At 53.1% G+C, this 57,671-nt stretch carries 40 protein-coding genes, 1 other RNA gene and 1 pseudogene (2 of these 42 running past the window's edge); 22 read left to right on the plus strand and 20 right to left on the minus strand.

Annotation, left to right across the window (positions count from 1 at the left end; translation table 11 throughout):
* A protein-coding gene (locus JQN59_RS05750) for an HdeA/HdeB family chaperone (RefSeq protein ID WP_204528165.1) crosses the window boundary here: on the plus strand, positions 1-286 show its 3' portion. 62 nt of this gene lie to the left of the window's left edge; 286 of the gene's 348 nt are visible here — the last part of the coding sequence; its start codon lies off the left edge, out of view; it ends in the stop codon at positions 284-286.
* A 208-nt stretch (positions 287-494) separates the two neighbouring features.
* On the opposite strand, the gene JQN59_RS05755 is transcribed toward JQN59_RS05750, so the two are convergent.
* The 4 genes from JQN59_RS05755 to JQN59_RS05770 form a co-directional block, all read right to left on the minus strand.
* Complete coding sequence (locus JQN59_RS05755) at positions 495-3,611, minus strand: efflux RND transporter permease subunit (RefSeq protein ID WP_103014794.1); 3,117 nt, start codon at positions 3,609-3,611, stop codon at positions 495-497.
* 28 nt (positions 3,612-3,639) lie between these two features.
* On the minus strand, positions 3,640-4,794 hold the full coding sequence (locus JQN59_RS05760; RefSeq protein ID WP_048215732.1) for an efflux RND transporter periplasmic adaptor subunit: 1,155 nt from the start codon (positions 4,792-4,794) through the stop codon (positions 3,640-3,642).
* A 280-nt stretch (positions 4,795-5,074) separates the two neighbouring features.
* Entirely contained in the window at positions 5,075-5,641 is a 567-nt protein-coding gene (locus JQN59_RS05765) for a Slp family lipoprotein (protein ID WP_048215733.1), read from the minus strand.
* A 244-nt stretch (positions 5,642-5,885) separates the two neighbouring features.
* Positions 5,886-6,740, minus strand: coding sequence for a MurR/RpiR family transcriptional regulator (locus JQN59_RS05770; RefSeq protein WP_149608155.1), 855 nt, complete (start codon positions 6,738-6,740; stop codon positions 5,886-5,888).
* Between the two features lie 293 nt (positions 6,741-7,033).
* On the opposite strand from JQN59_RS05770, the gene JQN59_RS05775 reads away from it, so the two are divergent.
* The 10 genes from JQN59_RS05775 (at position 7,034) to iolB (ending at position 20,206) form a co-directional block, all read left to right on the plus strand.
* Positions 7,034-8,539 (plus strand): CoA-acylating methylmalonate-semialdehyde dehydrogenase, encoded by a 1,506-nt coding sequence (locus JQN59_RS05775; protein ID WP_003839780.1) that lies wholly within the window; start codon positions 7,034-7,036, stop codon positions 8,537-8,539.
* An 11-nt stretch (positions 8,540-8,550) separates the two neighbouring features.
* Positions 8,551-10,476: a 3D-(3,5/4)-trihydroxycyclohexane-1,2-dione acylhydrolase (decyclizing) gene (gene iolD, locus JQN59_RS05780; protein ID WP_149608154.1), complete on the plus strand. Its 1,926-nt coding sequence runs from the start codon at positions 8,551-8,553 to the stop codon at positions 10,474-10,476.
* 342 nt (positions 10,477-10,818) lie between these two features.
* Complete coding sequence (gene iolG, locus JQN59_RS05785; RefSeq protein WP_149608153.1) at positions 10,819-11,805, plus strand: inositol 2-dehydrogenase; 987 nt, start codon at positions 10,819-10,821, stop codon at positions 11,803-11,805.
* 38 nt (positions 11,806-11,843) lie between these two features.
* Positions 11,844-12,773: a sugar ABC transporter substrate-binding protein gene (locus JQN59_RS05790; RefSeq protein WP_003839787.1), complete on the plus strand. Its 930-nt coding sequence runs from the start codon at positions 11,844-11,846 to the stop codon at positions 12,771-12,773.
* 53 nt (positions 12,774-12,826) lie between these two features.
* Entirely contained in the window at positions 12,827-14,374 is a 1,548-nt protein-coding gene (locus JQN59_RS05795) for a sugar ABC transporter ATP-binding protein (protein WP_149608152.1), read from the plus strand.
* An 11-nt stretch (positions 14,375-14,385) separates the two neighbouring features.
* Positions 14,386-15,414 (plus strand): ABC transporter permease, encoded by a 1,029-nt coding sequence (locus tag JQN59_RS05800; RefSeq protein ID WP_003826102.1) that lies wholly within the window; start codon positions 14,386-14,388, stop codon positions 15,412-15,414.
* A gap of 8 nt (positions 15,415-15,422) precedes the next feature.
* A complete protein-coding gene (locus tag JQN59_RS05805) occupies positions 15,423-16,556 on the plus strand; it encodes a Gfo/Idh/MocA family protein (RefSeq protein ID WP_149608175.1) in 1,134 nt (377 codons plus the stop codon).
* Positions 16,557-16,568: 12 nt separating this feature from the next.
* Positions 16,569-18,473, plus strand: coding sequence for a bifunctional 5-dehydro-2-deoxygluconokinase/5-dehydro-2-deoxyphosphogluconate aldolase (locus JQN59_RS05810; RefSeq protein WP_149608151.1), 1,905 nt, complete (start codon positions 16,569-16,571; stop codon positions 18,471-18,473).
* Positions 18,474-18,487: 14 nt separating this feature from the next.
* Complete coding sequence (gene iolE, locus JQN59_RS05815; protein ID WP_060683363.1) at positions 18,488-19,378, plus strand: myo-inosose-2 dehydratase; 891 nt, start codon at positions 18,488-18,490, stop codon at positions 19,376-19,378.
* 9 nt (positions 19,379-19,387) lie between these two features.
* Positions 19,388-20,206, plus strand: coding sequence for a 5-deoxy-glucuronate isomerase (iolB, locus tag JQN59_RS05820; RefSeq protein ID WP_008785555.1), 819 nt, complete (start codon positions 19,388-19,390; stop codon positions 20,204-20,206).
* Positions 20,207-20,423: 217 nt separating this feature from the next.
* On the opposite strand, the gene JQN59_RS05825 is transcribed toward iolB, so the two are convergent.
* From JQN59_RS05825 to smpB, 7 genes are all read right to left on the minus strand, one after another.
* On the minus strand, positions 20,424-23,966 hold the full coding sequence (locus tag JQN59_RS05825; RefSeq protein ID WP_149608150.1) for an inverse autotransporter beta domain-containing protein: 3,543 nt from the start codon (positions 23,964-23,966) through the stop codon (positions 20,424-20,426).
* A gap of 411 nt (positions 23,967-24,377) precedes the next feature.
* Positions 24,378-24,741, minus strand: a transfer-messenger RNA (tmRNA) gene (gene ssrA / locus JQN59_RS05830).
* Positions 24,742-24,813: 72 nt separating this feature from the next.
* Entirely contained in the window at positions 24,814-25,977 is a 1,164-nt protein-coding gene (locus tag JQN59_RS05835) for an HlyD family efflux transporter periplasmic adaptor subunit (protein ID WP_149608281.1), read from the minus strand.
* 7 nt (positions 25,978-25,984) lie between these two features.
* Complete coding sequence (locus JQN59_RS05840) at positions 25,985-28,171, minus strand: type I secretion system permease/ATPase (protein ID WP_149608280.1); 2,187 nt, start codon at positions 28,169-28,171, stop codon at positions 25,985-25,987.
* Positions 28,168-29,577, minus strand: a complete 1,410-nt coding sequence (locus JQN59_RS05845) for a TolC family outer membrane protein (protein WP_008785529.1) — start codon at positions 29,575-29,577, stop codon at positions 28,168-28,170. Before JQN59_RS05845 ends, JQN59_RS05840 begins: the two co-directional genes overlap by 4 nt.
* A 100-nt stretch (positions 29,578-29,677) precedes the next feature.
* On the minus strand, positions 29,678-40,867 hold the full coding sequence (locus tag JQN59_RS05850; RefSeq protein WP_204528166.1) for a BapA/Bap/LapF family large adhesin: 11,190 nt from the start codon (positions 40,865-40,867) through the stop codon (positions 29,678-29,680).
* A gap of 583 nt (positions 40,868-41,450) precedes the next feature.
* Complete coding sequence (gene smpB, locus JQN59_RS05855; protein ID WP_003031211.1) at positions 41,451-41,933, minus strand: SsrA-binding protein SmpB; 483 nt, start codon at positions 41,931-41,933, stop codon at positions 41,451-41,453.
* Between the two features lie 154 nt (positions 41,934-42,087).
* On the opposite strand from smpB, the gene ratA reads away from it, so the two are divergent.
* Positions 42,088-42,531, plus strand: coding sequence for a type II toxin-antitoxin system toxin RatA (ratA, locus tag JQN59_RS05860; RefSeq protein ID WP_003826396.1), 444 nt, complete (start codon positions 42,088-42,090; stop codon positions 42,529-42,531).
* Entirely contained in the window at positions 42,515-42,811 is a 297-nt protein-coding gene (locus JQN59_RS05865; protein ID WP_008785525.1) for an RnfH family protein, read from the plus strand. The genes ratA and JQN59_RS05865 overlap by 17 nt, the downstream gene beginning before the upstream one ends.
* Positions 42,812-42,861: 50 nt before the next feature.
* Here the strand turns inward: JQN59_RS05865 and bamE are convergent, their stop codons facing one another.
* From bamE to nadK, 3 genes are all read right to left on the minus strand, one after another.
* The gene (gene bamE / locus JQN59_RS05870; protein WP_008785524.1) at positions 42,862-43,206 is read right to left on the minus strand and encodes an outer membrane protein assembly factor BamE; all 345 of its coding nucleotides are present in this window, start codon (positions 43,204-43,206) and stop codon (positions 42,862-42,864) included.
* Positions 43,207-43,355: 149 nt separating this feature from the next.
* On the minus strand, positions 43,356-45,017 hold the full coding sequence (gene recN, locus JQN59_RS05875; protein WP_149608328.1) for a DNA repair protein RecN: 1,662 nt from the start codon (positions 45,015-45,017) through the stop codon (positions 43,356-43,358).
* Positions 45,018-45,102: 85 nt separating this feature from the next.
* Positions 45,103-45,981: an NAD(+) kinase gene (gene nadK / locus JQN59_RS05880; RefSeq protein ID WP_003826406.1), complete on the minus strand. Its 879-nt coding sequence runs from the start codon at positions 45,979-45,981 to the stop codon at positions 45,103-45,105.
* A 122-nt stretch (positions 45,982-46,103) separates the two neighbouring features.
* On the opposite strand from nadK, the gene grpE reads away from it, so the two are divergent.
* Complete coding sequence (grpE, locus tag JQN59_RS05885) at positions 46,104-46,697, plus strand: nucleotide exchange factor GrpE (RefSeq protein WP_003826408.1); 594 nt, start codon at positions 46,104-46,106, stop codon at positions 46,695-46,697.
* A gap of 49 nt (positions 46,698-46,746) precedes the next feature.
* On the opposite strand, the gene JQN59_RS05890 is transcribed toward grpE, so the two are convergent.
* Positions 46,747-48,036, minus strand: coding sequence for an HlyC/CorC family transporter (locus JQN59_RS05890; RefSeq protein ID WP_008785520.1), 1,290 nt, complete (start codon positions 48,034-48,036; stop codon positions 46,747-46,749).
* Positions 48,037-48,054: 18 nt separating this feature from the next.
* Complete coding sequence (locus tag JQN59_RS05895; RefSeq protein ID WP_003031224.1) at positions 48,055-48,846, minus strand: cytochrome C assembly family protein; 792 nt, start codon at positions 48,844-48,846, stop codon at positions 48,055-48,057.
* A 165-nt stretch (positions 48,847-49,011) separates the two neighbouring features.
* Here JQN59_RS05895 and ffh point away from each other — a divergent pair, with 165 nt between their 5' ends.
* From ffh to JQN59_RS05930, 7 genes and pseudogenes are all read left to right on the plus strand, one after another.
* On the plus strand, positions 49,012-50,373 hold the full coding sequence (ffh, locus tag JQN59_RS05900; protein WP_003031226.1) for a signal recognition particle protein: 1,362 nt from the start codon (positions 49,012-49,014) through the stop codon (positions 50,371-50,373).
* A gap of 249 nt (positions 50,374-50,622) precedes the next feature.
* The gene (gene rpsP, locus JQN59_RS05905) at positions 50,623-50,871 is read left to right on the plus strand and encodes a 30S ribosomal protein S16 (RefSeq protein WP_003031228.1); all 249 of its coding nucleotides are present in this window, start codon (positions 50,623-50,625) and stop codon (positions 50,869-50,871) included.
* Positions 50,872-50,889: 18 nt separating this feature from the next.
* Positions 50,890-51,438, plus strand: a complete 549-nt coding sequence (gene rimM, locus JQN59_RS05910; RefSeq protein ID WP_149608327.1) for a ribosome maturation factor RimM — start codon at positions 50,890-50,892, stop codon at positions 51,436-51,438.
* A 44-nt stretch (positions 51,439-51,482) separates the two neighbouring features.
* Positions 51,483-52,250: a tRNA (guanosine(37)-N1)-methyltransferase TrmD gene (gene trmD / locus JQN59_RS05915; protein ID WP_003031232.1), complete on the plus strand. Its 768-nt coding sequence runs from the start codon at positions 51,483-51,485 to the stop codon at positions 52,248-52,250.
* Between the two features lie 39 nt (positions 52,251-52,289).
* Entirely contained in the window at positions 52,290-52,637 is a 348-nt protein-coding gene (gene rplS, locus JQN59_RS05920; RefSeq protein ID WP_002914145.1) for a 50S ribosomal protein L19, read from the plus strand.
* A 710-nt stretch (positions 52,638-53,347) separates the two neighbouring features.
* Positions 53,348-53,660 (plus strand): annotated as a pseudogene (locus tag JQN59_RS05925) (site-specific integrase); the annotation flags it as partial.
* Between the two features lie 11 nt (positions 53,661-53,671).
* Positions 53,672-54,250 (plus strand): DUF2441 domain-containing protein, encoded by a 579-nt coding sequence (locus JQN59_RS05930; RefSeq protein WP_149608326.1) that lies wholly within the window; start codon positions 53,672-53,674, stop codon positions 54,248-54,250.
* A gap of 247 nt (positions 54,251-54,497) precedes the next feature.
* Here JQN59_RS05930 and JQN59_RS05935 read toward each other — a convergent pair whose 3' ends face one another.
* The 4 genes from JQN59_RS05935 to JQN59_RS05950 all read right to left on the minus strand — a co-directional run bounded on the left by JQN59_RS05935 (position 54,498) and on the right by JQN59_RS05950 (position 57,263).
* Positions 54,498-54,980 (minus strand): OmpA family protein, encoded by a 483-nt coding sequence (locus tag JQN59_RS05935; protein ID WP_003826447.1) that lies wholly within the window; start codon positions 54,978-54,980, stop codon positions 54,498-54,500.
* 12 nt (positions 54,981-54,992) lie between these two features.
* Positions 54,993-56,219, minus strand: coding sequence for a diguanylate cyclase DgcN (gene dgcN, locus JQN59_RS05940; RefSeq protein WP_003826449.1), 1,227 nt, complete (start codon positions 56,217-56,219; stop codon positions 54,993-54,995).
* Positions 56,212-56,730 carry a YfiR family protein gene (locus JQN59_RS05945; RefSeq protein WP_003826451.1) on the minus strand — a complete coding sequence of 173 codons (519 nt, stop codon included), beginning with the start codon at positions 56,728-56,730 and terminating at the stop codon, positions 56,212-56,214. The genes dgcN and JQN59_RS05945 overlap by 8 nt, the downstream gene beginning before the upstream one ends.
* Before the next feature lie 158 nt (positions 56,731-56,888).
* Positions 56,889-57,263: a DUF2799 domain-containing protein gene (locus tag JQN59_RS05950; RefSeq protein ID WP_008785516.1), complete on the minus strand. Its 375-nt coding sequence runs from the start codon at positions 57,261-57,263 to the stop codon at positions 56,889-56,891.
* Between the two features lie 215 nt (positions 57,264-57,478).
* Here JQN59_RS05950 and aroF point away from each other — a divergent pair, with 215 nt between their 5' ends.
* Positions 57,479-57,671, plus strand: partial view of a 3-deoxy-7-phosphoheptulonate synthase AroF gene (aroF, locus tag JQN59_RS05955; RefSeq protein ID WP_003031241.1) — the 5' portion only. The gene runs 878 nt beyond the window's last position; 193 of the gene's 1,071 nt are visible here — the first part of the coding sequence; the start codon lies at positions 57,479-57,481; its stop codon lies beyond the right edge, outside the window.

Here is a 57,671-nt window from a genome sequence, read left to right on the forward strand (position 1 = left end):
CTCTGTTATGGCACCAATGACCCGTGCTTTGGCTACTCAGGCAACGGAAGCTGCGCCACAAGATATGACCTGTAAAGAATTTGTTGATATGAATCAGCAATACAAGACGGCAATTGCCTTTGTGATTGTTAATAAAAATTCTGACTTTAAAGGCGATGATTATGTTCCCCTGCATGAGGTGGAAACGGAAGCTGTACCGAAAATGGTTAAAATGTGTCATCAGCATCCGAATACTAAACTGGGTGAACTGGCTGTAAATCTGAAAGGTTCCGGTCTGCACTATTGATTAACCGTTTTGATAGCCTGGCTTTAGTTAGAATTGACAACCTCTGTTCCTACCCTCAGTCGTTCCTTATAAAAAATCCGCGTAATGCTTACCCTGCTATCCACGAGAAACTCGCTGGATAGCCGTGCCCGCTAATAACTGTAGACCTGACAAACGAAGCCCCATCCCTGGGAATTGAATAATCTAAACCCAGGGAGAGGGCAGGGGATCAGCGTCGAGCTTTAAATCGCGCTAACGTATTTTCAACGAGGACAAAGAACACTGGAACAAAATAGATTGCCAGTACCGTCGCGGCCAGCATCCCTCCGATAACCCCCGTACCGACGGCATTTTGCGCACCAGAGCCCGCGCCGTTGCTTATTGCCAGCGGAATAACCCCCAGGATGAAGGCCAGTGAGGTCATCAGAATTGGACGTAAGCGCATTTGCGCGGCTTCCACCGCAGCTTCAAGCGGCGTTTTCCCTTCTTTCTGCATAATCTCGACGGCAAACTCGACGATCAGAATGGCGTTTTTAGCCGACAGCCCCATGGTGGTGAGCAGGCCGACCTGGAAATAAACATCATTGCTCAGGCCACGCAGATCGGTAGCCAGCAAAGCGCCGACCACCCCGATTGGCACAACCAGCATCACCGAGAACGGGATCGACCAGCTTTCATACAGTGCCGCCAGCGCCAGAAACACGACGATCAGCGAAATGCCGTACAGCATTGGTGCCTGGTTTGTGGATAGCGCCTCCTGATAAGACAGACCGGTCCAGGCATAGCCGACGCCTGCGGGCAGTTTATTAATCAGCGATGCCATAAATTTCATCGCATCACCGCTGCTTTTCCCTTCAACCGGCTGGCCCAGAATTTCCATTGCTGGTTGACCGTTGTAGCGTTCAAGGCGAGGAGAACCGTAGGTCCACTCGGTGGATGAGTAGGCGGAGAGCGGAGTCATGGAACCGGAGGCGTTACGTACGTACCAGTGGTTGATATTGTCCGGCAACATACGGAACGGTGTATCGGCCTGGACATACACTTTTTTTACGCGCCCTTGGTTCAGGAAATCATTGACATAGCGACTACCAAACGCGGTGGAGATGGTCTGATTAATATCCGATAACGCAACGCCCATAGCTTCAGCCTTTTGGGCGTTGACGTGAATGCGGAACATCGGTGTATCTTCCAGACCGTTCGGACGCACCCCGTCGACCTCACCGGAGGACTGGTTGGCCAAAGCCAGAAGCTGGTTGCGCGCCTGCATCATTTTTTCATGCCCAAGATTACCGTTATCCAGCAGCTCCATATCAAACCCTGATGCGGTGCCCAATTCTGCGACCGCCGGTAAATTGAACGGATAAACGACGGCATTATTGATGGTGCTTAAGGCCATCATTGCCCGTCTAATAATGGCGGTAACCGAGTTTTCTTCGCCAACGCGTTCTGACCAGGGCTTCAGGCTGATAAACGCCAGACCGTTGTTTTGTCCCTGGCCGCTGAAACCAAATCCGCCGACGGTGAAAACAGAAGCAACGTTTTTCTGCTCTTTCGTCAGGTAGTAGTCGGTTATTTCTCCGAGCACTTTGCTGGTGTTCACCATCGTTGAACCCGAAGGCAATTGTGCCGTGGTCATGAATACCCCCTGATCTTCTTCAGGCAGAAACGAGGTCGGAGTGCGTAAAAACAGCACAATCATGCCCGCGCCAATGACTAAATAGACGACCATATAACGGCCTGTGCGACGTAGCAGTCTACGGGTGCTGTCCGTGTAGTGCTGAGTGCATTTCTCCATGAAGTGATTGAAACGGGTAAACAGAAAATGTGTGTTTGTCTTTTCTCCTTCGTGGGATTTCAACAACATAGCGCAAAGTGCAGGCGTCAGGCTCATTGCCACAAATACTGACAGCAGCATGGAGGAGATCAAGGTGATGGAAAACTGACGGAAAATTTCACCCGTTGCCCCGCTCATAAACGCCATCGGCATAAATACGGCGGATAACACGACGGCAATACCAACCAGCGCCCTCTGGAGCTGGCCCATTGCTTTATGCGTTGCCGCTTTTGGAGACAAGTGCTCTTCAGCAATAATACGTTCTACGTTCTCAACCACCACGATGGCATCATCGACTAACAGCCCTATCGCCAGCACCATGCCAAACATCGTGAGCGTGTTAATCGAAAAACCGGCAACGTCGAGTATTGCAAAGGTTCCGAGGATAACCACCGGAACGGCGATAGTGGGGATAAGCGTCGCACGGAAACTCTGCAAAAACAGATACATGACGAGAAATACCAGAATGATTGCCTCGATCAAAGTATGAAAAACACCCTGAATCGAAATCTCGATAAACGGCGTGGTGTCATAGGGATAAACGGTTTTCATACTGGCCGGAAACCAGGCCGATAATCTGTTCAGCTCTTGCTTGACCGCCTGGGACGTTGCCAGGGCATTGGCGCCAGCGGCAAGTTTAATCGCAATCCCGGCGGCGGGTTTGCCGTTGTAACGTGCAACCGTTGCATAATTTTCCGCACCCAGCTCAATGCGCGCGACATCGCGCAGCAGAACCTGAGAACCATCTTGCTGAACTTTAAGGAAAATCTTGCCAAATTCATCGGTTGTTTGCAGACGCGTCTGGACGATTATCGACGCATTTAACTGCTGATCGGCTGACTGAGGCATGCCCCCCAACTGCCCGCCAGATATCTGATTATTCTGCACTTTGAGTTGGGTAATGACGTCCTCGGGAGTGAGGTTATACTTGTCGAGCTTTTGTGGATCCAACCAGATGCGCATGGCGTATTGCGAACCGAATAACTGTACGCTCCCCACCCCGGCAGTGCGGCTTAGCGGATCTTTAATGTTCGAGGCCACATAGTCGGCAATATCATATTGGCTCAGGCTGTTATTATCAGAGATAAAACCCGCGACCATTAAGATATTACTGCTGGATTTATCAACGCTGATCCCTTGCTGTTGTACTTCCTGTGGCAAGGAAGGCATCGCCAGCTGCAGTTTATTCTGTACCTGAACCTGCGCAATATCGGGTGACGTACCCGTTTTGAAGGTCAGGATAATCGAGGCATTACCTGCCGCATCGCTGGTGGATGACATATACATCAGGCCATCAAGACCATTCATATTTTGTTCAATCACCTGGGTGACGGAGTCTTCAACGGTCTTTGCGTCTGCCCCTGGGTAGGCAGCGCTGATGGTAATGGTTGGGGGCGCAATTTGTGGATATTGGGCGACAGGCAGGTTCATTATCGCGATACCGCCCGTAAACATCATGATAATAGCGAGCACCCAGGCGAAAACCGGGCGCTCAATAAAAAAGTTGGCCATGAAGAAAGTGTCCTTAATGCCTGAAATATTACTGTTCAGCTACCGTGTCAGATGTGTTCAGTTTTGAAGGGAGGACCCGGGCTTTGATTCCCGGACGAATTCTTTGTAATCCGGACACAATGACCCGATCGCCAGGACGTAATCCCGCGGTCACTAACCATTGATTACCAACGGCCTTCACTGCGTTTATTTCACGCAGTTGCACTACGTTCTCCTGGTCAAGGATCAGCGCGGTGGCTTTTCCTTGCTCGTTATGCGTAATTCCTTGCTGGGGGACCATCAACACGTTTTGTTGACTACCTTCGTCCAGCAACGCCGTGACATACATACCGGGTAAAATTTCACCTTCAGGATTGGGAAATACGGCGCGCAGGGTTACCGAACCGGTGGTCTCATCAACAGCGGGATCGGAAAACTCAAGCGTACCGGTATGGCGATAGGGCTTGCCGTTTTCCAGCATCAGCTCAACCGGAATTTTGCCTTGTTGCTGGGCGATTTGGCCGTTGGCTTTCTCTTCTTTCAGGCGTAAGAAGTCCTGTACTGACTGGGTTAAATCAACATAAATCGGATCTAATCTCTGAACGGTGACCAGCGCGTTTTCCTGATTGGCAGTAACCAGGGCACCCACGGTCACGGAAGATTTGCCGCTAATGCCATCAATGGGCGAGGTAACATTGGCGTATCGAAGATTGATGGTGGCTTGTTCAAGATCCGCTTTAGCGACGGCAACATTGGCTTGCGCTTCATTAAGCTGTGAACGCGTCGTGTCATAGTCCTGGCGGCTGACGTAATTAGATTTTATTAATGCTGACTGCCGATTGAGTGTCAGACGAACATTATTGGCGGTAGCCTGTGCCTTTGCCAACGCGCCTTTGGCTGAGTCCAGTCGTGCCTGCAGCGGGGCAGGATCAATTTGATACAGTGACTCTCCTTTGCTGACTTTATCACCTTCAACAAAGTTGCGTTTTATGATGATCCCACCAACCTGAGGGCGGATTTCGGCGATCTCGAACGCAAGCGCGCGACCCGGAAGTTCACTTTTAATATTTACAGAGGAGGGCGCTAAGGTAACAACGCCGACCTCGGGCTCCATGGCGGTTTTTACTGCAGGTTTATTATCGCAGGCGGTGATGATGATGCTGCTAAAGAATAATGGTATCAACAGTAAGCATTTTCTGTTCATAGTAATCCCTGAATAATGTGTAAACACAAATGTTCTTTTATTGCATGCAGGGTGGGGGAGTTGTCGGTAAATAACAAAAGATGGTCAGGCATGAGAAGGGTAAAGCCCATTTCTTCGCTAAAGAATTAGCGGTTAAAAATTATATGTAACAGGAAGAATGCATGTTAAGCGAAGGATCCCATGAAGCAGGATGGCGCAATAAGATAAACGCGGGGTGATGAGAAGGGGTGTTTGCCAACACCTGACTCCGGAATATAGTCACGCCATCTTACCTCTGGGATTATTTCACTAGCTCCGGAGTTACCTGAGTGACTGTACTGGCGTAGTAAGGCGCTCCCCACATCGGCTCAGGCCAGAATGCGCCGTAACCATAATCCCACATGTTATAGGTGGTGTTGACAGACTCAGTTAAATGCCAAACCTGGATTCCTTGTAAATCAACTTTAACAAAGTTGTACGGGACTTTGTTGATGAATCCTGACTCATCCCCTTGAATTGTTCCCAAAATAGTCACGAAATGGTTTCTGTAGTTTACCGGATCGAGGAAACCTTTCTGCTGGGCAAGAATACGTCCCTGATAGCTCGCGTCTATTTGTGGCTTAGCAGAGTCATTCAGTGGCAAAACGGCGATTTCCAGCAACGTATCTTTTTTGGTGTTAATCACATTGATGACTTTACCGCCAAAGCGGGCCTGCTGTCCGGTATATAAACCGGGCTGGTTATGCACGGAGATAAAGTTTTTTTGGATATCGGGTTGATTATTACCTTTGATATTCTCAGGAATGGAAGCACATGATGCCAGGGTGAAAGCAAGGGCAATAATCATCAACCCTTTTGTATTTTTCATTTTACTTTCCTGCTTAAAAAAGACAGGTCTATAGTAAACCTTTGCGTATTATTGTCAGCATACGCATTGTTGATTATCTAATATTAATATAATTGTAGCTTATGGTAATAACGGATTGTATTTTATCTGGTCGCTGAATAAGGACGATATTTTCAACGACCATAAAAGTAACGGCTGGCATCACGGTTTCACGTCACGCTGGCGGGAATGTAATAAAGCGGATCGTCAATTTTTGCGGTGCTCATCACCCGACAGAATGGCCGTTTTCATTACTCCCGTCACCCAGACGGTAAGCCAGCGCCACCACTAGCGACTGCACCAGGCACAGCGTCGCAGACTGGGATCGAAACGCGTCAACCTGCGCCTCTTTCACCACAAAGCAGAGATCGCTGAATGTGGCCAGCGGGCTTATCTGACTGTCGGTAATCACGATCTGGCGCGCGCCGGCATTGGCCGCAGTTTCGCTGACCATCACTGTTTCTTCCGCATAAGGCGAGAAGCTAATCGACACCACAATATCGTGCGCTTTGATGCGGTTAATCTGCTCGCGCAGCATTCCGCCCATTCCGTCGAGCAGAATAGGGCGACACTCAAGATGGCTCAGGGCGTAGGTGAGATAGGCCGCTACGCTAAACGAACGACGCAGACCAGCGATGTAAATGGTGTCGGCTTCTGTCAGCAATTGTACGGCGCGTTCCAGCATTTCAGGTTCGGCACGGGCTGCCAGCTGCTGGAGCGCCTGGGTATTCGAACGGGCGAACTCCTGCAGGATATCGAGCGGGGTTTCCGGTACGGCTTCGCTTTCCATCTCACGGAACATGCGCGCGCGGTCGCTGTAGCTGGCGGTTTCCTCTACCAGGTTCATACGAAACAGCTGTTTCATTTCGTTGAAGCCGGTGAAGTCAAAGGCGTTGGCGAAGCGGATCAGCGTAGAGGGGGGCACTCCGGCACGTTCAGCAATGACGGCAACCGTATCAAAGGCCACGCTATTGGTATTATCCAGCACATAGCGGGACACCTGCTGCAGCCTCTTACTCAGGCTATCGTAGCGATCGCGGATTTGCTGCTGCAGCTCGTTCAGGCTGGTTGCTGTTGTCATTTTACCTCCTGGTACATAGTTTTATGATTCTAAACGCAAAACCGCGTCTTTGAAATGTCACTCATTCATCTGGCTGTAAAAACGAAACAAAAGCTTCAGGCTTGTCGTCCGCTGAAACGTTATGCCAGTGCACGCTAATCATGCGATTCCGCTTGTTAACATAAAAACCCATCCTTGATCACATTAATCATTATTTATTTTATTTCAACTTAAAATGGAATGTTTGTTTCATATATAGTACACAGATAACAGTGTTCAGGTAACAGTCACGTATCAACAGCGAGAGGTTAAGGATGGAGACAGTAGCGAATTTTATCCACGGCGAATGTGTCACCGGTTCAGGCCAGCGCGTTCAGGCAATCTTCAACCCGGCCACCGGCGAGCAGATCCGCCAGGTGGTGATGAGTACGACACAGGAAACCGAGCAAGCCATTGCGGCAGCGCACGACGCATTCCCCGGGTGGGCGCGCCATTCTCCGTTAAAACGTGCGCGAGTGATGTTCCGCTTTAAGGCGCTGTTGGAAGAAAACATGGAGAGGCTGGCTCGCATCATCAGCGAAGAGCATGGCAAGGTATTCTCTGACGCAGTTGGTGAACTGACCCGCGGCCTGGAAGTGGTGGAGTTTGCCTGTGGCATCCCACATCTGCAAAAGGGCGAACACTCAGCCAACGTAGGTACCGGCGTCGATAGCCATTCGCTGATGCAACCGCTCGGGGTTTGCGTCGGGATCACGCCGTTTAACTTTCCGGCAATGGTACCGATGTGGATGTTCCCCATCGCGCTGGCAACCGGGAATACCTTCGTGCTGAAACCCTCAGAAAAAGACCCTTCTCTCGCTCTGGCACTGGCGAAACTGCTGCAAGAAGCCGGATTGCCGGACGGCGTGTTCAACGTCGTGCAGGGGGACAAAGAGTCCGTTGACGTTCTGTTAACTGACCCGCGCGTGCAGGCCGTGAGCTTTGTCGGCTCTACGCCGATTGCGGAATACATTTATCAGACGGCATCGGCCCACGGTAAGCGTTGTCAGGCGTTAGGTGGCGCTAAAAATCACTGCATTTTAATGCCGGATGCCGACATGGATATGGCAACCAACGCCATTATGGGGGCCGCTTACGGCGCGGCGGGTGAACGCTGCATGGCACTTTCGGTTGTGCTGGCGGTAGGAGACAAAACGGCAGATGAGCTGTGCTCGAGACTGGAAAAACAGATTGCGGCGCTGCGTGTCGGGCCGGGGCTTGATCAGACACCTGAAAATGAAATGGGGCCGCTTATCTCCTCGGTACACCGTAATAAAGTGCTCGGTTATATCGACAGTGGGGAATCGCAGGGGGCCAGCCTGCGCGTGGACGGTCGACGTTTTAGCGTTAAAGGCCATGAGCAGGGTTATTTTGTCGGGCCGACCCTGTTTGATAACGTCACGCCGGAGATGACCATCTATAAAGAAGAGATTTTTGGACCGGTGCTTTCTGTGGTGCGCGTAGCAGATTACAGCAGCGCGGTGGAACTGATTAACCGTCATGAATATGGTAATGGCACGGCAATTTTCACACGTGACGGCGGCTGTGCGCGTCGCTTCTGCGAAGAAGTGCAGGCGGGCATGGTGGGCGTAAACGTTCCAATTCCGGTGCCGATGGCGTTCCACAGTTTTGGCGGCTGGAAGCGGTCCATTTTTGGTGCGCTGAACGTTCATGGTAACGATGGCGTGCGCTTCTACACCCGGATGAAAACCGTCACCGCACGCTGGCCGGAGATGCTGCAGGACACAGGGGCCGCGTTCTCCATGCCAACGCTGGGCTGACAGGAGGGTTTATGCAAACCGAACGTATGACCATGGCTCAGGCGCTGGTCAAATTCCTTAATCAACAATATATCTGTGTCGATGGCGTGGAAACGCCCTTTGTCGAGGGTGTCGCCACCATCTTTGGTCACGGTAACGTGCTTGGCATTGGCCAGGCGCTGGAGCAGGCACCCGGTCATTTGCAGGTGATGCAGGGATGTAATGAGCAGGGAATTGCGCACATGGCGACCGGGTTCGCCAAACAGCATCGGCGCCAGCGTATTTTTGCCGTGACGTCATCGGTTGGGCCGGGAGCGGCAAACATGGTCACCGCAGCGGCAACCGCGACGGCGAACCGTATTCCGCTGTTGTTGTTGCCTGGCGATGTCTACGCCAGTCGTCAGCCGGACCCGGTATTGCAGCAAATTGAGCAATACCATGACCTTGGCATCAGTACCAACGACTGCTTCCGCCCGGTCTCGCGTTACTGGGACCGGATTAACCGACCGGAGCAGTTAATGAGCGCGATGCTAAACGCGATGCGAACGCTTACTGACCCCGCAGATACTGGTGCCGTAACTATTTGCCTGCCACAGGATGTGCAGGGGGAAGCCTGGGACTATCCGCAGAGCTTCTTTGCGCGCCGCGTTCATTTGATCGAACGTCGACCACCCGACCCGCAGCGTCTGGCGATGGCGCGGGCGCTGATTGCCCGCAAACGCCGTCCGCTGGTGGTATGCGGCGGCGGGGTACGATATTCCGGCGCGCATGAGGCGTTTCGTACGTTTGTTGAAACGCTGCAACTGCCGTTTGCCGAAACTCAGGCCGGAAAGGGAGCGCTGGTTAGTGACCACCCACTTAACCTCGGAGGCATTGGGGTAACTGGAGGGATGGCAGCGAATCAGCTCGCACCGCAAGCCGATCTGGTGATCGGCATTGGTACGCGCCTCACCGACTTTACCACCGGTTCGAAAGCGCTGTTTTCTCATCCGGAGGTTGAGTTTCTGCTGCTGAACGTGGCGGAGTTTGACGCACTGAAGCTTGATGCCACTGCGCTTATCGCCGACGCCCGTACCGGGCTTACGGCATTAACTGAAACACTGAAAGACTACCGCAGCGATTGGGGGAAGGAGGTCGCGCAGGCGCAAGAGGCTTGGCGCGATGAGTGCCAACGTTTATGGGAGCGCGACTGGCGTCCCGATGACGAACCCGAAGTGGCTGGGCATCTTGACGCTCAACTGGCGGAATATGGCGACACGCTAAACACCCGGTTGACCCAGACGAAGGTGCTGGGGCTTATCAATCAGCACATTGAAGATAACGCTATCGTCGTAGGGGCCGCCGGATCGCTACCTGGCGATTTACAGCGTATCTGGCAGGTCAAAACCCCGGACAGCTATCACCTGGAATACGGTTACTCCTGTATGGGCTATGAGATTGCGGCTGCTATTGGAGCCAGGCTGGCGAAGCCGCAGCAGCCGGTATATGCCATGGTGGGGGATGGCTCGTACATGATGCTGCATTCCGAACTACAAACCGCCGTCCAGGAGGGGATAAAAGTCACTATCCTGCTGTTTGATAACGCCAGCTTCGGGTGTATTAACAACCTGCAGATGGGGCATGGGATGGGGAGCTTCGGTACGGAAAACCGTCACCGTAATCCGCAAACCGGACGGTTGGATGGGCCGTTGGTGAAGGTCGATTTTGCTAAAAACGCGGAAAGCTACGGCTGTCGGGCATGGCGTGTACATGACGAGCAAAGCCTGCTGGCGGCGCTGGAAGCCTCGCGTGCGCATTCGGGACCTGTGCTGCTGGATATCAAAGTCCTGCCGAAAACCATGACCCACGACTATGCCTCCTGGTGGCGCACTGGCGATGCGCAGGTGGCAGAATCTCCGTCGGTGCGAAAAGCGGCTGATCAGACGTTTGAGCAGGTGAAAAACGCACGTCAGTACTAAAAGCGATTAATGCCGGATGGCGCTGCGCTTATCCGGCCTACAGCGGATTCCACCCCCAGTCCGGATAAGTCGTTAGCGCTGTCATCCGGTAACCTGCGACAACGAAATTTTCATTTCATTTTCCTTTCTCTTCATCCATCGCCTCCTTCCTGAACGGAAGGGGACCAATTCCTGCATCTTCCCTGTTGTTATGTTGTGATATTGATAACAGATTTTATCTCACTCATCTCAAAAGTGTTAACTTGCACCCAAAAACATAATTTTCACTATTTATAAAAATGAAATAAATGTTTTATTTAAGGGGTCGTTAGTTCATCGCATTCACCAACACCGGGAGCCGTTATGTTTAACATTGCTTTACTGGGCGCTGGCCGAATTGGCCAGGTACATGCAGCTAACATTGCCAGTCACAGTGCCACTACCCTCTGGTCCGTCGTCGACCCGAATCAGGAATTTGCCACCCGTCTTGCCACACAGTACCAGGCTCGTTTGCAAAGCCTGGATGAGGCGATGACGGACCCTAACGTTCACGCCGTGCTGATTGCCTCCGCGACCGATACCCACGCGGATCTGATTGAAATGGCCGCCCGCCACGGCAAAGCCATCTTCTGTGAAAAGCCGGTCCACCTGGATCTGGCCCGTGTACGCGACTGCCTGAAAGTGGTCAAAGAGTACGACGTACCGTTGTTTATCGGTTTCAACCGCCGCTTCGATCCACAGTTTCGCCGTGTGAAAACTGACGCACTGGCCGGGCGTATCGGAAAGCCGGAATCGCTGCTGATCATCTCCCGCGACCCGTCTCCGCCTCCTGCGGAATACGTGCGTGTGTCCGGCGGTATATTCCGCGATATGACCATCCACGATTTTGATATGGCGCGCTTTATCATGGGCGAAGAGCCGGTTTCGGTGTATGCCCAGGGCAGCAATCTGGTGGATCCGGCGATTGGCGAAGCGGGCGATATCGATACCGCGTTCATCGTACTGAAATATGCCTCCGGCGCGATGACGACCATCGTCAACAGCCGCCGTTCTTCTTACGGATACGATCAGCGCCTTGAGCTGCACGGCTCTGAAGGGCTGCTGTGCGCGGGCAACATTCTCGAAAATCAGGTGCAGCACTACGCGAAGACCGGCTGCACCAGCGCGTTACCTGAACATTTCTTCCTGCAGCGTTATAAATCGGCCTATGCCGCGGAATGGGAACACTTTGTTGCGGTACTGCGCGGCGAAGCGGCCCCTGATTGCAGCGGGGATGATGGCGAGCGTGCGCTGTATCTGGCGGATAAAGCGCTGGAGTCACTGCATAGCCAACGTGAAGTTCTCCTCTGATTGTCACCACAACCTACCCTACACAGAGAGACATAATAATGAAAAAACTGATCTTAGCTGTCCTCATCGCCATGACATCCGGGGCAGCCATTGCTGAAAACGAGCAAATTGTTTTCAGTACGCCAAACCTGGCGATGCCATTTGAAGTTCACATGCAGCGCACGGCGGTGAAAGCCGCAAAAGAGATGGGCGTGAATTTACAGGTCCTGGACGGGCAGGGTAGCTCGCCAAAACAGGTCGCTGACCTGGAAAACGCCATAACTCGTGGCGCACAGGGTTTTATTGTTTCGCCAAACGATGTCAACGCGGTGTCCAGCGCGGTAGATGAAATTCAGGATGCGAAACTGCCCGTTGTTACCCTCGACCGCTCCGTTGACAGCCAGAAAAAAGTGCCGCACTTCGGCGCGAACAACTACAAAGGCGGCCAGGCGATTGGCGACTTTGTCAAAACCAAATTCCCTGACGGGGCAGACATTATTCTGCTGACCGGCCAGCCAGGCTCCTCCTCCAACATTGAACGTACTAAAGGCATTCGCGACAGCCTGAAGGCGGGTGGTGAAAAGTACAAGATCGTTGCCGATCAGACCGGTAACTGGATGCGTTCTGAAGGGATGCGCATTGTCGAAAGCGTTCTGCCTTCTTTGCCGAAGCGTCCGCAGGTGATCCTCTCCGCTAACGACGATATGGCGTTGGGCGCGATTGAAGCGTTACAGGGACAAGGACTGAAACCGGGTGAAGTTCTGGTCACGGGCTTCGATGCCGTGCCGGAAGCACTGGCGCGTGTGCGCGACGGCTGGCTGGCAGTGACGGCGGATCAGCGTCCTGGCTTTGCGGTGAAAACGGCCATGAGCCAGTTGGTGAATAACGTCCGTGAGAAGACGGCGATCACCGGGGCTGACTACCCGCCAACGCTTATCACCAAAGAGAACCTGCAGCAGGCCGAGCGTATTAGTGAGGCCGGTAACTGATATGTCCGCAGCCGCCGCACAAGTGGCGGCTCTCTATGAGGAGGAGCAGACCGATGTCGCAACCCTTACTAAAAGTGACCGACCTGGCGAAAAGCTTTTCCGGCGTTTGGGCGCTGAGCAGCGCACAGCTGACTGTCGGAGCAGGCGAAATTCATGCGCTGTTAGGTGAGAACGGTGCCGGAAAATCGACCCTGCTGAAAGCGCTGGCGGGCGCACAGCCGCAAACACGCGGGGATATTTGGTTCAACGGCGAAACATTGCCGGTAGAAGACTCTCCGGTTGAGCGGCAGAACAAGGGCATTATCACGATTTATCAGGAATTTAATCTGCTGCCCAATATGACCGTCGCCGAGAATATGTTCCTCGGTCGCGAACCGCGCAAACGCAATCTGATTGTTGACGAAAAGGCGGTAAATCAGGAAGCGCAGGTGATTCTGGATTACCTGCAACTGAACGTTGCGCCAACCACGGCCGTGGCCCGACTGAGTGTGGCGCAGCAGCAAATGGTGGAAATTGCGCGAGCGCTGACGCTGAACGCAAAACTCATCATTATGGATGAACCTTCCGCCGCGCTGAGCGACAGCGAAGTAGAAAGCCTGCATCGTGTGGTGCGGGAACTTAAAGGGCGTGGCGTGAGCATTATCTACGTCACCCATCGCCTGCATGAAGTTTTTCAACTCTGCGACCAGTTCACTGTTTTCCAGGATGGACGATTCACCGGGAATGGCGCAGTTGCACAGACCACCGTAGAACAGCTGATCCGCCTGATGGTGGGGCGCGATGTGGCCTTTAATCGCCGTCCGGCCAGCGAAACTCACCATGAAGATAAACCTGTGCGTCTGGCGGTGAAGGGGCTTAGCCGCGAAAAACCGCCGCTGGATCCGCATGGTATCGCGCTGCACGACATTAGCTTCCACGTGCATGCTGGCGAAGTGTTAGGCATTGCCGGACTGGTGGGTGCCGGGCGCACCGAAGTGGCCCGCTGCCTGTTCGGCGCCGACGGTTTTACTTCCGGCAGCTTTGAACTTGATGGCGTGCCATATCAGCCGCGCGATCCGCTGTTTGCGCTGGATCAGGGGCTGGCGCTGGTACCGGAAGATCGTAAAAAAGAGGGCGCGGTGCTTGGGCTGTCGATCCGCGACAACCTGTCGCTCTCCAGCCTCTCGTCACTACTGCACTGGCGCTGGTTCGTGAATACCCGCAAAGAGGATGCCCTGATCGAGTCATACCGCCAGGCGCTGCAGATCAAAATGGTCAACAGCGCGCAAGAGGTGCGCAAGCTCTCCGGCGGGAACCAGCAAAAAGTGATCCTCGCGCGCTGCATGGCGCTTAATCCGCGAGTGTTGATCGTGGATGAACCAACGCGCGGCATCGATGTTGGCACCAAATCAGAAGTCCATCAGGTGCTGTTTGATATGGCGAAAAAGGGCGTGGCGGTGATCGTGATCTCCTCCGATCTGCCGGAAGTGATGGCGGTTTCCGATCGGATCATCACGCTAAGTGAAGGCCGGGTGACCGGCGAGATCCACGGCGACGACGCCACCGAAGAGCGGCTAATGACGATGATGGCCATCAACCACAACGCCCTGAATGCGGCATAACGGAGTGATTCATGACGCAGATTATTTCTAAAACGCAGGTTCCAGCCAAACGCGGCGGACGTCTTGATCCCATTGCCTTTTTTGAGCGCTTTGGGGTATTGATTTTCATGATCCTGCTGCTGATTTTCTTTCAGTTGCAGAACAGCAATTTTCTTTCTGAACGCAATATTTTCAACATTCTGACCGAAGTCTCCATCTACGGGATCATGGCCGTCGGTATGACGTTTGTCATTCTGACCGCCGGGATCGACCTCTCCGTAGGTTCTATTCTGGCAGTGTGCGCCATGACCGCGGCGTATGTGATTAAAGGGGACAACTTCACCACCGTCGACCCGAACGCCTGGGGCGGCATGAGCTGGCTGATTGGCCTTGGTATCTGTATGGCGATGGGCACCGCGATTGGTTTTCTGCATGGCCTCGGCGTGACCCGCCTGCGTCTGCCGCCGTTTATCGTCACCCTCGGCGGGATGACTATCTGGCGCGGCCTGACGCTGGTGATTAACGACGGCGCGCCAATTGCCGGTTTCGACGCGGGATACCGCTGGTGGGGACGCGGCGAACTGCTCGGTATCTCCATTCCAATCTGGATATTCGCGCTGGTGGCGGTAGGCGGTTATCTGGCGCTGCATAAAACCCGCTGGGGGCGCTTCGTGTACGCCATCGGCGGCAACCCGGAGGCGGCGCGTCTGGCAGGGGTTAACGTGAAGCGCGTGCTGGTGAGCGTCTACGTGTTAATTGGCTGTCTGGCAGGACTGGCGGGCTTCATTCTCAGCGCGCGGTTGGGCAGTGCAGAAGCGGTCGCCGGAATCTCGTTTGAGCTACGCGTCATTGCCTCGGTGGTCATTGGCGGTACCTCACTGATGGGCGGCTACGGGCGTATTGGCGGCACCATTATCGGCTCGATCATCATGGGCATCCTGATTAACGGTCTGGTGCTGATGAACGTCTCGGCTTACTACCAACAAATTATTACCGGCTTAATTATCGTTCTGGCGGTGGCGTTCGATACCTACGCCAAGAGCCGTCGCGGCGCATTGTGAGGATCATGATGAAAGAAGTTCGTATTGGATTGATTGGCACCGGGTATATCGGCAAGGCGCATGCCATCGCCTATGCCCAGGCCCCGACGGTGTTTAACCTGCGCGGCAAGCTGGTGCGCGAAATGGTGGCGGAAGTCTCTCCAGAGCTTGCCGCCGAGCGGGCGCAGGCGTTTGGCTTCAATCGCTCAACCGGAGACTGGCGTGCGCTGGTGGCTGATCCGGCCATTGATGTCGTGGATATCTGTTCTCCTAATCATCTACACAAAGAGATGGCGCTGGAAGCGATTCGCCATGGCAAGCATGTGTACTCAGAAAAGCCGTTGGCGCTGAACGCCCACGACGCACGTGAAATGGTTGAAGCTGCACAGCGGGCGGGAGTGAAAACGCTGGTGGGGTTCAACTATATGAAGAACCCAACGGCGCAACTGGCGAAAGAGATCATTGAGCGCGGAGAAATTGGTGAGGTGATCCATTTCTACGGCACCCACAACGAAGACTACATGGCCGATCCGCTTGCGCCGATCCACTGGCATTGTTTTAAAGAGACCGCTGGGCTTGGGGCGCTTGGCGATCTGGCGGCGCATATCGTCAATATGGCGCAGTACCTGGTTGGGGATATTCAGCAGGTGTGCGGCGACCTGAAGATCGTTGTGCCACAGCGTCCGGCGCAGGTCGGTTCCTCGCAAATGGTGACGGTAGAGAACGAAGATCAGGCCCACGCGATGGTGCGCTTTGCAGGCGGTGCGCAAGGGGTGATTGAAACCTCGCGCGTTGCCTGTGGCCGCAAGATGGGGTTGTCGTATGTGATTACCGGGACCAAAGGAACTATCAGTTTTACCCAGGAGCGCATGGCAGAGCTGAAGCTCTATCTGCATGACGATCCGGTCAACCGCCAGGGGTTTCGCACTTTACTGGTTGGCCCGGCGCACCCGGACTACGGCGCGTTTTGCATGGGAGCCGGGCATGGTATCGGCTTTAACGACCAGAAAACTGTGGAAGTACGCGACCTGGTGGACGGCATTGCCGCCGATGCGCCGATGTGGCCGGACTTTGAAGAGGGCTGGAAGGTGTCGCGCGTGCTTGATGCTATCGCACTCTCGCACCATGAAGGCCGCTGGCTGAACGTGAACGACATTGTCTGAAGAGGTATCAACGTGGAAAAGCAGTTTGATGTGATATGCATGGGCCGCGTGGCGGTTGACCTCTACAGTCAGCAAATTGGCGCGCGCCTGGAAGATGTGTCGAGCTTTGCCAAATATCTTGGGGGTTCGTCCGGCAACGTGGCTTACGGCACGGCACGCCAGGGATTGCGTTCTTCAATGCTGGCGCGCGTTGGCGACGAACATATGGGGCGTTTCCTGCGTGAAGAATTAAACCAGGTAGGCTGCGATACCAGCCACCTGATCACTGATAAAGATCGCCTGACGGCGCTGGTGCTACTCGGCATTAAAGACCGGGACACCTTCCCACTGATTTTTTACCGTGATAACTGCGCGGATATGGCGATTACCGCCAGCGATGTTGATGAACAGTACATCGCTTCTGCTCGTTGTCTTGCCATCACCGGGACACATCTTTCTCATCCGCAAACCCGTGAGGCGGTGTTGACGGCGCTCGCTTACGCCCGACGTCACGGCGTGCGTACGGCGCTGGATATCGACTATCGCCCGGTACTGTGGGGGCTTACTTCTTTAGGCGACGGCGAAACGCGCTTTATCGCCGCCGAACAGGTCACCCGCCAGTTACAGGAGGTGCTGCATCTTTTTGATGTAATTGTCGGCACTGAGGAGGAATTTCATATCGCGGGCGGCAGTACCGATACGCTGCAGGCGCTGTCGCAGGTTCGCGGCGTGAGTCACGCGACGCTGGTCTGCAAGCGCGGTGCGCTTGGCAGTTCGGTGTATACCGACGCGATCCCGGCCCGGCTGGACGATGGCCTGACGGTCACCGGCGTACGCGTAGAGGTGCTGAACGTGCTGGGGGCGGGGGATGCGTTTATGTCTGGCCTGCTGCGCGGCTATCTTAACGACGAAGGGTGGGAACAGGCGTGCCGCTATGCAAATGCCTGCGGCGCACTGGTGGTATCACGTCACGGCTGTGCGCCGGCGATGCCGAGCAAAGTTGAGCTTGATGATTATCTTTCCCGCGCTGCAGAGGTTCCACGTCCGGATCTCGATCCGCATCTCAACCATTTACATCGCGTGACGACTCGCCGCCGCACATGGCCGGAACTGTGCGTGATGGCCTTCGATCACCGTAGCCAACTGGAAGAGATGGCGTTGCAGTGCGGCGCGTCTTTGAAGCGTATTCCGGCATTGAAACAGCTTATTTTGCAGGCCAGCCGTGAAGCGGCCAACAGCGCTGGGCTGGAGGGCAAGGCCGGGCTGCTGTGCGATGGTACGTTTGGTCAGGATGCGCTGAATGCGATAACCGGAGAGGGCTGGTGGATAGGTCGCCCTATCGAACTGCCGGGGTCGCGCCCGCTGGAGATGGAACACGGCAATATAGGCTCGCAGCTCATTAGTTGGCCGCAGGAACATGTGGTGAAGTGTCTGGTCTTTTTCCATCCGGAAGATGCCCACGCGTTGCGTCTGGAACAAGAACAGAAAATCGCTGAGGTGTACCGCGCCTGTTGCCAGTCCGGTCATGAGCTGCTGCTGGAGGTGATTTTACCGGCCAGTATGCCGCGCAGTGATGAACTGTATTTGCGCGCCATTTCCCGTTTCTACAACTTAGGGATCTACCCCGACTGGTGGAAACTCCCACCGCTGACTTCTGCTGGCTGGACGGCGTTGAGTGACATTATCGAACGGCGCGATCCGCACTGCCGTGGCGTGGTGATCCTGGGTCTGGACGCTCCGGCAGAGCAACTGCGTGCTGATTTTAAAGCGGCTGCGGGTCATGGGGTGGTGAAAGGTTTTGCCGTGGGACGCACGCTGTTCGGCGACGCTTCCCGCGCGTGGTTGAAACACGATATTGACGATGCGCAGCTGGTGGCGCGCATTAAAGATAACTACCTGCAGCTTATCGCCTGGTGGCGCGAGCGCGGACAAGCATAATTCAGGAGAAGATGATGACGGTACAATTAGGTATTAATCCACTGACATGGACGAATGACGATCTTCCTTCACTGGGCGCTGAGACGTCGCTTGATACGTGTCTGAGCGAGGGCAAAGAGGCTGGATTTGCTGGTTTCGAACTGGGCAACAAATTCCCGCGTGAGGCGCGACTGCTCGGCCCCATTTTGCAGCGCCACGACCTGCAACTGGTTTCCGGCTGGTACTCCGGACGTCTGCTGGAACGCAGCGTGGAGGAGGAGATTGCCGCTGTGCAATCGCACCTGACGTTACTGCGCGAACTGGGAGCGAAGGTGCTGGTCTTTGCCGAAGTCAGTGGCTGCATTCACGGCGAGCAGCAGACGCCGGTACATCTGCGTCCGCGCTTCCCGCAAGAGCGCTGGCAAGAGTACGGTGAAAAGCTCACTGAGTTTGCGCGCTACACCCAGCAGCAGGGGGTACAGATTGCCTATCACCACCACATGGGAACGGTGATTGAATCTGCTGAAGATGTGGATAATCTGATGACGAATACCGGTGATGAAGTTGGCTTGTTGCTCGATACCGGGCATTTGACCTTTGCGGGTGCCGATCCGTTAGCTGTGGCGCAGCGCTGGGCATCACGTATCAACCATGTTCACTGCAAAGACGTACGTGCCGACGTGCTGGCGGATGTCAAAAACCGCAAAACCAGCTTCCTTGATGCGGTGCTGAGCGGCGTCTTTACCGTGCCGGGAGATGGCTGCGTTGACTATCCGCCAATCATGGCATTGCTGAAGGCGAACCAGTATCAGGGGTGGCTGGTGGTGGAGGCGGAGCAGGATCCAGCCATCGCGCATCCGCTGACGTATGCGCGTCTGGGCTATAACAACCTTAGCCGTCTGGCACGGGATGCCGGGCTTATCTGAGGAGGTGATATGTCACGTTTATTATCACGCTGGCAGCAGCCGGACGCGCAAGGGTGTACGCAGTCAGTGACACCGGAAAGCGCCGGTTGGGGATATGTTGGCTTTAGAGCGTATGAACTGGAGGAAGGGCAGCAGCTTATGCTGCCCGCCGTCAGCGAAGAACGCTGCCTGGTACTGGTCGCCGGACGCGCGACCATCACCACGCCGGGCGCAACTTTTACGGATATCGGCGAGCGCATGAGCCCGTTTGAACGCATCAAACCGTGGGCGGTTTATGTCACTGCTGGTGAAACCATACAGGTTCAGGCGGTGACCAGACTGGAGCTGGCAGTCTGCGCTGCGCCGGGGAAAGGCACGCACCCAACGCGGTTGATCGCACCTAAGGATATTGACGGGGAAGCGCGCGGCAAAGGTCACAACCAGCGCTACGTGCACAACATCTTACCGGAAGATAAACCCGCAGATAGCCTGCTGGTGGTGGAGGTGTGGACCAACGAAGGTTGTACCAGTTCTTACCCAAGCCATAAGCATGACACCGATAATCCCCCGCAGGAAACCTATCTGGAGGAGACTTACTACCATCGCCTCAACCCGCCGCAGGGATTCTGTATGCAACGGGTCTACACCGATGACCGGTCGCTTGACGAGTGTATGGCAGTCTATAACCGCGACGTCGTGATGGTGCCGAAAGGGTATCACCCGGTGGCAACCCTGGCGGGATATGACAGTTACTACCTTAACGTGATGGCCGGCCCGGTTCGCAAATGGATGTTTACCTGGGAAGATGAACATGCGTGGATTAACAGGGATTATCCGGTTGATAAGTAAGGTCATGAATGGCTTTTTTAACTGCGAGTCGTTTTTTTCCCTCCTTTTGATGAGTAAAAGGGGGAAGAATGGGATGACGGTTGGCGCTATTTAAGTGCTCATTATTCTCATAGATCGCCTGGCCATGAGAATAATGCAAGCGTCGATATATTTGGGGTTATGGCAGTAGCCGGGGTGATCTCGAGAACACCCCGGCTATCTTTTGTTTATATCCCGATCAGGAATTTGGTTGATGGTTCTCAACTACCCAGACGGTGAGTACTTTTTCCAATGTTTTATCTCCCATCGTTGCCTTCGCTCTCACCCAACTTACACCGGCCGTATCCGTTCTCAGTTCAGAGTAAGCATTCCCTAACTTAAAGTTGGTTTTATCCGGCGTCATCGTAAAGGTTCCGCTGCCGGGTTTGGCTTTGCTGCCTGCACTAAATTCGACACTGCCGTTTAACGGGTTACCGAATTTATCCTGCAACCGGGCCATAAAGCCTACCGGCTCAAGGTTGGCAACGGCATAGCCAGGATCCTGCTCCAGAGTGAGTACTGGATTCTGGGCATCGGCATTCAGCGTTAGCGAAGCATTTGCCGAGACATTGCTACCGTGTTCAGCCAATGTGGCGGTCAGCGTGTAACGACCCGCCTTATTACCGTGGACATTTACAGTCGCAGTACCGGAACCATTGGTGGTGACAAGCGTATTGTCAATCACCAGAGGATCGCGTGGCGATGGGCCTGTAGCCGTAATTTTCAGCTTACGGTTGCTGACGCTGTTCCCTGATGTATCGGTCAGATGCAGGGTAAACGCCACGTTATCCACATCACTGACTACGGCGGATGTCGTTGACGGTTCGATCGTCAACGCGGCATTTTGCAGATCCGATACCACCTCAATCGCCTTACTCGCCGTAACGCGTTTACCCTCTTTGATGAAGGTTGCCTGCAATTGATAGTGCCCGGCTTCTGCGGCAATAAAGGTTGTTGATGCCATTCCTTTCTCATCCAATGTCAGTTCGGACTGGCCCAGTTTTAATCCACTGGTAGGGGAACTGGTCAGGTGCACGTCACCACTAAATGGGTTGTTTTCACCGTCGACAACCTGTACCTGAATTTCATGTGCCGCTGATGCGTTTGCCACAATGCTCTCAGACGGTGCGGTCAAATTCAGCACTGCGCTGTTAATATCAGGTACGAATTCCAGGTCAACGCTTGAGGACTCAACGCTGTGCTGCCCATCTGTAACCCTGGCATTAACGGTGTAATGACCTGCCTTAACCGTAGTTAACGTTACCGTCGCGTAACCGTCTTTATTGGTGGTGATTTTCTCCGGGTACACGAGCCCTTGTGGCGTGACGATAAGCTCCACTTTCTGCCCTTCAACCGACGCGGCGGTATTGTTGAGCATGATCTCAAGCGTGGCACCATCGCGGCCGTTTGCTGCAATATTGGTGATTGCGCCATTGTCTTTGGCTGTCAGAGACAATGTTGCCCCCTCCATTGCAGAGGCAAATGTTACGCTTAGCGATGAGCTGATGTTCCCCGCGCTTAGTGTAATATCATAAGTTCCCGGCGTTGAACTGGTCAGTGAGAATCTTGCTTCACCTTTGGCATCGGTCTTCACAACGTTCTCCCCATTCGCGATCTTAACCTGTGGCGGTAACGCCAGAGTGACCGTGTATCCGGACAGCGGGTTCCCATAACGGTCGGTCAGGGTAACGACCGCGACATTACTCTGTTTACCATCCGCCAGCGCATTGTCCTTGGTCAGGTTAAAAGCCTGCACCACCGGTTGCGTTTTGTCGGCAATCCAGTTGGCTTGTTTTTCCAGCCCAGAGAAATCATGTTTTTGTGACTTCACACCAATGCGTGTCGCCTGAGCCAGTTCAGACGTTGCCTTAGCGCTGTACACGCCGTCTTTCTCTTCTACTGCAGTAAAACGGACCTCGCCGCTGGCTGAAACTGCATAAAAACGTAAGCTGTCGTCGCCGGTGATGGCATTCCCGTCTTTATCTTTTGCTTCTAACGCCAGGCTAATCGGGTGTCCAACGACCTGCTCCATGGGCATTACCGTGAATGTCGATTTTGCCGCCTCGGCGGAAACCGCTTTTAGTTTCACCGTCAGGGTTTCTGTTTTACCCAGAACTTTAGCGGTTATGCGTGCCGTCCCCGCCGTTAAACCCGGCGTCAGCGTGGCGGTATACACCCCGGAGCGGGTTTCCTGCACTTCACCAAGCTTTGGAGCCTGTGCCGAACGCTCACGATTTCTCTGTGCGTCAGGTGTAAACGCTAAAGACAACTCAATGTCATGTGCAAGTCCTGTTAACGGATTACCATTGGTATCTTTAAGCACCAGCGTAACCGGATGCTGTGACTTCCCGTCAGCAGCGATGATCGGTTGCTGCTCGCCGTTCAATGTAAAATCCATTGTGCCGACAGAGGCCGAACTCCTCGTCACCGTCACGTCCATCACCGCATAGTTAGAGGCGTTTCCTTTAACATCTCGCGCCGTTGCACCGATTTGCCAGTGATTAGTGCCGCCTGGTGTATAAGAGGGTAACGTCAGTTGCCATGATGTGCCGCTACCGGAAATGCGTCCGCCAGCGGCGGTAAATGCGCTATCGTTCCACTCTACCGACTGAATGCCCCAGTGGGATTTATCCAGCGAAATAGTCACCGGAATAACGGCGCCACCTTCCCCCTGTACGCTTTCAGGCAGGCGGATTTTCAGAACCGATTTTTTGCGGTATTCCAGAACAATATTGTTATTTCGTTCGACAAAATCGTAGCGTCCGTGCTGAACTTCGCGCATTAACGCAACATTGTCGCCGTCCAACTGCTTCGCCAGCGGGATGCCGGGGCGATAGTTAATCTCTATGCCGAAGCGTGAATCATGAGTATTGCTCTGCCCCTGCTTGTGTTCAGCGGAAAGCGTAACTAGCGGAACCGGCGTATAGCTGATCCCGCCTGTAAAGGCGTACGGATTTTCCTGAAGATGATCGCTGCCAAAGAGGCCGACATTCTTGCCGTAATACTTTTCATATTTAAGCGATGCGCCCAGTTGCGGATACGATGGCAACCAACCTTGGGTATAGATATCCCAGCCATCTGCCGGACGTTCCTGATAATCATCCAGATCGTGGGAATCCTTCCATTTTGATAATCTTAAATAAGCATTTGCGCCTGCGCGTAAATAATCTCGCCAATACTCAACGCCTGCACCCATACGTGCGTGATGACGACTTAAATCGTAGTCATAAAATAAGTTTGCGCCCAGCATTGAATTATCCGCCGTGAAATAGCGATAACCCATACCGATATTAGTTTGGGTTCTGTCATCGGTACGGTGAAGCGATGTCTGGCTAAATAAAACATGCTGCTTTGTATCAATCCACGGATAAAGGAAATCGAACGCCGAATCTTTTAACGAGAAAGCGTCATCGACGTTGAGTTGAATACGGGCATTACCGTACTTCTGTAGCCACTCTACCACCTCCTTCGTTGCCTGTGCTGAGACGGTATTGGCGGCAAAACTGCCCGTATGGCCGTTTTCAATACTTCTGCCAGCCTGCGCGGCGAGAGAAGACAGGCCGCGCAGTTCTTGCTGTTCTGCGGCGGCCTGCGATGCCTTAACGGCTGACGCATGGCTGATGGTTGGCGTGAAGCTAAGAAGGGCAGGATACAGAGCCTGCAAAGCGATTGTTGACCATGCGACAACCTTATTAACGGGGCCTGTTGCCCCATTGCTCCGCGAAATTTTCTTATTTGACATTTGTAACTCCAATATCAATTAAAAAAATCAAAGGTTATTCCATGTACTGAACGGGATGCGTAATATATGTATTTAGTAGGAAAATTCAAGAGTTGTTCATGGAGAAGTTAACTGGATATTTTTACACTATGCGGCGTTGTGGGCTGGCTAACGATGTCGAACGTTTAAATGACGAATGTATTTAAAAAATACGTTTCTTTTTATCGTGACGATTTTAAGCTTGTAGGGATATTATTTAACCATGGTCGTTCACTGTTAAATAAAAAGAGTTATCAGGAAATTAATCTGCCTGTTCGTATTCAGCTATCATCACGTTCTCCGGATCTAAGTCTGGAACGTGTCAACGCTTTCAGGACGGGTCAATAGACACAAAAAAGCCCTCAGCTTGCGCTGAGGGCTTTCACCGGTGTTTGGTGGAGCTGGCGGGAGTTGAACCCGCGTCCGAAATTCCTACATCCTCGGCACTACATGCTTAGTCAGTCTTTACATTCGCCTGGCACCTGCGGACAGACACGCCACTACCAGACTAGCCTGATTAGTTTTAACGCTTCAACCCCAGGCAGGGCCTCCACGCGATCTCTTTTGGGTTTGACCTCTCTTTGATCCCCGTCTTAAGAGCGGAAGCTAGGGAGAGAGGGCTCCGAGCAGGTTATTAAGCTGCTAAAGCGTAGTTTTCGTCGTTTGCGACTATTTTTTTGCGGCTTTTTACGAGGCCAACCGCCCCTCGGCATGCACCTTGGGTTTCGCGAATCCCGTCGAATCCAGAATCAGCCCCAATGTGTTAGAGCAAGTATAACAGACTTGTGACACGCGTGACCAGCCCCCGCAACCCCTAATCCTCAAGGATTTAGCGCTCGCGCAGCGCTTCTTTTGCGCGATTAAACGGTTTGATTAAATAGTCGGCGATGGTTTTTTCACCTGTTTTTATATCCACTGTGGCAATCATGCCTGGTACGATGGAGAAATGGCGTCCCAGTTTGTTCTGTAAGAAGTCCTGATGCGTGCGGATAAACACGCGGTAATAGAAGATTTCCGGTTTCACTTTGTCCTGAATGGTGTCCGGAGAGATGGTTTCGACTACGCCTTCCAGACCGCCGTAAATGGCGTAGTCATAGGCGGTAATCTTCACCAGCGCCCGCTGGCCGGGATGGATGAACGCAATATCACGCGGCGACAGGCGGGTTTCTATTAGTAGATGATCGTCCAGCGGCACAATCTCCATCATCTCGCCGTTGGGCGGGATAACGCCGCCGATGGTGGTGACCTGGATGTTTTTCACAATACCGCGCATCGGCGCGCGTACGGTCAGGCGGGTGACGGAATCCTCGCGTCCTTTTAAAATCGCCGCCAGCATATCCACTTCGGCGTTGGCTTTTGACAGCGCTTCCCGCGCCTGCACGAAATATTGTGAGCGCAGGTCGGTGATTTTTAATCCCAGATCGCTTTTTTGTCGTTGCAGGCGCAGCACTTCTACGTGGCTGGCGGCACCGCTTTTCTCCAGCCGTTGGGTGATGGCCAGTTCTTTATTTACTGAGACCAGTGCATCCTGAAGTTCTGCCATTGAATCCGCAAGCTGCGCGCGGCGGCTTTTATACAGGCGAGTTTCGGAGGCGATGAGATCCGGCCAGGCGCGCAGTGAATCGGGAAAGACCAGCGGCAGATCGTTAACTTCGGCATTAAGCCTTGCGCTGGAAGCCAGTGAGGCGCGATAACGGGCTGCACTCTCCCCAACGTTGGACTCAGAACGGGTGGGGTCGAGGCGGGCGACTATTTGATTGGCCTGCACTTTATCTCCCTCGCGTACCGTAAGCTCGGCGAGAATGCCGCCATCCAGCGACTGCAAGACTTGCTCTCGCGAGCTGGGGATCACTTTTCCGCTGCCGGTTGAGACTTCATCCAGCTTGCCAAGATATGCCCAGATACCCAGAACGACAAACAGCAGGGTGCTGAGCAGAATAATGCGGCTGGCCCCGGAAAAACGGTGCTCGCGGCGGATATCGAGGTCGTCCATGGCGGCATCATGCGGATTGGTTTTCATTTTTCCACTCCCGACCGTGAGTTGGGGAGGGTGCCCGGCTCGCATTTAATGCCTGCGCTTTCGGGGCATCCATGACCAGTTGGCCTTCTTTTAATACCACCACGCGCTCGACCAGCTCCAGAACCGGTACGCGATGGGTGGCGACAATCAATGTGCGGTTGCCCAGCCACTGGTTCAGGCGCTGAATAAACTCCCGCTCGGTATGTTCATCCAGCGAGGCGCTGGGTTCGTCGAGCAGCACGATATTGGGCGATCGCAGCAGCATTCTTGCCAGCAGGATCGACTGCCGTTGTCCACCGGACAAACCGTTGCCGCCCTCCATAATGGGGTGCGCCAGCCCTTTGGCGAGCTGTTTAACGAAAGCTGCCGCGCCGCTGACCTCCAGCGCTTCGAAGATCTGCGCGTCGCTGGCATGCGGTGCGCCGAGGGTCAGGTTCTCGCGCAGGGTGCCGAAAAACAGCCGCGCGTTCTGGCTAAGAAAACCGATGTTGCGGCGTAAATCAGCCATATCGATCTGCGCCAGACTCAGGTTGTCGAGCCGGACATCGCCCTGGATAATCTCCACACCACCCGCCATGGCCTGCAGCAGGGTTGATTTCCCTGCACCGTTACGCCCGAGGATTGCCACGCGCTCGCCGGGCATGACCTCCAGGCGCGAGATGCGCAGCGGAACGCGCTGATCGTCGCTGTGGTAGCGAAAGTGTGCGTTCTCAAACAGATAATGACCGTGAAAAATCTCCTGATGCACCCGGTCTTCGTCGTACTGCGTTTCGGTGGGAAGCTGCATGATGCTATCCAACCCCATCTTCGCCGCCTTAACCTGTTGCCAGCGGGCTAGCACGCCGCACAGATTAGCCATTGGGGCAATCATTCTGGAACCGAGCATCGAAGCGGCCACCACGGCCCCGGTGGTCATCGTGCCTTCAATGACCATCGGCGCGCCGAACATAATGATGGCGGCGTAGACCAGGCTTTGTACCGACATGCCCCAGCCAATCAGCCCCTGAGTCAGCCTGCGCGTGCGCAGCCCGGACTCTCCGGTAATGCGGATGTAGCTGTTCCACTGCTGTAAAAAGCGGTTTTCCGCCTGCATCAGCTTGATGTCTTCCAGCCCCTGAACGCTCTCGACCAGCACCGCGTTGCGCAGGGTGGATTCATGGGCAGCCTGGTTGGCGAGCACCGCCAGCTTCTTCTGTAACAGCAAACCGGGCAGGATCATCAGCAGGGCCGCGACGGGCGCTATCCATGCCAGCGGCGGGGCGATAAAAGCCAGCACTACGATAAACAAAAAGAAAAACGGCAGATCGACAATGGTCGACATGGTCGAGGAGGTGATCATCTCGCGAACCTGTTCCAGCTCGCGCAGTTGAGAAATGAAGCTCCCCGTCGAGCGGGGGACGGCGCTGTTGCGCAGGCGCAATGCATGGCTGAACACGCGATCGGAAATGCGCATATCGGCGCGTTTGCCGAGCAGGTCCATTATGTGGGTACGCGCTTCGCGCAGCAAAAAGCCAAACAGCACCGCCACCAGAACGCCAGTGGAGAGAACATACAGCGTTGGATAAGACTGGGCGGGGATCACCCGGTCATAAACCTGCATGGAAAAGATAATCCCGGCGAGCGACAGAACGTTAATCAGAAAGGCGGCAATCATGACCGGCAGATAAGGACTAATGTCTTTTAACACCAGTTCGCGCATCCAGTCGGGCTTGAAGCGCGAAATATAGCGGTCTACCCGACTGTCCTTCAGCGCCGACAGCGGGCGCAGCGCGGTAATGCTCACGATCTCCGGCAGAAGTTCTGCAATCGTTAACCGGTTACGCTGGCCCTCTTCGGCGATGATAAATACATCCAGTGCATCTTCGCCGTTGAAATGTTCTATCACCATTAGCTGGCCGTCGCGCAGTTCCGCCACCACCGGCAGACGCCACTGACCGAACGCCTGCGTGGCGGTATCCAGCGCATGAAATGACAGTCCCGCCTGACGCGCCAGTTGCGACAGGGCCGTTGCCCGGCTTTTTCCCGCAAACCACGGGGCGTTGGCCTGGATTGCGCCGGGAGAACAGGCCACGCGATAATGGTTGGCAATATGCGTCATCGCCTGCGCCCACTGGCTAAGAGCGTGTTCGCTAATCGCATCTTCTGCATGTGAATCGAGGTCGCTCATAGCTTGATCTCCACCGATTGAATGCTGCGATTATTTAAGGCGAACGCCTGGCGAAGCGAGCCAGTGTTATAGAGGCAGTTCAGCTGGAGCTGGCGCAGCTGGTTTTGAGTCTGGAGTTCGGCAAAACGGGCCTGATACACCTCTTGCTCGGCGTTAAGCACGTCGAGCAGCGGGCGCGAACCGAGGTCCAGATACTGCTGTTGATAAAGCTCGCGCGTTTGTTCACTCAGTCGCTGCTGGCGGCGCAGAATCTGCAGGGCGGTGGCGAGGCTCATTGCCTGGCTGCGGGACTCCAGTAATTTTTGTCGTACTTCGAGTCGGGTGCGCTGGATGGAATATTGTGCAGACTCAACCGCATGGCTGGCGGCGTTGCGCCTGGCGGTGAGTCCGCCCCCCTGATACAGCGGCATCTCAACTTTTACCCACGTGGAGTACTGGGTTTTGTCGAGCACCTCATGGCTGGGGTATTTGTCGTTGAGATAATGCTGAACCGACGGTTCCAAAGAGATGGTGGGCGTCATCTGCGCGTTGGCGTAATCGAGATTTGCCTGTGCCACATTCGCTTGTGCCCAGGCCGCCAGTACCGCGGGAACCAGTTTATCTTCCGGTTTGACCACATCGCAGCTGCTGTCCAGTTTGGCCGGGAATTCGTTGCTGATGCCGTTAAGTGAGTTCCAGCCGAGGTAACTCATCAATGTGGCCTTACTGCTGTCGAGATTGGCCTGATACTGCGCCAGCTGAGAACGCGCAGACTCGATACGCGCATCGGTTTGCACCACGTCGGACAGCGAGGTTGCCCCTTCATCATTGCGTTGTCGGGTCAGTCGACCAATGTCGTTTAAGGCGGTGAGCTGTTCTTCGGCGGCATCCACCATTTGTTGCCACGTCTGCACCTGGACTATCGCGTTGGCGGTTGCGTGGGCGATGGTATCAATACTGAGTAACACATTCGCCTGCTGTTGTGCGGCTCCGGCTGTCTCGGCGCGGACCTGGCTTGCCACTTTGCCGAAGTCGTACAGCATTTGTGACACCGAAATAACCAGCGCCGGGCTAAAGCCGTGGTCGGTATAGGTATTGCTGTAACCGTTATTCATTCCGGCAGAAACCTGCGGGTAATATTTCGATTTCGCCACGTCGATCTGTTCGTTTTGCGAAAGCAGTTTGCCGATCGATTCACGAATAGAAGGATGCCAGCTCACGGCACGACTTACCGCGTCGTTGAGCATCAGGTTGCCGGGGGCGGCAGCGCTCAGCGGCAGATCGGCAACCGCGCCGTCCAGCGAGGGAAGCATCTGGCTGGTGGCCAGTCCTTCCGGCGTAATAATTTGCGGTTCATCTTCGGCATTCACCCGCAGGGTACAGAGCGTTAATGCCAGAAGTAATGCAACAGGCGCGACATTTCTCATAGTTTATCCCTTACAAAATACGGCAGCGACGACTGTTATTGCCCCGGACGTCATGGCATCCGGGGCTGTAGTTATGGCGCTTTAACGCATTGCGTTAACGTCAGGGCACGATGTGATTTTGTTGCACCAGCTCATCGAGCGTGGTGTGTACGTTCTCCAGCGTTATGAGATTGGTTGAGTGATAAGTGTTGCCCGTACCGTCGCGGTCGATGGCAATCACCGTGTTGTTACCGCTGGTGGTTACGGTGAGGTAGTTGCCGAGCGTAGCGTTCTGCCCGTTCCAGCCCACCAGCAGGTCGCCGATATCGATTTTGTCACCCTGGGCCAGTGAGAAGTTGGTCCAGGTGTCGGTAGCACCATTGCTAATGTTGCCGCCGGTAGCGTCGTTGGCGTTGAGCAGGTGATAAATCAGCGTATCGCCGTAGGCGCTGCCAGTCAGGCGATCGGCATCGACGGTACTCACCACTTGCGGATTCATATTGATGGTCAGCGTAGCGGTATCGGTATGGCCATTCTGGTCGTTAAGGGTGTAGGTAAATGTCTCTTTGGTGACGATGGTGGAGAGCGAGACATCGCTGTTGAGGGCATAGGTGTAATGACCATCAATGCCAATGGTCAGTTTGCCGTACAACCCGTTAATGATGGCGCTGGTCGTGCTACTCAGCGGATCAAGCGTGACGGTACTGCCGCCCGTGCCGTTCACCGTCAGCAAGGTATGCACGCTGGCAATATGGTCTCCGTCATAAATATTGCCGGTGACGCTGTTCGCTGTGGAAGTCTCGAAGTTTTGCAGGTCGATTATCGTACCTTTCACGCTGGGGGTGATGGTGATATTCCCCAGCCCCAGCCCCCCGACGCTTCCGGTATAGTCGAGGCGATAGTTGCCGGGGTGCAGTACGATCCCGCTCAAGGCTATATCGATATTGCCACCAACCAGCAATCCGCCATTGAAAGAGTTACCGGCAATCTTGATGTTGTTGCTGTCATACAGCGCCCAGGTGACGGTCAGCCCGCCCAGCGTCAGACCTGACGCGACGTTAAAATGCAGTATGGCGTTTTGCACTGCCGTTCCCGTAGCGATTTCAATGACGCCAGTACCACTTTTTGAGGTGGGTGAAAGGAGTTGGGCACTCCAGCTGGCGTTCCCGACGCTGTCGTCGGTAAACGACCGGGAAGTATCCGCCTGGGTGGTGACCGCCATCGTGCTGCTGACGTCATTTACTGCATCCAGCGCCTGTGGGGTCGGTTTGATATTCAGCGATGCACTGCCGGTATCGCCGTTTGGCGCTTTGACCTTATACACGAAACTGTCCGGCGTATTGATACCGTCTGCGCCCAGTCCGCTTCTCAGCGTGTAGGTGTAGTTCCCTTTCGCATCAATAGTCAGCGTGCCGTACTGCCCGTTAATGGTGGTTGTACCCGTTCCGTTTACGGTGACACCGTTAACTTCGGTGATAACGGTATTGGCCGGAGCCGAGTCGTTGACCAGCAGGTTTCCATTGGTTGTCGCACTCAGGCTGTCGACGGCGTAGGTGTGATCGGCCTGGATATTCAGGGTATAGCTGGTCAGCAGCGTCAGACCACCGGAGGCGTTAAGCAGGAACAGATAGTCACCGCCAGGCAGGGTGATGGTGTAATCCGTTGAGCTACCTCCTAGCAGCGCTGTGACCCAGTTGGGCTTCACGCGGAACTGCTCATACTGCTGAATGGACTCGTTGAAGCGATAAACATAGAGATCAAAACCGCCAACCGTGACGCCGAGAACGTTGGCCTTGACGGTCAGCGTGCGGGTTGCGCCATCATCCACATTAAATTTGATCGGATTGGTTAAACCGTTAACCAGACTGACATCCAGCACATTACCCAGTCCGACGTTGGCGAGGGTGAAGCCGGTTTGCTGTGATGTGCCATGATCAACCGCGATGACCTGCGTCCCGTAAGTCAGCGCAGCCACATCGTCTGCCGCGGTTACCGTACTGGTGGTGGGCGCCTGACCGAGCGTTACCACCAGTTTTGCTGAGGAGTGATCGCTGCCATGCGTCAGCGTGTAGGTGAAACTTTCGGAACGGCCATACACCGAGATTGACGTATTGGTCAGGGTATAGGTGTAACTACCGTTCTGATTGATATGCAGGATCCCGTATTTCCCCTGCACATCAATGCCGCCCGCCGGGATGTTCACGACGTTGCCGTTACCGTCGGTGATGGCGGTGACCAGCGTGCCGGAAGGGGCATTATCCTGCCCGTTGGCGGGATCGGTATCGGTGATGATATTGCCAGACTCGGTAGTACCGCCGGTGATAGTTCCTGCGCTGGCTTTTACCACTGAGACATCAAGGCTGGTGTATGCCCCGGTCGCCAGCAGGTTGGTGTTGTAGCTGACCACGCGGTAATCACCACCAGTCAGTCCGCTGTAATTGAGCGTTACGCCTGAGGCGCCCAGAGTGAGGAGGCTGGCAAAGTCTGGTTTTCCGGTATCCACCACCGTCACCCAGGCATTCAGCGCGGTGTCAAAGCGCTGGATGACGACTTCAAGTGTGTTTAACAGCGACAGCACTACGCCGGTCGCTGCGGCATTGATTGTAATGGATCCGCTGCCGCCAGAAGCGATGCTGAAATTCACGCTTGCCGTATCGTTCCCCAGCACGTTGGCGACATTTCCCAGCGCATTGACCAACAGGAAACCATAATCGCTTTGATGCTCGGTGCTGACGGTGACATCGGTTTGTAGCGGCAGGCTGGTGACATTGTCTTCAGCCAGTAGCGGCAATACTGGTGCGAGAGCGTTTGTCGGCGATGAGGTATTTCCCGCCGCATCGGTCGCCGTGGCGGACAGCGACTGCCCTTCAATCTGGCGAACCGGCAGGTTGACGCTGTAGACACCGCTGCTGTTGGCGATTGCCGTCACGCTGGTGCCGCCGGGCAGAGAAATGGTGACCGTGCTTCCCGCTTCGGCGACGCCGCTGACGGTACCGCCATCGGCGCTGATCAGGAGCGTTGGCGCGGTCGGTGGCGTGGTGTCCACAATCACGCTGAACGAACCGGACAACCCACTTGCGCCGTTGGCGTTGGTTGCCGTGGCGGTAAACGCATGGTTACCTTCGCTGAGTGCACCGGATGGGGTAAAGCTCCAGATCCCGTTACCGTCTGCGGTCGTGAAGCCCATTAGCACGCCGTTGTTGTACAGATTGATGACGGCGTTAGCCTGCGCCGTTCCGCTGAGCGTTGGCAGGGTGTCATTGGTGGTTTTACCGGGAGCGACGGGTCCCATGATAGTGCCGACGTCATCGAGCACGCTGGAAATAACAGGCGCAGGTGGTACGCCGGTAAACGGTGCCAGCACGTTACCCGCTGTACCGATGTTGCCTGCGGCATCCTGTGCGCTGACCAGCAGAGTTTGCCCACTGATTTGCGGTGGGTTCAGAGTGAAGGTGAAATTACCGGAGGCGTTGGCGGTTGCCGTGCCGAGCACCGTTCCGCCGCTGGAGGTAATAATGACCGTGCTGTTTGGTTCGGCAACGCCGGTGAGCGCGGTGCCGTTGGCGTTTACCGCCAGCCCGGTTGGGATACCCGGGGCAACGGTATCGACCACGATCGCTGCCGCAGACGATATGCCACTGGTATTACCCGCACTGTCCGTTGCAGTGATGGTAAACGAGTGGGTACCTTGTGCCAGCGGGGTAGTCGGGGTGTAGCTCCAGTTGCCGCTGCCATCCGCCGTTACGCTGGTGACAAAGCTGCCGTTATCATAAATATCAACTCGCGCGTTGGCTTCCGTGATGCCGTTTAACGTTGGGCGCGCGTCATTGGTCGGCTGATTGCTGCCAATCGGCCCGGTGTTTGGCCCGACATCGTCAGTAATGCTGCTGATTGAAGGCTGCGTCGGCGCCGTGGTGTCAACTACCACGCTGAAGCCTGCCGTCGCGCCGCTGGTGTTGCCCGCCGCATCAGTGGCGGTGACAGTGAAGGTGTGCGATCCATTCGCCAGCGGTGTGGTTGGGGTAAACGACCAACTGTTATTGCTTTGCACCAGCGCGGTACCCAACAGGGTGCTTCCGTCATAGATGCTGATGGTGCTGCCTGCCTCGGCGGTGCCGTTCAGCGTCGGGCGTGCATCGTTGGTCAGCTGTCCGTTGCTGAGCGCTGCATTGAACACGCCGCCTGCGATATCATCCACCACAGAGACCAGCAGCGGGACGGATGGTGCAATGGTGTCGACATTAATCGTAAACCCACCTGAGACAGGACTCACGTTCCCGGCGGCGTCGGTGGCGATGGCGGTAAACACATGCTGACCGTTGCCAAGTGTGGTGGTCAGATATTCCCAGGTGCCGTCTATCGTCGCAGTCACCGTTGCCAGCAGCGCGCCATTATCGTAGATGGCTACCCGGGCACCGGCTTCCGCTGAACCGCTGAGTACGGGACGGGTGTCGTTGGTAAAGGCTCCGTTCGATAGCGTTCCGGTTCCCGGCTGCACGTCATCAAACGCCTGGATAATCGTTGGCGCAAGCGGGGCGACGGTATCAACAACGATGTTAAATCCTGCAGACGTCGGGCTGATGTTTCCGGCCGCGTCGGTGGCTGTTACCGTCAGCGCGTGGTTACCATTGCCAAGTTGGGTTCCCGGTGTGAAGATCCAGGCGCCCGTACCATCCGCTGTGGTAAAGCCGATAAACGATCCGTTATCGTAAATTCTCACCGTGGAATTGGCTTCAGCCGTACCGCTAAGCGTCGGGAGTGGATCGTTCGTGGCCTGACCGTTGTTCAGATTACCGATCAGCGGGCCGACATCATCCGCAACCTGAGTAATCACTGGTGCTGTCGGTGCCATAGTATCGACGGTGTAGGTAAAGCCACCAGAAGGCAGACTGGTATTGCCTGCGCTATCTGTAGCCGTGACGGTCAGAGTATGCTGGCCGTTACCCAATGCCGCGGAGGGTGTAAAACTCCAGCTTCCGCCTGCGCCGACGATGGTGGTGCCAATGGCCTGACCATCGCTCAGGACGGTAATCGTCGCGCCAACTTCACCGGTACCGCTGAGCGCCGGGCGACTTTCGTTGCTGATTTGCCCGTTGGAGATAGGCCCGGTTGTCGGAGCGGTATTGTCCTGAACGGTCAGAATTACCGGTGCAGACGGGGCAATTGAATCCACCAGTACCGTGAACGAAGAGGAGGCTCCGCTGGTGTTGCCAGCCGCATCCGTCGCCGTCACGGTAAAGATATTTTCCCCCTGCGCCAGCGCGTTTGTCGGGGTGAAGCTCCAGTTACCGGAGATATCGGCATTTGCGGTGCCAATGATCGTACCATTACTGAGAATAGTGACAATGGCATTGGGTTCGGTAATGCCATTCAGCGTGGGTTGGGCATCATTGGTCAGTTGACCGTTGGTCAGCAGAGTGCTTCCCGGCTGATCGTCGATGACTGACACAATCGTTGGCACTACTGGTGGGAGTGTGTCGACCAACAGCGAGAATGGCGCTGTTGCCTGGCTGACGTTACCAGCGGCGTCCGTGACCGTGGCGGTCAACGCGTGATTGCCCTCGCCGAGCGCCGGAGAAGGCGTAAAGCTCCAGTTGCCGCTTCCGTCGCTGGTGGTTGTGCCAATCACCGTGCCGTTATCGCGGATGGTGACCACGCTATTCGCTTCGGTAGTACCTGCCAGGGTTGGCGTATTATCGTTGGTAGTCTGCCCGGAAATGAGCGTGGTTGTTCCACCTACATCGTCGGTTACTGACACAATAACTGGCGCACCAGGCAGGCCTGTGTCCACCGTTATTGGGTACGATGCGGATGGGGCCCCCTGATTGCCAGCCGCGTCAGTGGCGCGCACGGTAAACGTGTGAGGGCCGTCATTCAGGGCATTTTGCGGGGTAAAGTTCCAGTTTCCGCTGTTGTTAACGGTAGTGGTGCCGATGGACACGCCGCCGTCATAAACCGTAATGGTCGCCCCAATCTCGCCAGTACCACTCAGTGTTGGGCGCGTGTCGTTAGTGCTTTGTCCACTGCCGACATTGCCCGTCACCGGAGCCACATCATCAGTAACGGCGGTGATGCTTGGCGCGAGCGGCGCGGTGGTATCGATGGTAATGGCATAGTTTGGCGACTGGCCGCTGGTGTCGCCATTCACCGTTTGAGAGACAGCGTAGTTCCAGGTCGTGCCGTCCGCCAGCGCGCTGGGGATGGTGTAGCTCCAGGCTCCGGTGCTCGCATCAGCCGGGACGGTGATCAGCAGGATTCCGTTTTGGTAGATATGTACATCAGCTCCGGCTGTTGCCACGCCTTGTAAGGTTGGCTGCGTATCATTGGTGGTTTTTCCGTTTGCAATGATGCCAACAGTAGGGGCGAAGTCGTCAAAGATTTCAAGAGTGGGTGGAATAGGTTGCCCTGAGTTTGATGCCGTAAACGAAGTCTCAACGCTTTGATTACCCGCAGTATCCTGCGCGATAGCTGTTAGCAAAGCACCTGAGGTCTGTCCTGGAGAGAGCGTGACGGTAAATTGACCTGTCTCGGCATCAGCGATTGCGCTACCTAATACCGTAGAGCCCTTCGAGATAATCACAGTACTTCCAGGTTCTGCTGTTCCCTTAACGTTTGTTCCGTCAGGGTCAACAGTTGTGATCAATGGTGCATTTGGGGCATTAGTATCAAGGTTTAACGTTACTGGCGTTGCAGCGGAGATATTGTTTCCATTGCTGTCTTTTGCGATAAAAGTGAGATTATTCACGCCTTCACTTAGTGGCACGTTGATACTCCACGTGCCGTCAACACCGACCTGAACAGTTGCTATGGCGTCAGGAAGACCATTGTCATAGATGTATACAGTACTGCCTGCAATGCCGGTCCCGCTGATTGTTGGGAGGGTATCGTCCGTTACGCTACCGTTGCTTAGTGAGCCAGTAAAGACACCCTGATCGTCTTCGATGTTGCTAACGACCAACGGTGTCGAATTCACCGTAAACGAAATGCTGTTTGAGGTGCCGCTGGGGTTGCCTGCAGCATCGGTGGCGACTGCCGTCAGCGTGTAGGTGCCGTTGGGCAGCGCCGTCGTCGGTGTGATGTTCCACAAACCATTCACTACGGTCGTGGTGCCGATAACCGTCGTGCCGTTATACAGCGTAATGATCGAGCCGCTTTCTCCTGTTCCTCGCACGGTCGGCGTACTGTCATCGGTTGTGCCGTTCTCTGCAATATCTCCCTGAATAGTGCCTGCGTTGTCATCTGCCGCCTCGATCGTAGGCGTTGCGGGAGGCGTAATATCAATGTTCAGGGTGACGGCAGTCGACGGCTGGCTGACGTTGCCTGCCGGATCGGTTGCGGTGATGGTGACCTGATAACTGTCCGGGTTAATATCCGTGGTCGGCGTAAAGCTCCATGTGCCGTCTGCACCAACCTTGGTGGTGCCCAGTGGTGTGGTATTGCCGTCGAGATACACCGAAATAACATCCCCCGACGTACCGGTGCCGCTAAAGGTTGGCGTGGTGTCATTGGTATTGCCATTCGTGACCACGCCCGTTACCGGAGCCACATCGTCGGTAATGACAGGCGCGCCAGGCTGCACGGGGGGCGTATTGTCAACCGTCAGGGTAAAGCTCGCCGACGGGATCCCCGTATTGCCTGCTGCGTCAGTCGCTGTGGCGGTGAATTTATGCGGTCCTTCAGGCAGCGCATTCGGTGGCGTAAATGTCCATGTACCGTCAGGCTGGACGGTGGTGCGACCCAACGTTGTGCCGTTATCAGCAACGGTGATGGTTGCTCCCGGCTCGCCAGTACCAGAAAGAACAGGGGTGGTACTTTTCGTACTGCCGCCGTTTGCCAGGGGGAGGGTAGCGCCGCCTATCAGTCCCTCTCCGGCGACAATAATCGGAGCAGCAGGTGGCGTGGTATCGATGGTTAACGCAAAGCTTGCGGGTGTGCTGGCATTACCTGCGGCATCTGTCGCCACGGCGGTCAGCGTGTGCGGCCCTTCGCTTAGCGGTTGAGTCACCTGAATGCTCCAGTTACCGTCCGCCGGTACCAGCACGCTGCCAACAGGCGTCGTGCCGTCATACAGCGTGACGGTTGAACCGGCAACACCCGTGCCGTTAAGTTTTGGTAGCGTATCGTCCGTACTCTGGTTGGTAAGTAGATCGCTTTTAATGCTGCCGACATCATCCGTCATGCTGAGAATGACTGGCGTGGCAGGCGCTTGTGTATCAACCGTGATCGTCACAACCGTTGGCGAGGTGGTGACGTTACCTGCCATATCCGAAGCCAATACCGTGAAATTATGCACCCGGTCAGTGAGCGGAGCGCCATCGGGCACTGTATAGCTCCAGGTCCCGGAGCTGGTGACGAGGATAGTGTCCAGTAAAGTGCCATTGTCAAACAGGCTAACTAACGAACCTGGCTCACCGGTGCCTGAAATCGTCGGCGTGTTGTCGTTGGTGATGCCACCGTTGTTCGCAACGTCGCCGGTTATCGTACCGACGTTATCGTTCACCAGCGTGATTGCGGGAACTGTGGGCGCAATGGTATCGACAATGATTTTCCAGCTTGCCGCGCTGCTGGTGTTATTCGCGGCGTCTGTGGCGGTCACCGTGAAGATGTGAGCACCCTCGCTCAGCGCCGAGGCTGGCGTATAGTTCCAGTTACCGTTGATATCAGCGACAACGGTCGTCAGCAGGGTGCCGTTATCGTAAATTTTGACCTGAGAACCTGCTTCGGCGGTGCCTTCCAGTTTAGGTTTGCTGTCGTTAGTGACGTCGCCGTTATCGAGAGGGCCCTGGTACATGGGCTGGTCATCCGTCACGGCGGTGATGATGGGCGTTCCAGGGGCGGTAATATCCGGAGCCACCGCAGAAGTTGGCTGACTCTCGTTATTGCTGCTGTCCGTTGCGGTAACTTTTACTGTTTCGCCGTTCATTTTTGACGGCGTAATCGACACCGTGAAGTTGCCGCCGCTGTCTGCCTGGCCTGTGCCGATCTGATTACCATTGCTGTCTTTTACAGTGACGGTGCTTCCCGCTTCAGCATGTCCGCTTACAGAACCACCGTCCCCGGCGACGGTGACGCCGGTTGGCGCGTCAGGCGCCGTGGTATCCGGGGCGGTAATCGCGCTGTTGCCGCTGGTATTGCCAGCCGCATCCGTCGCGTTGGCGACAAGATGTTCTCCATTGGTCTGCGGCGGAACCAGCGTGGCGGTGAATTCTCCGTTCGAGCCGGCGGTTACTGTTCCAATTATCGCGCCACCAGGATCCAGAATATGTACTGTACTGTTGGGTTCCGCCATGCCGGTAACCTGATCGCCTGTAGGATTAATCACCAGATTAGCTGGCGGCAGCGGGGCCGTGATGTCTGGCGCGAGCGCGGTTTCCGGTAGGCTTGGGTTCCCGGCAGGATCGGTGGCGATAGCGGTAATGGTTTCACCATTGGTCTGAGGCGGGTTAATGGTGATGGTAAATGAGCCATCCGTTCCGGCGACGCCGCTGCCGATCTGAAGACCGTTATTATTATTGATGGTCACGGTACTTCCTGGTTCGGCTGTACCGGTGACGACAGAGCCGTCGGCAGATACGTTCAGATCGTCCGGCGCTGACGGTGGCTGAGTATCGATAGTGATATTGAATGCCGCTGACGTTCCTCCCGTGCCCAGGTGGTTGGTTGCTGTGGTGGTGAAGGAGTATGAGTCGTCCTGCAAGTTGGTGTTGGAGGTCCAGGTCCAGTTGCCGCTGGAATCGGCAAGCACGCTTACAACAAGCGCGCCGTTGTTATAAATGTTAACCGTGCTGTTGGCGTCTGCGGTACCCGAGATCGTAGGCGTTGGGTCGTTGGTGGCCTGATTATTGTTCAATGGCCCAGTTGAGGGGGTAACATCATCCACAATGCTGATGATAACAGGCACGCCCGGGTAGCCAGAGTTGGTGGCATTGAAGGACGTGTCTGGCCCGACGTTGCCTGCCTGGTCCTGAATCTTCGCGATCAGCGCTTCACCGTGCGTCTGTGAAGGTGAAATCGCGATGACGAAATTGCCGGTTTGATCAACGGTAGTTGACCCCAAAACCTGATTATTACTACCGATGATAATGACCTGGCTTCCTACCTCAGCACTACCGGTTACCTCGGTGCCTTGCAAGTTTACGGAGGAAATGACCGCGCCTTCAGGCGGGGTAGTATCGACGGTGAATGTCGGTACACTCGTTTCCGCGCTCACGTTACCCGCATCGTCAGTTTGCGTCAGCGTCAGATTATGAACACCGTCGCTAAGCGGCGTGTCAGGTGTAAACGTCCAGTTACCATTGTCATCCACCTGAACCATGCCAATCAGAATGCCATTATCAGAAATGCTGATGTAAGAGCCCGCTTCACCAGTGCCTGTGAGTGTTGGCGTGGCATCGTCGGTTACACCGTTATTACCTATCAAGCCTTTAATGGAACCTGAATCGTCAGTTACTTCTGTGACCACAGGGGCGTCGGGGGCAAGCGTATCGACAATAATCTCCCAACTGTCCGACATGTCGCTGTTGCCCGTACCGTCTGATGCACTGACGGTAAACTTGTGGGTACCGTCTGCGAGTGGAGAGGATGGCGTAAACGACCAGTTGCCGTTGGCATCGATAGTGACCTGGCCTATTTCGACGCCGTTATCAAAAATATGCAATGTGGCATTTGCGGGGCCGGTGCCCTGAAGAGTGGGCGTATTGTCGTTGGTGGATTCCAGCTGATTAACAGGGCCAGTAATCAGCTCCTGGTTATCGATTACGCTGGTGATAATGGGTACGTCAGGCATGTTAGGGGTTGTTGTTGGCGGTGAACCACCATCCCCATTACCACCGTTGCCATTTCCGCCATTTCCGTTGCCGGCGTTATTATCACTCCCGCCGCCACCACCGCCGCCACCTCCACCACCCGCCGCGAGGCCAATTCCGCCTGCGACCGCGATCCCACCAAGAACCCACGGCCAGACGGCGCCGCCTTCATGGCTTCCCTCGGCAGTCATTAGCGGAGTGAGATCGTCCAGATGCTGGAAATGGAATGCCCCATCAGTATCCTGAACCCACCACAGCGCGCCATTACTGTCTTCCAGAACAAGCTGGTTTTGCGCATCACCTTTTCCGACATAGAAGTTCTTAATGGTGATGGTTTCACCTGAGCGGAGTGTGACAACCAGATCCTGATTCACGCGAGTCAGTTGACTTACCTCCTCACGTGACACCGACAGTTTCACGATAGAAGGCGAACTGAGCGTAACTTCAGAGGATTCAACATTTGTGGAAACGCCAGTTAATTTTGATACAACGGCGAGTAGACGCATATGTTCACTCCTGATGGCATGTCGGGAGTATTAATCCGCAACAGCGCGCTGGGAAAATGAGCAGACAGGGGCCCCGTTCACCATAAAGATGAATTTACACATGTAATTACATTGATTAGGTCATGCAGAGGTTCATTTACTTATCAAATACGTTCGGGCCCTGTTAGCTGAATAGTTCTTTCGTATTAGATGATATAGTCAGAAAGAATGTATTCTGCAACTTATCCATATTAAAAATATATTTAGCTAATTGAAAAGTATACTTTCCGGTGTGTATTTAATGATTTGTTTTTGGTTAACTTGTTGTATTTAAAGATTTTGTATTTTAATCGAAATGAGAGGTGATATAATAAACAACAGTAATAATAGTGTTATTAAATAAGTTTGAATATAGGTGGCATGGTCTTGAAGTTTTATTTTATTAGACTATGGGGCGCTACGGTAATGCCAGGGGAGTTTATTTCATACCTGAACGATTCAGCACAAATAAACCATAAACCTGATGAATGTATTGAGTGGATTTCAATAACTAAAAAATAAGAACCAGTCTCAGGATCAGAGACTGGTCACAGGAGAATAGCGTTTAGCGACCAGCATTTTTCATAATACGCGCTTTATCTAACTGCCATTCGCGTTCTTTCACATCGGAGCGCTTGTCGTGCTGTTTCTTACCTTTCGCGACGCCAATTTTCACTTTGCACCAGGCATTTTTCCAGTACAGTGAAAGCGCAACAACGGTATAACCGTCACGATTCATTCGACCATACAGGGAGTCGAGCTCACGTTGGTTTAACAACAGCTTGCGGGTACGGGTGGGATCACATACCACATGCGTTGAGGCAACAGCCATTGGCGTGAAGTTGGCGCCAAACAGGAATGCTTCGCCGTCTTTAAGGATGACGTAGCTGTCGCCGATGTTAGCTTTACCCGCGCGCAGGGATTTGACTTCCCAACCTTGCAGAGCGAGTCCTGCTTCGAACTCTTCTTCAATAAAGTATTCGTGTCGTGCGCGCTTGTTAAGCGCGATTGTGGCTGAGCCAGGTTTGTGTGCTTTTTTCTTCGTCATAATGCCGCTCAGTATAGGTAATCTGGAATCGAAAAACACCCCATTTCATCCAGCGGGGCGCAAGGCGCTATCTTAGCACGAGTTAGGCTATAGCGTTTTTTTTAGCGGGGGATAAATGGTATTATTTGTGTGATTGATATTGATGGAAATTGTTATGCCTCAGATTAGCCGGACCGCTTTAGTACCTTACAGTGCGGAACAGATGTATCAGCTAGTGAATGATGTTAAATCCTATCCCCAGTTTTTACCGGGATGCACCGGTAGCCGTGTGCTGGAGTCGACTCCGGGACAGATGACCGCGGCGGTGGATGTCTCGAAAGCAGGGATTAGCAAAACGTTCACCACGCGCAATCAATTGACCAGTAACCAGAGCATCCTGATGCATCTGGTCGACGGACCGTTCAAGAAACTCATTGGCGGATGGAAGTTTACGCCACTGAGTCATGAAGCGTGCCGCATTGAATTTCATCTCGATTTTGAGTTTACCAATAAGTTAATCGAGCTGGCATTTGGTCGTATCTTTAAAGAGCTGGCTTCGAACATGGTGCAGGCCTTCACGGTCCGCGCGAAAGAGGTTTACAGTGTCAGCGTCAGCTAAAATTGTCGTTGAAGTGGCGTATGCGCTACCCGAGAAACAGTATCTACAGCGTGTGACGCTGCAACAGGGCGCTACGGTGGAAGAGGCTATCCGCGCTTCCGGGCTGCTGGAATTGCGTACCGATATCGATCTCAGCAAAAATAAAGTGGGCATTTACAGCCGTCCGGTAAAGCTTGCTGATGTTCTCCAGGACGGTGATAGGGTGGAAATTTACCGGCCACTGATTGCCGATCCGAAAGAGCTGCGCAGACAGCGAGCAGAGAAATCCGCTAAAAAATAGCAGACAATAAAAAAGGTGCTCATTGAGCACCTTTTTTTGATCTGTTAATCCTACTTGTTGTCGGTCAAAGCAGGTTTGTTATCAATGTTCGTCAAAATGCCGCTGCTGTTAAAGGTCAGCGTCAGTGTTTGCTGGGTTACGCCTTCATGACCAGGTTGCTGACGGAACACATAAAACCAGGTGTTAGTGCCAAAAGGATCGGACATCATTGGTGTACCCAGAGCATAAGCAACCTGCTGTTGCGTCATACCCGTGCGCACTTTGGCGACATCGGTAGGTGTCAGATAATTTCCCTGGTTGATGTCAGGGCGGTAAACCACTCGCTCCAGAGTGGAACAGCCTGCAGTCAACATCAGTAGTACTGCTGCAGCAGCAGTCAGCGTTTTACAGCGCATAGTGATTTGATTCCTTTTCGGGCCCGAGCAGTACGCGGCTCATATGTAATATGCCGATGATAATAGACCTTTCACCACTTTAAAACCTTTTGCTGTCGGGTCGGTCGGCGATTTTATGTTGAACTCAGACCTTAACAAGGTAAAAAAGTTTATGCCGCCAGCAGTTCTTTTGCATTTGCGAGGGTATTGCGCGTCACTTCGCTACCGCCAAGCAGGCGGGCTAATTCCTGCAGGCGAGCGCGTTTATCAAGCTGCTGCATGTGTGTTTCGGTCATCGCGCCATCCGTTTCTTTGCTGACGTAGAAGTGTTGATGACCACAGCCAGCAACCTGCGGCAAGTGAGTAACGCACATTACCTGAGTTGACTCGCCCAACTGACGCAGCATTTTTCCCACTACCGCAGCAGTCGGGCCGCTGATACCGACATCCACTTCATCGAAAATCAGCGCCGGTGTTTCCATTTTGCGTGCGGTAATAACCTGAATAGCCAGCGCAATGCGCGACAGTTCCCCACCTGAAGCCACTTTCGCAATCGGCTGCAACGGCTGGCCTGGGTTAGTGGTCACTTTAAACTCTACGCGATCGGCACCGTCTGCGCTCAAATGATGTTCCTCAAATTTCACATCAATGCAAAAGACACCGTGCGGCATTGAGAGAGTATGCATGCTCTCTGTAATCAGTTGTCCCAGCTCCTGAGCATAATGCTGGCGCTGTTGGTGCAGCATTTTTGCCGTTTCCAGAGCCTGCTGGTGGTGATTGTTCACCGCCAGGGTTAAGGTTTCGAGCGAGTCGGCCTGATCGTCTAACTGCTGTTGTTCATCCAGTAATGACTGATAGAACTGTGGCAGCGCTTCAGGGGCAACATGATGCTTGCGGGCCAATGAGATTTGTTTGGAAATACGCTGTTCAAGTTCAAACAAACGGTTAGGGTCCAAATCCAGACGATCGCAATAGTGGCGCAGCTCGTCGCTGGCTTCGCTGAGTTGGATCGTGGCCTCTTCCAGCATATCCAGGATACCGGAAAGTTTGCCGTCCATGCCTGCCAGTTCAGTGACCAGCTGCTTTGCAGTGTACAGCTGGCTTTGCAGGTTGATGTCTTCGCCATCCGCCAGGATAGCCAGCGCTTGTTGGCTGGTGGTGAGCAATTGCCCGCTGTTAGCCAGACGCTTGTACTCTTCATCAATTTGCTCAAATTCACCCGGCTGCGGGTTGAATTCGTTCAGTTCTTTTAACTGGTATTGCAACAGTTCCGCCCGGGCTGCGCGTTCCTGACTCTGTTGTTGATGATGCGCCAGGTCACGGCAGCTTTGGTGCCACAGCTGGTAGCGCGCAGCCATTTCCTGAGTCAGGGACGCTTCATTGGCGTAACCATCCAGCAGAGACTTTTGGTGTTCTGATTTTGTCAGGAGCTGATGCGCATGCTGACCGTGGATTTGAATAAGCAACTGGCCCAGCTCGCGCAGCTGTGACAACGGTACGGCAGTGCCGTTAATGAAGCCGCGTGAACGTCCATCGCTGCTGATAACACGACGCAGCAAACATTCACGGCCTTCCTCAAGCTGGTTTTCTTCCAGCCAGCGCAGAGCCGCGGGGGTGTCTTTTAAGGCGAATCGCGCGCAGAGGTCGGCTCGCGTGGCGCCTGCACGTACCATGTCGGCGTCTGCGCGTCCGCCCAGGCACAAACCGAGAGCATCAATGGCAATGGACTTACCCGCACCGGTTTCACCGGTAATAACGGTCATTCCGTTCTGGAAATCGATCTCAAGTTCACGAACGATAGCAAAATTGCTGATGGTCAGTTGTGCCAACATAGCTGTTTTCCTGTATGAAAAACCATAACTGTAATTACATACAGTATAAACTGGTTTTTTATACAGTAAAGAGGTTGGCGTTAAATTAGAATAATTTTTTTGACCAGCCTAGTTTAGTGCTTAATGTGTTGAAATAGCTGTAATCTTTTGGGTGTATCAGGTTCAGATGATAATCACAGCGGCGAATTAATACGTCTTCACCTTCCTGTATAGGTAGGGCGATCTGGCTGTCGCAACTGATTTCCAGATCGTTACGGCGATGAGAGAAGCGCAGGCGAATGGTGCTGCTACTGTTGATCACCAGCGGTCGTGCGGAAAGCGTATGCGGGAACATCGGGACCAGCGTAATAGCATCCAGTGAAGGCGTCAGGATCGGACCTCCGGCAGAGAGCGAGTAGGCGGTAGAGCCGGTCGGTGTGGAAATAATCAAGCCGTCCGAACGCTGGGAGAAGGCAAAAATTTCATCGATATAGACTTCAAATTCAATCATGTGCGCCACTTTTCCGGGGTGCAACACAACTTCATTGATCGCAGTGCTAATACGCTTCTGGCAATCCTGTTGGCACACCTGGGCTTCAAGTAAAAAGCGCTTTTCGCTGATGTAGTGGCCTTCCAGCACGTCAGCTAACTGTTGGTGGGCATTGTCTGGGTCAAGGTCGGTCAGAAAACCAAGATTACCGCGGTTAATGCCAATAACCTTGATGTCATAACGTGCCAGGGTGCGTGCGGCGCCCAGCATATTGCCGTCGCCGCCGACTACCACGGCGAGGTCTGCCTGCTGGCCAATCTCTGCAAGCGTACCGGTTTTCACATTTTTCAGCTGCAGCTCGTGGGCGATTTGTTGCTCAACGATAACCTCATAACCTTTGGCGCACAGCCAACGGTAGAGCATTTCATGTGTGGTCAGTGCAGTGGGGTGACGTGGATGCCCCACAATGCCAATACACTTGAAATGTTTGTTCATTTTCTCGAGGTCCTTGTAACGAAGATTAGTGACAATGTGAGTACTTCCCTTGAATCCCTGAATCTGATCCCCATAATAAGCCAAGTTAGCGAGATGAATGCGAAAAAAACGCGGAGAAATTCATGAGTAGTAAAGAACAGAAAACGCCTGAGGGGCAAGCCCCGGAAGAAATTATCATGGATCAGCACGAAGAAGTTGAGGCGGTTGAACCAGACGCTTCTGCTGAGCAGGTGGATCCGCGCGATGAAAAAATTGCGAATCTGGAAGCTCAGCTTGCTGAAGCCGAAACGCGCGAGCGCGACAGCGTGTTGCGTATCAAAGCGGAAATGGAAAACCTGCGTCGTCGTACCGAACTGGACGTAGAAAAAGCGCATAAGTTTGCACTGGAAAAATTCGTCAACGAACTGCTGCCGGTGCTGGATAGCCTGGACCGTGCGCTGGAAGTTGCGGACAAAGACAATGACGCTATGGCGGCTATGGTCGAAGGTATTGAGCTGACCCGTAAGTCAATGCTGGATGTTGTGGCGAAGTTTGGCGTACAGGTGGTTGCGGATATCGACGTGCCGATGGACCCGAACGTGCACCAGGCGATTGCAATGGTAGAGTCTGATGACGTTGCTGCCGGTAATGTGCTGATGGTTATGCAGAAAGGCTATACCCTGAACGGACGTACCATCCGTGCGGCGATGGTCTCTGTGGCGAAAGCCAAAGGCTAATTAGCCTCAGACCGGGTAATGCTGATGCGCTACCCGGTCTGGATTACTCTCACTGGTCCGATACGCTTTCCCGCAGCGGTTTGACGGGCAACACCTGCACCTGTTTAATCATATTGTCCTGCACGTCGAGAATATCGATATCGTACTGCCCAATACGCACACGTGTGCCGGCAACCGGGATCTCTTCCAGCGCTTCAAGAATAATACCGTTCACGGTACGTGCGTCATCTTCCGGCAGGTGCCAGTTAAACGCCTTATTGATTTCACGAACGTTGGCGCTACCGTCAATGATCACCGAACCGTCATTCTGCGGTGTGACTTCTTCGGCAAGCGTCGGTGACATTGAGGTCGTGAAGTCACCAACAATCTCTTCCAGAATATCCTCGACCGTAACCAGTCCTTGAATATCGCCATATTCATTAACGACCAGGCCCACTTTCTTCTTATTGCGCTGAAATTTAATGAGCTGGGTGCTGAGTGGTGTGCCTTCCGGAACGTAATAAATTTCGTCGGCGGCGCGTAACATGGTCTCTTTGGTGAACTCTTTTTTCTCGGCCATCAATCGCCAGGCTTCACGTACGCGCAGCATACTGATGGCATCGTCGAGCGAGTCGCGATACAGCACAATACGACCGTGCGGGGAGTGCGAAAGCTGACGCACGATTGATTTCCAGTCATCGTTAATATCAATGCCGATAATTTCATTACGCGGGATCATGATGTCATCGACGCTGACTTTTTCCAGATCCAGCACTGACAGCAGCATATCCTGGTTACGGCGTGAGATTTGCGAGCGCGATTCATTCACCAGCGTTCGCAGTTCATCTTTACTCAGCGAACCGCTCACTACGATATCTGTTTTGATGCCCATCATGCGCATCAGAAGCCGCGTGATGGTGTTGAGTAGCCATACTAACGGCATCATCAGAATCTGCAGCGGAGCCAGCAGGACGCTGCTCGGATAGGCAACTTTTTCCGGATATAGCGCGGCAATCGTCTTTGGCAGCACTTCGGCAAAAACCAGCACCACAAACGTCAGTACCCCGGTGGCAATGGCGACGCCAGCATCGCCATACAGGCGCATACCGACAATGGTGCCGAGTGCGGAGGCCAGGATATTCACCAGATTATTACCGATGAGCACCAGACTTATCAGGCGATCCGGCTTGCGAAGTAACTTTTCAACCCGTTTTGCCTGACGATTTCCCTGTTTGGCCCGATGGCGTAGGCGGTAGCGATTCAGGGTCATCATTCCGGTTTCAGAACCGGAAAAATAGGCGGAAATGACCACCATGATGAGGAGCGTGATAATGAGCGTGGTGGTGGAGATGTGTTCCACGTAGGGTTCCTTAAAGATTTAACTCACGAACTGCTGCAGGATACGGCTGCCGAAATAGGCCAGCGTCAGAATGCCAGCGCCTGCGACGTTAAACCATACGACGCGACGTCCGCGCCAACCTTCATGGTAATGCCCCCACAACAGAACGATATAGACAAACCATGCCACGATAGAGAGAACGGCTTTATCAATGTTCTCGGTACTGAACAGGTTATGCATGTAAAACAGGCCAGTGCACAGGGTGAGCGTCAGCAGAACCACGCCAATTTGGGTGATATGAAACATCTTCCGCTCAATACTCATCAGTGGCGGCATCTCATTGCTGAAGGCCAGTTTTTTGTTTTTCAGTTGGTAATCGATCCATGCCAACTGTAGCGCGTAGAGCGCGGCGATAATCAGCGTGGCGTAAGCGAACAGTGATAGCCCGATGTGAATCATCATGCCTGGCGTAGCTTCGAGATGGGTGATGAACTCGTTAGGCATAAACGTGGCGAAGGCCAGGTTTATCAGCGCAAAGGCGTAGACAATGGGCAGCAATAGCCAGCCACGATTGCGGGACGCGACGATGGTCATTACCGTACAGATCATCAGGCTTACCAGCGAGCCGACGTTCAACAGACTCAGGTTTTGTCCGCTTTCACCGCCGGGTAGGATACGCGCTTCCAGGGCGATAGCATGGCTTACCAGCGCAACGACCGCAGAGAGAATAGCCATACGCCGCCAGCCGCTGTTTTTTTGCAGCAGAGCGGGAATAATCAGCGCGAGGCTGACTGAGTAGGCGACAAGGGCGAGCAGAGCAAAAACGGGCATATAGGTGTCGACAGTTGGCCAGTGATAAAGAAAAGCAGTATAGCGTTACGTGACCGCTGCTCCAACCGTTGCATAACAACAAAGGCGGCTTCATGTTATACTGCGACAAATTTCTGTTGATGTGTCGCTGTCGCGACCGACCGTTTCCACCCCAGGCGAGAGACAATGTTTGATAATTTAACCGATCGTTTGTCGCGCACGCTGCGCAATATCAGTGGCCGTGGACGCCTTACTGAAGACAACGTTAAAGAGACGCTGCGCGAAGTGCGCATGGCGCTGCTGGAGGCTGACGTAGCGCTGCCGGTAGTGCGTGAGTTTATCAATCGCGTAAAAGAGAAAGCGGTTGGTCATGAAGTTAACAAAAGCCTGACGCCGGGTCAGGAGTTCGTCAAGATTGTCCGTAACGAACTGGTTGCGGCAATGGGCGAAGAAAACCAGACCCTGAATCTGGCTGCACAGCCGCCAGCCGTGGTGCTGATGGCGGGCCTGCAGGGTGCGGGTAAAACGACCAGCGTCGGTAAGTTGGGCAAATTCCTGCGCGAGAAGCACAAGAAGAAAGTGCTGGTAGTCTCTGCGGACGTTTATCGCCCGGCGGCGATCAAACAGCTGGAAACGCTGGCCGAGCAGGTCGGTGTCGACTTCTTCCCGTCGGATGTCGGCCAGAAGCCGGTCGATATCGTTAACGCCGCGCTGAAAGAAGCCAAACTCAAATTCTACGACGTGCTGCTGGTGGATACCGCCGGTCGTCTGCACGTTGACGAAGCCATGATGGACGAAATCAAACAGGTCCACGCTTCTATCAAGCCGGTAGAAACGCTGTTTGTGGTCGACGCCATGACCGGTCAGGATGCCGCAAATACCGCAAAAGCCTTTAACGAAGCGCTGCCGTTAACCGGCGTAGTGCTGACAAAAGTTGATGGTGATGCCCGTGGCGGTGCGGCGCTCTCTATTCGTCATATTACCGGTAAGCCGATTAAATTCCTCGGCGTCGGCGAGAAAACCGAAGCACTGGAGCCGTTCCATCCGGACAGGATTGCTTCGCGCATTCTCGGCATGGGTGACGTGCTGTCACTGATCGAAGATATCGAAAGCAAGGTTGACCGTGCGCAGGCAGAAAAATTAGCCAGCAAGCTGAAAAAAGGCGATGGCTTCGATCTCAACGATTTCCTTGAACAGCTCAACCAGATGAAAAACATGGGCGGTATGGCAAGCCTGATGGGCAAGCTGCCGGGCATGGGTCAGATCCCTGACAATGTGAAATCGCAGATGGACGATAAAGTGCTGGTGCGTATGGAAGCCATCATCAACTCGATGACGATGAAAGAACGCGCTAAGCCGGAAATTATCAAAGGTTCCCGCAAACGCCGTATCGCTGCCGGTTGCGGTATGCAGGTACAAGACGTAAACCGCCTTCTGAAACAGTTCGACGACATGCAGCGCATGATGAAGAAAATGAAGAAGGGCGGAATGGCGAAGATGATGCGTGGTATGAAGGGGATGATGCCCCCAGGATTCCCAGGCCGCTAATCGGCCTGGCTTGTTTGCCATTTCGGCACCGGGGTGTGCTCGCCATCCTCACGTACTGCGTGTACGCTCCGGTGGCTGCGCGCACGCCGGCACCGAACTGACGGCACCGCCAACGGCCTTTTATAGCAGAGTTATCAACTGCTGATTGCATTTTCCCCAGAAATCAGTAAAATTTTCGGGCTTTTAATATGACACCCGGGCTCCGTTCCTCGATGGGGCCTGGGTGTTTTATTCACACAAGAGGATGTTATGGTTACTATTCGTTTAGCTCGTCACGGCGCTAAAAAGCGTCCGTTCTACCAGGTTGTTGTTACCGACAGCCGTAATGCACGCAACGGTCGCTTCATCGAGCGCGTTGGCTTCTTTAACCCAATCGCTAGCGAAAAAGAAGAAGGCACTCGCCTGGATCTGGATCGCATCGCTCACTGGGTTGGCCAGGGCGCGACTATTTCTGATCGCGTAGCTACGCTGATCAAAGCAGCAAACAAAGCAGCTTAATCTGTCACGGTGGTCATGATGAGCAAGCAACTCGCCGCACAGGCTCCTGTGGAACCCATCGTTTTGGGGAAAATGGGGTCTTCTTACGGTATCCGTGGTTGGCTCAGAGTGTTTTCTTCCACTGAAGACGCCGAAAGCATTTTTGACTATCAGCCCTGGTTTATCCAGAAGGCGGGTCAGTGGCAGCAAGTACAGCTGGAAAGCTGGAAGCACCACAATCAGGATCTGATCATCAAGCTGAAAGGCGTTGACGATCGTGATTCGGCGAATCTACTGACTAATTGCGAAATTGCCGTGGATTCCTCGCAGTTGCCAGCGCTGGAAGATGGTTCCTACTACTGGAAAGACCTTATGGGCTGCCAGGTAGTGACTACTGAAGGCTACGATCTCGGTAAAGTCGTCGATATGATGGAAACCGGTTCGAATGACGTCATCGTCATCAAGGCAAACCTGAAAGATGCGTTTGGTATCAAGGAACGTCTTGTGCCGTTCCTCGATGGGCAGGTTATCAAGAAAGTCGATCTCGCTACTCGTACTATCGAAGTAGATTGGGATCCTGGTTTTTAAACCACCGGATAAACGGTAAAAGTCGGCGTTATGGGGATTGGCTTGTGTTTATAGGTATCGTTAGCCTGTTTCCAGAAATGTTCCGCGCAATTACCGATTACGGGGTAACTGGCCGGGCAGTAAAAAATGGCCTGCTGAACATCCAGAGCTGGAGTCCTCGTGACTTTACTCATGACCGGCACCGTACCGTGGACGATCGTCCTTACGGCGGCGGACCGGGGATGTTAATGATGGTGCAACCTTTACGGGACGCCATTCATGCAGCAAAAGCTGCGGCTGGTGAAGGCGCAAAGGTGATTTATCTGTCACCTCAGGGACGCAAGCTTGATCAAGCGGGCGTTAGCGAACTGGCCACGAATCAAAAGCTGATTCTGGTATGTGGTCGCTATGAAGGAATAGATGAGCGCGTGATTCAAACCGAAATTGACGAAGAATGGTCAATCGGCGATTACGTACTCAGCGGTGGTGAGTTACCGGCAATGACGCTGATCGACTCCGTGTCCCGGTTTATTCCGGGAGTTCTGGGTCATGAGGCTTCGGCAATCGAAGATTCGTTTGCTGATGGGTTGCTGGATTGCCCGCACTATACCCGACCTGAAGTGTTAGAGCAGATGGAAGTACCGGCGGTGTTACTGTCGGGGAACCACGCTGAGATACGTCGCTGGCGTTTGAAGCAGTCGCTGGGCCGGACCTGGCTTAGAAGACCTGAACTTCTGGAAAACCTGGCTCTGACTGAAGAGCAAGCAAGGTTGCTGGCGGAGTTCAAAAAGGAACACGCACAACAGCAACATAAACATGATGGGCAGGCGTAAGCCCCCAATATCAGTTTACCCAGGATAAGAGATTAAATTATGAGCAACATTATTAAGCAACTTGAACAAGAACAGATGAAGCAGGACGTACCTTCCTTCCGTCCGGGTGATACCGTGGAAGTGAAAGTATGGGTTGTTGAAGGTTCCAAAAAACGTCTGCAGGCATTCGAGGGCGTGGTTATCGCTATTCGTAACCGCGGTCTGCACTCTGCATTCACTGTTCGTAAAATTTCCAACGGCGAAGGCGTTGAGCGTGTCTTCCAGACTCACTCTCCGGTAGTTGACAGCATTGCTGTTAAACGTCGTGGTGCTGTTCGTAAAGCTAAACTGTACTACCTGCGTGAGCGCACTGGTAAGTCTGCTCGTATCAAAGAGCGTCTTAACTAAGATTCGCGCAAGCGACATCCTGTTAGAAAAGGGCTGGCCGAAAGGCTGGCCCTTTTTTTATTGATGCTGCCCATAATATGTCGAAATATTGTGGGGTGTGGTTAATAAATAAATTATCCGATATTTTGGCGGGAACTGAAGTTCAGAAAGCATTGTTTATTGTTGTTACGGTTGTAATGGTGGATGCAGTGCGGTTGATTACATGTTGATGGTGATTATAATAAAAATAATTATATTGATATGGTTGCATCGCCTTGTTTTTACGACATATTAGAAACGGATCACAAACGGTAAACATTGTTTTGATAGTATGTGGTCTGTAATTGCGAAACCCAATGCATCTATATTTACCAAGATTATTGTTTGGGTGATTATGCTGGGTTTGGTTCTGTAACTGGCTAGTGCTCGATAAGGATTTTAGTACCTAACTGGTGCTAAAGCGTGCGAGGAATGTCAGGCAGCAACAATAAAAATCATGAGTAATATTTGATGTTCTCTATTTAAAGGATAATACTAATGAAAGTATGCTTTTCTTTTCTAATAATAATACTGCTCTCAATTTCATCTTCTACTGTATCTGCAAAAAACTACCCATGTTCTAAATCTAAAGGTGGAGTATCGCATTGCACCGCTGACGGAAAATTTGTCTGTAATGATGGTAGTATTAGTCGCTCTAAGAAAAAGTGTTCTTAAAGTATCGTCTCGTGAGGCGTACTAGATGGGGTGAAGCCAAACGTCTGATTCGTTCAAAGCTTTTACCCTACAAGCTGATCTTAACGAAAACTAAGTGTAAGAAGAATCGCACGGTGCCGATCCCCCGGTGGTTATATGATGAGCTCTCACCTTTGCAAGGAAGGCTGTTTCCCCCCTTGCTATCAGGAATTCAAAAAAATGCTGGCGCTTACTAAAATTGAATTCGCTGAGGGGCAAAAGACTCACGTTCTCCGGCACACATTTGCCAGCCATTTTATGAAGAACGGTGGAAACATTCTCGTTCTTCAACGAATTCTTGGAAATGCTAATGGAATGTTATAATGTCAAAAAGTTACTATCACTTAAATGTGAAGAAGGATCCGAACATCCATTGGGGTTGTGGCGATATCATTCGGTTTACTGGCAATAATAATTTTTATAAAAATATACTCGATCTCAGCGTTTACTGCCTGAGTGGTAATGATTCTGTACCCATTGATTATGTTCTTTCTCTTTCAGACGCTTATGAGAAACCAAAGGAGTTAGCGGCGCAACAGAGAGTGGCCGCACTCAGCCACCTACATCGAGAGATGGTTTTTGAAAAAGTGCGTTCTTCAATGTTCCCTGAGCGTCCCTCCCGACAGACCTGTACATACCTGCTACCAGAAAAAGAAGACTTGTCTCTATGGATGAACAACCTTAACGAAACTCACAGCCCATGGTCTCTTTTGCGTGTTGAGCCGTTGTCAGATGCTATTGTCTTTGAAACTCGTGAAGGCCCGCTCCATAACCTACGCCCGACATATAATGATGATCAGATGATTTCTAAGGCAACCGAATATTGGTCAGGGGCCTCTAATGGCAGAAGAGAGATTCTTGTAAACGGCGGAGTGAGAGTTTTAGAAATTGTGTCCATATAATGCCCATTCGACATGTCCATGACATCCCTTTACTGCACTAGAGATAAGATTAACTTGCTGTTTAATATAAAAATTACATATTAATCAATAGGGTTTAATAAAAGAGTCTTAACTAAGATTCGCGCAAGCGACATCCTGTTAGAAAAGGGCTGGCCGAAAGGCTGGCCCTTTTTTTATCCCGACGTTTACTCTTTTGTTCTTTATGGCAATGGAAGGACTGCGCGGCGCGCAGCCAATTGGGGGATGATTATGGTGTCGTGATCACGACCGCCACGCGGCGGTTTTCAGCGCGACCTTTTGATGTCTGGTTGCTGGCAATGGGATATTTCTTCCCGAGTCCCTGAGTAGTCAGGTTGGTGCGGGGAATATTAGCGCCCTGCGCCCAGGCATCGGCAACGACATTAGCGCGTTTGAGTGACAGAGCTTCGTTATAGCTGTCTTCACCGTAGTTATCAGTATGACCATCCAGGCGAGCATGATTTAGCCCGGTAGCTGCCAGTTTGGATGCCATTTCCTTGATCTGTTTTTCACTTTCAGGACGGAGTTTATAGTCATTTTTGTCAAACAGGATAGTGTCAGACAGGCCGAGAGACCAGTCTCCTGATGCTTCAGTAAATCCGTATGATTTCATGGCTGCAATTTGCTCTGGGGTAAATTTTCCCTGAGGTGCCTGACAGCCAGCCAGAATCAGTAAAAGCAGAAGAAACGGGGATAATAAACGTTTTAGCATGTGTGTAATTCCTTATTTTTTAATAATGCGTTCAGAACGCAAATGTTTAGCCTGATACATATTTTGATCGGCAAGTTCTTGTAATTTTTCGGCAGAAGCATGTTCCCACGTCAGCGCAAACCCAATACTGAGCGTCATGCTTGCCAGATGACCATTATGCAGGTCAAAAGGTCGGTTAAACTCTTGTGACAGTGCCGCGCAGATCCGCTGAACCTCATATTCAGAATGAACGCTGTACAGCACCATAGCGAACTCATCGCCGCCAAGTCTGTATGGGTAATGGCGACTTCCCCCAAACTCGGATAACCTTTTTGCGACTTCAATCAGGACCCGATCCCCCGCTGCGTGGCCCCAGGTATCATTAATAAATTTAAAATTGTCGCCATCAAGGAATAACAATGCCGAGCTGCTGTGGGCGGCATCATCATTCATTAGGGCATTTATGCTGCTGCGAAATGCGGCGCGATTTGCCAGACCCGTCAGAGGATCATGTAGTGCAGTACGCAACAGCTGAGCGTTTTTTGCCTGCAGTTTAAGTTGCCACTCCTCCATCTCGTCCAGCAGACTATTAAAGTCCAGGGCAAAGAGATGAAACTCTTCAATGCGTTCCTCTGATACGCGCCGTGAAAAGTTACGGTTGGTACGAACATCATGTACCACCTCGGTAATGTTTTGCAGTGCATCCACAACGCCATTGTGTAAATAGCGAGTGAGCATTAATGCAATACCGGATGCCAACAGAATGCACCCGGTAAGGACGGCCAGCGACAAATAGATGAAATGACTGATAACGCTATCGCGCGCAGTCAATCGTACTTCGCCGATGACGTTGCCATTATGCAAAATCGGCTGAGTGACCGGTTGTGGGAACAGCCAGTGGCTGATCATCCCGCTGATCTTTTCAGTCGTATCCTGCGCGTTATAGCGCCAGGTGGCGATCACCTTCTGGTTTTTATTACGAACTTCTGCAACGGAAAATTGCCCCTGCTGACCCAGTGCCGCCAGCGTTTCAGTTGCGGCAACACTATCAGAAAAGACTAATGCAGCTTCGAGCGTACGGGTCATGGTAGCGGCAGTCAGATCCAGATTCTTTTGCGCATACTGTCTTAATGCCAGCACGGAAGAAATGCTGAGCAGCAGCCAGATCAGCATCATGGTTACCAGAACGCTGATTATGCTGATACGCCGTAATGTTCGCTTAAACGTCGGGCGTGCTATGGGAGAATGGCCCTTATCCATGCTTATTATTCCGTGCAAGCATCAATACGTCTGGACTGACCCTTACGCCGCTGCGTGAAAGGGAATCCATATTTACGGAAAATCTCACATCTTCGTCTTTAATTATGAGGCAAAAGGCGCTGCCAATAACGCATTCGGGGTTCTGTTCAGCAATTAATAACAATGCCTTAGTCGGATATTTATTCTTTAATTCCACCTGATAAGTAGGGGATTCTTTTCCAAAATAAAAACCGTCACACTGCGAAACTAATATTTCTTGTTCCGTACGGATGATGACGGGAAGATAGGGTAATGCGCCTGCACTGGTATCTTTCAGGACACTGGAAAAACGCGATGAAGAGAAAATACACAGTTTTGGGGGCCCGGAAAGTGCAGGCCAGCGTGTATAACTGACGATGCCGGAAACCATAGCGCGTACCGATTTTGCTTCTTCCGTAACGCTTTGGGCATACAGCGGTAATCCGGTCAGGAGCAGTGCCAGTAGAAGTATGAGTCGGTAAGAATAGCTCATGAATAGTTACCTACCAGCGTTTGCTGTAAAACGTCGAAATACATTCAAGATTGTTTGCAACAAAATAACATTATTTTCCTAAGCCGTCATTATTCCTGGAATAATGCTATTGGTGATTTAAGTTAAATCCTAATGGTTTATAAAATATAAGCCATTGTTTAATTTAACCTTATCGAGGCAGCACCCTCGTTTGCCCCTTGCTGCCAGGCGCTGTGTAACTGGTCAACATTTTCGACAGTATCGCAACTGGGCGGAAAAGTTTTCCCGGTCAGGCCTCTGGCATAAACAAAATCCTGCTGGCAGGTTTTACGTTGTCCCTCGGCGTAACCCTTAAGGTATTCCGTACGATCGACGTCGGGGTCATTGTAGTTGTCGGCAAGCGTTTCATTATCTTTAACGGCATAACCCGAAATGGCATCTTGTATCCCGGCGTCGTACCAGTCGGTACCAGTCCAGGTAGGGGCATGGGTGTAGGGGTCTATCTGACATCCGCTAAGAAGTAATAGAAACAAGATGCTGATGAGTTGCTTCATTGCCTGTGCTCCTTCGTTTTTTTAAGCATAGTGGATCTGAAAACTCGGTGGTGTAAATTTAAATGTACATTCATAAGGGCTGTTTTTGCCTTAAAATAACACTATGTAAATTAAAATTTACGGATTGTGGATTGAAATCTTTACCTGTTGTGATATCGTTATTTCCTCCTCGCTGAGGATCAACTATCGCAAACGAGCTAAACAGGATCACCATCATGCAAAAAGACGCGCTGAACAACGTACATATTACCGACGAACAGGTTCTGATGACTCCGGAGCAGCTGAAAGCTGAATTTCCGCTGAGCCAGGAGCAAGAGGCGCAAATCGCCCAGTCGCGTAAAACCATCTCAGATATTATCTCCGGTCGCGATCCGCGCCTGCTGGTCGTATGTGGCCCATGCTCCATTC

Source organism: Citrobacter sp. B72 (assembly GCF_016894305.1).
In the GTDB taxonomy this organism is placed as follows: Bacteria; Pseudomonadota; Gammaproteobacteria; order Enterobacterales; family Enterobacteriaceae; genus Citrobacter; species Citrobacter portucalensis.

Excerpts from the sequence above, each read along its gene's own strand:
- JQN59_RS05755 (WP_103014794.1), bottom strand. The coding sequence starts at position 3,611 with ATGGCCAACTTTTTTATTGAGCGCCCGGTTTTCGCCTGGGTGCTCGCT.
- JQN59_RS05760 (WP_048215732.1), bottom strand. The coding sequence starts at position 4,794 with ATGAACAGAAAATGCTTACTGTTGATACCATTATTCTTTAGCAGCATC.
- JQN59_RS05765 (WP_048215733.1), bottom strand. The coding sequence starts at position 5,641 with ATGAAAAATACAAAAGGGTTGATGATTATTGCCCTTGCTTTCACCCTG.
- JQN59_RS05770 (WP_149608155.1), bottom strand. The coding sequence starts at position 6,740 with ATGACAACAGCAACCAGCCTGAACGAGCTGCAGCAGCAAATCCGCGAT.
- JQN59_RS05775 (WP_003839780.1), top strand. The coding sequence starts at position 7,034 with ATGGAGACAGTAGCGAATTTTATCCACGGCGAATGTGTCACCGGTTCA.
- iolD (WP_149608154.1), top strand. The coding sequence starts at position 8,551 with ATGCAAACCGAACGTATGACCATGGCTCAGGCGCTGGTCAAATTCCTT.
- iolG (WP_149608153.1), top strand. The coding sequence starts at position 10,819 with ATGTTTAACATTGCTTTACTGGGCGCTGGCCGAATTGGCCAGGTACAT.
- JQN59_RS05790 (WP_003839787.1), top strand. The coding sequence starts at position 11,844 with ATGAAAAAACTGATCTTAGCTGTCCTCATCGCCATGACATCCGGGGCA.
- JQN59_RS05795 (WP_149608152.1), top strand. The coding sequence starts at position 12,827 with ATGTCGCAACCCTTACTAAAAGTGACCGACCTGGCGAAAAGCTTTTCC.
- JQN59_RS05800 (WP_003826102.1), top strand. The coding sequence starts at position 14,386 with ATGACGCAGATTATTTCTAAAACGCAGGTTCCAGCCAAACGCGGCGGA.
- JQN59_RS05805 (WP_149608175.1), top strand. The coding sequence starts at position 15,423 with ATGAAAGAAGTTCGTATTGGATTGATTGGCACCGGGTATATCGGCAAG.
- iolE (WP_060683363.1), top strand. The coding sequence starts at position 18,488 with ATGACGGTACAATTAGGTATTAATCCACTGACATGGACGAATGACGAT.
- iolB (WP_008785555.1), top strand. The coding sequence starts at position 19,388 with ATGTCACGTTTATTATCACGCTGGCAGCAGCCGGACGCGCAAGGGTGT.
- JQN59_RS05825 (WP_149608150.1), bottom strand. The coding sequence starts at position 23,966 with ATGTCAAATAAGAAAATTTCGCGGAGCAATGGGGCAACAGGCCCCGTT.
- JQN59_RS05835 (WP_149608281.1), bottom strand. The coding sequence starts at position 25,977 with ATGGACGACCTCGATATCCGCCGCGAGCACCGTTTTTCCGGGGCCAGC.
- JQN59_RS05840 (WP_149608280.1), bottom strand. The coding sequence starts at position 28,171 with ATGAGCGACCTCGATTCACATGCAGAAGATGCGATTAGCGAACACGCT.
- JQN59_RS05845 (WP_008785529.1), bottom strand. The coding sequence starts at position 29,577 with ATGAGAAATGTCGCGCCTGTTGCATTACTTCTGGCATTAACGCTCTGT.
- JQN59_RS05850 (WP_204528166.1), bottom strand. The coding sequence starts at position 40,867 with ATGCGTCTACTCGCCGTTGTATCAAAATTAACTGGCGTTTCCACAAAT.
- smpB (WP_003031211.1), bottom strand. The coding sequence starts at position 41,933 with ATGACGAAGAAAAAAGCACACAAACCTGGCTCAGCCACAATCGCGCTT.
- ratA (WP_003826396.1), top strand. The coding sequence starts at position 42,088 with ATGCCTCAGATTAGCCGGACCGCTTTAGTACCTTACAGTGCGGAACAG.
- bamE (WP_008785524.1), bottom strand. The coding sequence starts at position 43,206 with ATGCGCTGTAAAACGCTGACTGCTGCTGCAGCAGTACTACTGATGTTG.
- recN (WP_149608328.1), bottom strand. The coding sequence starts at position 45,017 with ATGTTGGCACAACTGACCATCAGCAATTTTGCTATCGTTCGTGAACTT.
- nadK (WP_003826406.1), bottom strand. The coding sequence starts at position 45,981 with ATGAACAAACATTTCAAGTGTATTGGCATTGTGGGGCATCCACGTCAC.
- grpE (WP_003826408.1), top strand. The coding sequence starts at position 46,104 with ATGAGTAGTAAAGAACAGAAAACGCCTGAGGGGCAAGCCCCGGAAGAA.
- JQN59_RS05895 (WP_003031224.1), bottom strand. The coding sequence starts at position 48,846 with ATGCCCGTTTTTGCTCTGCTCGCCCTTGTCGCCTACTCAGTCAGCCTC.
- ffh (WP_003031226.1), top strand. The coding sequence starts at position 49,012 with ATGTTTGATAATTTAACCGATCGTTTGTCGCGCACGCTGCGCAATATC.
- rpsP (WP_003031228.1), top strand. The coding sequence starts at position 50,623 with ATGGTTACTATTCGTTTAGCTCGTCACGGCGCTAAAAAGCGTCCGTTC.
- rimM (WP_149608327.1), top strand. The coding sequence starts at position 50,890 with ATGAGCAAGCAACTCGCCGCACAGGCTCCTGTGGAACCCATCGTTTTG.
- rplS (WP_002914145.1), top strand. The coding sequence starts at position 52,290 with ATGAGCAACATTATTAAGCAACTTGAACAAGAACAGATGAAGCAGGAC.
- JQN59_RS05930 (WP_149608326.1), top strand. The coding sequence starts at position 53,672 with ATGTCAAAAAGTTACTATCACTTAAATGTGAAGAAGGATCCGAACATC.
- JQN59_RS05935 (WP_003826447.1), bottom strand. The coding sequence starts at position 54,980 with ATGCTAAAACGTTTATTATCCCCGTTTCTTCTGCTTTTACTGATTCTG.
- dgcN (WP_003826449.1), bottom strand. The coding sequence starts at position 56,219 with ATGGATAAGGGCCATTCTCCCATAGCACGCCCGACGTTTAAGCGAACA.
- JQN59_RS05945 (WP_003826451.1), bottom strand. The coding sequence starts at position 56,730 with ATGAGCTATTCTTACCGACTCATACTTCTACTGGCACTGCTCCTGACC.
- JQN59_RS05950 (WP_008785516.1), bottom strand. The coding sequence starts at position 57,263 with ATGAAGCAACTCATCAGCATCTTGTTTCTATTACTTCTTAGCGGATGT.